The sequence below is a fragment of the Novosphingobium sp. SG707 genome (genome assembly GCF_012275515.1).
In the GTDB taxonomy this organism is placed as follows: domain Bacteria; phylum Pseudomonadota; class Alphaproteobacteria; order Sphingomonadales; family Sphingomonadaceae; genus Novosphingobium.
In genome coordinates this window covers 1-57,553 of record NZ_JAAZQL010000010.1, presented here as the reverse complement: position 1 = coordinate 57,553, position 57,553 = coordinate 1, and the positions used below count along the sequence as shown (strand labels likewise).

General features: G+C 64.3%; 50 protein-coding genes and 1 pseudogene (1 of these 51 cut by a window edge). 23 read left to right on the top strand and 28 right to left on the bottom strand.

Going from position 1 to position 57,553, the window contains the following annotated elements:
• Positions 1–365 carry the 3' portion of a dihydrolipoamide acetyltransferase family protein gene (locus FHW92_RS21590; protein WP_168605358.1) on the top strand. 808 nt of this gene lie to the left of the window's left edge, so only the last 365 of its 1,173 coding nucleotides appear in the window; the start codon falls outside the window, past its left edge; its stop codon occupies positions 363–365.
• Positions 366–371: 6 nt separating this feature from the next.
• On the opposite strand, the gene FHW92_RS21585 is transcribed toward FHW92_RS21590, so the two are convergent.
• From FHW92_RS21585 to FHW92_RS21525, 13 genes are all read right to left on the bottom strand, one after another.
• Complete coding sequence (locus FHW92_RS21585) at positions 372–3,299, bottom strand: triple tyrosine motif-containing protein (protein ID WP_168605357.1); 2,928 nt, start codon at positions 3,297–3,299, stop codon at positions 372–374.
• 6 nt (positions 3,300–3,305) lie between these two features.
• A complete protein-coding gene (locus FHW92_RS21580; RefSeq protein WP_168605356.1) occupies positions 3,306–3,614 on the bottom strand; it encodes a GNAT family N-acetyltransferase in 309 nt (102 codons plus the stop codon).
• Between the two features lie 28 nt (positions 3,615–3,642).
• Positions 3,643–4,314 carry a YoaK family protein gene (locus tag FHW92_RS21575; RefSeq protein ID WP_168605438.1) on the bottom strand — a complete coding sequence of 224 codons (672 nt, stop codon included), beginning with the start codon at positions 4,312–4,314 and terminating at the stop codon, positions 3,643–3,645.
• Positions 4,315–4,329: 15 nt separating this feature from the next.
• On the bottom strand, positions 4,330–5,694 hold the full coding sequence (locus FHW92_RS21570) for an alginate export family protein (RefSeq protein WP_168605355.1): 1,365 nt from the start codon (positions 5,692–5,694) through the stop codon (positions 4,330–4,332).
• Positions 5,687–6,106: a DoxX family protein gene (locus tag FHW92_RS21565; RefSeq protein ID WP_246870346.1), complete on the bottom strand. Its 420-nt coding sequence runs from the start codon at positions 6,104–6,106 to the stop codon at positions 5,687–5,689. The genes FHW92_RS21570 and FHW92_RS21565 overlap by 8 nt, the downstream gene beginning before the upstream one ends.
• Before the next feature lie 42 nt (positions 6,107–6,148).
• Positions 6,149–7,024, bottom strand: coding sequence for a glyoxalase (locus FHW92_RS21560; RefSeq protein WP_168605353.1), 876 nt, complete (start codon positions 7,022–7,024; stop codon positions 6,149–6,151).
• Positions 7,025–7,060: 36 nt separating this feature from the next.
• Positions 7,061–8,908, bottom strand: coding sequence for an amidohydrolase (locus tag FHW92_RS21555; protein ID WP_168605352.1), 1,848 nt, complete (start codon positions 8,906–8,908; stop codon positions 7,061–7,063).
• 45 nt (positions 8,909–8,953) lie between these two features.
• Positions 8,954–9,199 (bottom strand): XapX domain-containing protein, encoded by a 246-nt coding sequence (locus FHW92_RS21550; RefSeq protein ID WP_168605351.1) that lies wholly within the window; start codon positions 9,197–9,199, stop codon positions 8,954–8,956.
• 93 nt (positions 9,200–9,292) lie between these two features.
• On the bottom strand, positions 9,293–9,952 hold the full coding sequence (locus tag FHW92_RS21545; protein WP_168605350.1) for a hydrolase: 660 nt from the start codon (positions 9,950–9,952) through the stop codon (positions 9,293–9,295).
• 228 nt (positions 9,953–10,180) lie between these two features.
• The gene (locus FHW92_RS21540) at positions 10,181–10,846 is read right to left on the bottom strand and encodes a response regulator transcription factor (protein ID WP_168605349.1); all 666 of its coding nucleotides are present in this window, start codon (positions 10,844–10,846) and stop codon (positions 10,181–10,183) included.
• 52 nt (positions 10,847–10,898) lie between these two features.
• On the bottom strand, positions 10,899–11,477 hold the full coding sequence (locus tag FHW92_RS21535) for a M17 family peptidase N-terminal domain-containing protein (RefSeq protein WP_168605348.1): 579 nt from the start codon (positions 11,475–11,477) through the stop codon (positions 10,899–10,901).
• 20 nt (positions 11,478–11,497) lie between these two features.
• Positions 11,498–12,040, bottom strand: a complete 543-nt coding sequence (locus FHW92_RS21530) for an AraC family transcriptional regulator (RefSeq protein ID WP_168605347.1) — start codon at positions 12,038–12,040, stop codon at positions 11,498–11,500.
• 103 nt (positions 12,041–12,143) lie between these two features.
• Positions 12,144–13,067 (bottom strand): LysR family transcriptional regulator, encoded by a 924-nt coding sequence (locus FHW92_RS21525; protein WP_168605346.1) that lies wholly within the window; start codon positions 13,065–13,067, stop codon positions 12,144–12,146.
• 130 nt (positions 13,068–13,197) lie between these two features.
• On the opposite strand from FHW92_RS21525, the gene FHW92_RS21520 reads away from it, so the two are divergent.
• Together FHW92_RS21520 and FHW92_RS21515 are read left to right on the top strand one after the other, a co-directional pair.
• Positions 13,198–13,896: a pirin family protein gene (locus tag FHW92_RS21520; protein ID WP_168605345.1), complete on the top strand. Its 699-nt coding sequence runs from the start codon at positions 13,198–13,200 to the stop codon at positions 13,894–13,896.
• Between the two features lie 163 nt (positions 13,897–14,059).
• Positions 14,060–15,022: an alpha/beta hydrolase gene (locus FHW92_RS21515; protein ID WP_168605344.1), complete on the top strand. Its 963-nt coding sequence runs from the start codon at positions 14,060–14,062 to the stop codon at positions 15,020–15,022.
• A gap of 51 nt (positions 15,023–15,073) precedes the next feature.
• Here FHW92_RS21515 and FHW92_RS21510 read toward each other — a convergent pair whose 3' ends face one another.
• Entirely contained in the window at positions 15,074–15,688 is a 615-nt protein-coding gene (locus tag FHW92_RS21510; RefSeq protein WP_168605343.1) for a flavin reductase family protein, read from the bottom strand.
• Positions 15,688–16,629, bottom strand: coding sequence for a carbon-nitrogen hydrolase family protein (locus FHW92_RS21505; RefSeq protein ID WP_168605342.1), 942 nt, complete (start codon positions 16,627–16,629; stop codon positions 15,688–15,690). The genes FHW92_RS21510 and FHW92_RS21505 overlap by 1 nt, the downstream gene beginning before the upstream one ends.
• 139 nt (positions 16,630–16,768) lie before the next feature.
• Here FHW92_RS21505 and FHW92_RS21500 point away from each other — a divergent pair, with 139 nt between their 5' ends.
• On the top strand, positions 16,769–17,893 hold the full coding sequence (locus tag FHW92_RS21500) for a cupin domain-containing protein (RefSeq protein WP_168605341.1): 1,125 nt from the start codon (positions 16,769–16,771) through the stop codon (positions 17,891–17,893).
• 30 nt (positions 17,894–17,923) lie between these two features.
• Positions 17,924–18,835, top strand: coding sequence for a fumarylacetoacetate hydrolase family protein (locus tag FHW92_RS21495; protein WP_168605340.1), 912 nt, complete (start codon positions 17,924–17,926; stop codon positions 18,833–18,835).
• Between the two features lie 51 nt (positions 18,836–18,886).
• On the opposite strand, the gene FHW92_RS21490 is transcribed toward FHW92_RS21495, so the two are convergent.
• The 4 genes from FHW92_RS21490 to FHW92_RS21475 all read right to left on the bottom strand — a co-directional run bounded on the left by FHW92_RS21490 (position 18,887) and on the right by FHW92_RS21475 (position 22,685).
• A complete protein-coding gene (locus FHW92_RS21490; protein ID WP_168605339.1) occupies positions 18,887–19,336 on the bottom strand; it encodes a MarR family transcriptional regulator in 450 nt (149 codons plus the stop codon).
• Between the two features lie 88 nt (positions 19,337–19,424).
• A complete protein-coding gene (locus tag FHW92_RS21485) occupies positions 19,425–19,829 on the bottom strand; it encodes a thioesterase family protein (RefSeq protein WP_168605338.1) in 405 nt (134 codons plus the stop codon).
• 12 nt (positions 19,830–19,841) lie between these two features.
• Positions 19,842–22,148, bottom strand: coding sequence for a bifunctional salicylyl-CoA 5-hydroxylase/oxidoreductase (locus tag FHW92_RS21480; protein ID WP_246870345.1), 2,307 nt, complete (start codon positions 22,146–22,148; stop codon positions 19,842–19,844).
• 72 nt (positions 22,149–22,220) lie between these two features.
• A complete protein-coding gene (locus tag FHW92_RS21475) occupies positions 22,221–22,685 on the bottom strand; it encodes a MarR family transcriptional regulator (protein WP_168605337.1) in 465 nt (154 codons plus the stop codon).
• 88 nt (positions 22,686–22,773) lie between these two features.
• Between FHW92_RS21475 and FHW92_RS21470 the strand changes: the two genes are divergently transcribed.
• From FHW92_RS21470 to FHW92_RS21415, 12 genes are all read left to right on the top strand, one after another.
• Positions 22,774–23,544 (top strand): cyclase family protein, encoded by a 771-nt coding sequence (locus FHW92_RS21470; RefSeq protein WP_168605336.1) that lies wholly within the window; start codon positions 22,774–22,776, stop codon positions 23,542–23,544.
• Positions 23,545–23,546: 2 nt separating this feature from the next.
• The gene (locus tag FHW92_RS21465; protein ID WP_168605335.1) at positions 23,547–25,679 is read left to right on the top strand and encodes an indolepyruvate ferredoxin oxidoreductase subunit alpha; all 2,133 of its coding nucleotides are present in this window, start codon (positions 23,547–23,549) and stop codon (positions 25,677–25,679) included.
• A gap of 12 nt (positions 25,680–25,691) precedes the next feature.
• On the top strand, positions 25,692–27,107 hold the full coding sequence (locus FHW92_RS21460; RefSeq protein ID WP_168605334.1) for an indolepyruvate oxidoreductase subunit beta family protein: 1,416 nt from the start codon (positions 25,692–25,694) through the stop codon (positions 27,105–27,107).
• Positions 27,108–27,570: 463 nt separating this feature from the next.
• Positions 27,571–28,557 (top strand): HlyD family efflux transporter periplasmic adaptor subunit, encoded by a 987-nt coding sequence (locus tag FHW92_RS21455; RefSeq protein WP_168605333.1) that lies wholly within the window; start codon positions 27,571–27,573, stop codon positions 28,555–28,557.
• Positions 28,558–28,580: 23 nt separating this feature from the next.
• The gene (gene rbbA, locus FHW92_RS21450) at positions 28,581–31,295 is read left to right on the top strand and encodes a ribosome-associated ATPase/putative transporter RbbA (protein WP_168605436.1); all 2,715 of its coding nucleotides are present in this window, start codon (positions 28,581–28,583) and stop codon (positions 31,293–31,295) included.
• The gene (locus tag FHW92_RS21445; RefSeq protein ID WP_168605332.1) at positions 31,292–32,419 is read left to right on the top strand and encodes an ABC transporter permease; all 1,128 of its coding nucleotides are present in this window, start codon (positions 31,292–31,294) and stop codon (positions 32,417–32,419) included. The genes rbbA and FHW92_RS21445 overlap by 4 nt, the downstream gene beginning before the upstream one ends.
• 29 nt (positions 32,420–32,448) lie before the next feature.
• A complete protein-coding gene (locus tag FHW92_RS21440; protein ID WP_246870344.1) occupies positions 32,449–33,912 on the top strand; it encodes a TolC family protein in 1,464 nt (487 codons plus the stop codon).
• Entirely contained in the window at positions 33,909–35,663 is a 1,755-nt protein-coding gene (locus FHW92_RS21435; RefSeq protein ID WP_168605331.1) for an alpha/beta fold hydrolase, read from the top strand. Before FHW92_RS21440 ends, FHW92_RS21435 begins: the two co-directional genes overlap by 4 nt.
• Positions 35,664–35,665: 2 nt before the next feature.
• Positions 35,666–37,090, top strand: coding sequence for a bifunctional enoyl-CoA hydratase/phosphate acetyltransferase (locus FHW92_RS21430; protein WP_210428648.1), 1,425 nt, complete (start codon positions 35,666–35,668; stop codon positions 37,088–37,090).
• On the top strand, positions 37,087–38,286 hold the full coding sequence (locus FHW92_RS21425) for an acetate/propionate family kinase (protein ID WP_168605330.1): 1,200 nt from the start codon (positions 37,087–37,089) through the stop codon (positions 38,284–38,286). The genes FHW92_RS21430 and FHW92_RS21425 overlap by 4 nt, the downstream gene beginning before the upstream one ends.
• Positions 38,283–39,056 (top strand): enoyl-ACP reductase FabI, encoded by a 774-nt coding sequence (gene fabI / locus FHW92_RS21420; protein ID WP_168605329.1) that lies wholly within the window; start codon positions 38,283–38,285, stop codon positions 39,054–39,056. Before FHW92_RS21425 ends, fabI begins: the two co-directional genes overlap by 4 nt.
• 39 nt (positions 39,057–39,095) lie before the next feature.
• Positions 39,096–39,722, top strand: a complete 627-nt coding sequence (locus tag FHW92_RS21415) for a TetR/AcrR family transcriptional regulator (RefSeq protein WP_168605328.1) — start codon at positions 39,096–39,098, stop codon at positions 39,720–39,722.
• 29 nt (positions 39,723–39,751) lie between these two features.
• Here the strand turns inward: FHW92_RS21415 and FHW92_RS21410 are convergent, their stop codons facing one another.
• The 4 genes from FHW92_RS21410 to FHW92_RS21395 form a co-directional block, all read right to left on the bottom strand.
• Entirely contained in the window at positions 39,752–40,633 is an 882-nt protein-coding gene (locus tag FHW92_RS21410; protein ID WP_168605327.1) for an alpha/beta hydrolase, read from the bottom strand.
• Positions 40,617–42,044 carry an aldehyde dehydrogenase family protein gene (locus FHW92_RS21405; protein ID WP_246870343.1) on the bottom strand — a complete coding sequence of 476 codons (1,428 nt, stop codon included), beginning with the start codon at positions 42,042–42,044 and terminating at the stop codon, positions 40,617–40,619. The genes FHW92_RS21410 and FHW92_RS21405 overlap by 17 nt, the downstream gene beginning before the upstream one ends.
• Before the next feature lie 22 nt (positions 42,045–42,066).
• A complete protein-coding gene (locus tag FHW92_RS21400) occupies positions 42,067–42,834 on the bottom strand; it encodes an HpcH/HpaI aldolase/citrate lyase family protein (RefSeq protein WP_168605325.1) in 768 nt (255 codons plus the stop codon).
• Between the two features lie 69 nt (positions 42,835–42,903).
• On the bottom strand, positions 42,904–44,208 hold the full coding sequence (locus FHW92_RS21395) for an MFS transporter (protein ID WP_168605324.1): 1,305 nt from the start codon (positions 44,206–44,208) through the stop codon (positions 42,904–42,906).
• 314 nt (positions 44,209–44,522) lie between these two features.
• Here FHW92_RS21395 and FHW92_RS21390 point away from each other — a divergent pair, with 314 nt between their 5' ends.
• The 4 genes from FHW92_RS21390 (at position 44,523) to FHW92_RS21375 (ending at position 50,860) form a co-directional block, all read left to right on the top strand.
• Complete coding sequence (locus tag FHW92_RS21390; RefSeq protein WP_168605323.1) at positions 44,523–45,515, top strand: MBL fold metallo-hydrolase; 993 nt, start codon at positions 44,523–44,525, stop codon at positions 45,513–45,515.
• A gap of 64 nt (positions 45,516–45,579) precedes the next feature.
• Positions 45,580–48,453 carry a TonB-dependent receptor gene (locus FHW92_RS21385; protein WP_168605322.1) on the top strand — a complete coding sequence of 958 codons (2,874 nt, stop codon included), beginning with the start codon at positions 45,580–45,582 and terminating at the stop codon, positions 48,451–48,453.
• Between the two features lie 55 nt (positions 48,454–48,508).
• Positions 48,509–49,909 (top strand): FAD-binding oxidoreductase, encoded by a 1,401-nt coding sequence (locus FHW92_RS21380; RefSeq protein ID WP_168605321.1) that lies wholly within the window; start codon positions 48,509–48,511, stop codon positions 49,907–49,909.
• A gap of 30 nt (positions 49,910–49,939) precedes the next feature.
• Positions 49,940–50,860 (top strand): LysR family transcriptional regulator, encoded by a 921-nt coding sequence (locus FHW92_RS21375; RefSeq protein WP_168605320.1) that lies wholly within the window; start codon positions 49,940–49,942, stop codon positions 50,858–50,860.
• Here the strand turns inward: FHW92_RS21375 and FHW92_RS21370 are convergent.
• The 5 genes from FHW92_RS21370 to hpaH are packed head-to-tail and all read right to left on the bottom strand — an operon-like array spanning position 50,829 to position 56,306.
• On the bottom strand, positions 50,829–52,229 hold the full coding sequence (locus FHW92_RS21370) for an FAD-binding oxidoreductase (RefSeq protein WP_210428638.1): 1,401 nt from the start codon (positions 52,227–52,229) through the stop codon (positions 50,829–50,831). The two genes, FHW92_RS21375 and FHW92_RS21370, sit on opposite strands and share 32 nt — an antisense overlap.
• 5 nt (positions 52,230–52,234) lie before the next feature.
• Positions 52,235–53,134, bottom strand: a complete 900-nt coding sequence (locus tag FHW92_RS21365; RefSeq protein WP_168605318.1) for a fumarylacetoacetate hydrolase family protein — start codon at positions 53,132–53,134, stop codon at positions 52,235–52,237.
• Between the two features lie 4 nt (positions 53,135–53,138).
• A complete protein-coding gene (locus FHW92_RS21360; protein WP_168605317.1) occupies positions 53,139–54,005 on the bottom strand; it encodes an extradiol ring-cleavage dioxygenase in 867 nt (288 codons plus the stop codon).
• Complete coding sequence (locus tag FHW92_RS21355) at positions 54,002–55,474, bottom strand: aldehyde dehydrogenase family protein (protein ID WP_168605316.1); 1,473 nt, start codon at positions 55,472–55,474, stop codon at positions 54,002–54,004. The genes FHW92_RS21360 and FHW92_RS21355 overlap by 4 nt, the downstream gene beginning before the upstream one ends.
• 25 nt (positions 55,475–55,499) lie before the next feature.
• On the bottom strand, positions 55,500–56,306 hold the full coding sequence (gene hpaH, locus FHW92_RS21350; protein WP_168605315.1) for a 2-oxo-hept-4-ene-1,7-dioate hydratase: 807 nt from the start codon (positions 56,304–56,306) through the stop codon (positions 55,500–55,502).
• Positions 56,307–56,474: 168 nt separating this feature from the next.
• Here hpaH and FHW92_RS21345 point away from each other — a divergent pair, with 168 nt between their 5' ends.
• Positions 56,475–57,434, top strand: coding sequence for a 2-dehydropantoate 2-reductase (locus FHW92_RS21345; RefSeq protein WP_168605314.1), 960 nt, complete (start codon positions 56,475–56,477; stop codon positions 57,432–57,434).
• An 18-nt stretch (positions 57,435–57,452) separates the two neighbouring features.
• Positions 57,453–57,553, top strand: a pseudogene (locus FHW92_RS21340) (electron transfer flavoprotein subunit beta/FixA family protein); the annotation flags it as partial.

Sequence of the window (57,553 nt, the reverse complement as noted above, 5' to 3'; positions counted from 1 at the left end):
TCCGCCATGCCGAAACGCTCGATATCCACGCCTGCGCCAGGGAACTGGCGCGGCTGAGCGAGGCGGCGCGCGAGGGCACGATTCGGCGCGAGGAACTGAGCGGCTCGACGATCACGATCACCTCTCTCGGGCCGCTGGGCGGCATCGCCACCACGCCGATCATCAACCATCCCGAAGTGGCGATCATCGGCCCGAACAGGATCATCGAACGCCCTGTGGTGCAGGGGCCTTTCGTGGCGCTGCGCAAGGTGATGAACCTGTCGAGCTCGTTCGACCACCGCATCGTCGATGGCCATGACGCGGCGCGGTTCATCCAGCATATCCGGCGCCTGCTCGAACATCCCGCGCTGCTGTTTATGGACTAGCCTGCGCTAGAAGCCCCATCGGACCTCGCGAAAGGCGATGCGCGCCGGGATGGTCAGCGACATGACCGTGCCATGCGGATGCGCATCGCCCATGTCGAATTTCGCCCCCAGCGCGGCGGCGCGTTCGCGCATGTGGATCAGGCCGAAATGGCCCGGCCTTTGCCCTTGCGCCATCACCGCGCGGTCCAGCCCCACGCCATCGTCGCTCACGCTCAGATGCAGGCTGTCGCGGGCAAAACTGACGGCGATGACGATCCGGCCCGCCTGCGCATGGCGGCGCGCGTTGAACAGGGCCTCGCCCGCAATGGCCTCGATCTCGTCGGCTACCGGCGCGCAGACCCTTCGCGGCTTACCCGTGATCCGCAAGTCCCAGACCGGCCCATCCTCCAGCCGCGCCGTCGCCAGCGCGCGCAGCAGCGCCGCCAGATCAACCGGCTCGCCCGCTGCGCGCAATTCGCGCACCTTGTCGCGCCCTTCGATCAGCACATCATCGGCCCGCTCCAGCGTATCCTCCAGTTCAAGCCGCGCCGGATGATCGTGGGGCAGGCGTTCGAGCGTCGATTGGAAACGCAGCATCAGGCCCTGAAAACCCTGCAGCAAAGTGTCATGCAATTCGCGGGCGATCTGTTCGTGCACGGCCAGACGGTCCTCGATTCTTTGCCGGACCGCCTGTGTGGCGGCGCGGATGCGCCAGCGCAGCCCCGCCCAGACCGCCACCCCCAGGGCCAGCCCGGCCAGCGCGGCAAACCACCATGTCTGCCAGAAATAGGGGGCGATGGTAAAAGTCACCCGCGCCGCCTGCCTGCTCCACAGCCCATCGGCATTGGCGGCCATCACGTCGAGCGCATAACGGCCCGGCGCCAGTCCGGTGTAGGTAATGGACCGCGCGTCGGTCTGCACCCAGTCGCGGTCCACCCCGCTCAGCCGATAGCGATAGAGATTGCGCGCCGGATCGATCAGGCTGAGCGCCACCGCATCGACCTGAATGCGCCTGGTGCCTGCGGGCAGAGCCGGATCAGCGCCGCGATAGACCCGGCCATCGGCCTCCAGCGAGCGGATCACCACCGGCGGGGCGGGGGCGGGGGCCGCGCCGCCCTCGGGCTCGATCCGCACCAGCCCGCGATTGGTCACGAACCATGGCCGCCCCTCTGCATCGATTTCGGCATCATTGGCGGCCCAATAGACATCGCGTCTTGCATGGATGCCTTCGTGATCGCCATGCAGGCGGTGGGGGATGGGCTGTTCGGGATGGGCAAAGGCTGCGTCCCAGCGCCCGCGCTCGACATCGGCAATGCCCGCGCCGCTAATGATCCAGACCCGCCCACGCCCCATCGCGAGCCCGGTAATCCCCGCCAGCCAGGGATGATGATGCGCATCGAGCGTAACGATCCGCCCGCCCCGCATCCGCGCCAGCCCTTGTTCGCCCCCGATATAGAGTTCAGGGCCGAAGGGGCGCAGCATCCGCATGAATCCGGTGGCGATCTGGTCGCGATTCCAGATCTCGCTCTGCCCTTTGGGGGTCAGGTGGGTCAGGCTGGTGGTCGGGCGCAGGGTGAACAGGCCCTTTTGCCCGTCCGAAACGCCGAATTGCCAGTTCTGCGCCGGTTGCCATCCTTTCCAGCGCTGCCCGTCCAGTTGGGCGATGTTGACATTGCCCATGATGTTGAGGATCCGCCCGTCGCTGGTGATGGCGCAACTGCCCGTCGGCGCGGCGTCGGGCGGCGGGGGCAGATAGCGCCAGCGCCCGCCCTGCCGGACAAAACCCTTGGTCTGCGCCATAGCGAGCAACTGGCCCTGCTGTCCGGCGCAGATGGCCGTCATGTCGCCGCCCCGATGGATCAGGCGCGGCGCGCCCGCTTCGATCCCCACCACGCCCGTGTCCGTGCCCAGATAGAGCGGCGCGCCCTGCGGGCCGCCCTGGGCAAAGCCGGTGGTGGGCGCGCCCGCCAGCGCCACGCGGATCACATCCGACCGGCGCAGGCGCAGCAGCCCATCCGCCCCGCCGCCCCACAGCGAACCCTCGGCATCGCGGAAAAGCACCGTCACGGCCATGGACATCCGCCGCGCCGGGCCTGACCGGGGTGCAAGCATCAGCCCGTCGCGATAGGCCGAGAGCCAAGCCGCGCCATCGGCAAAGATCAGGCCGCCATGCTGAAACAATCCGGGCGCCGGAACGGTCGAGGGCAGGGGGCGGGTCATCGGCCCTCCGGTCAGCCGCTCCATCCCCTTGGCGCTGGTCATCCAGACCGCGCCTTCGTCATCCTGCGCCAGCGTGGCGGGATAGGCCGGGTGGCGCAGCACCAAGGCGGGCCGCGATCCGCCCGGCGCGATGCGCGAGACCGATGCGCCCTGCGCGATCCATAGCGTGCCGTCGCGCGCCACCATCAGATGGTCGATGCTCTCGTCCTGCAGCCCGGTTTCGGGCGAGATCAGCGACCAGCGGCCATGACGGAAGAGATGCAGTTGCGGCCCCAGCCCACCGATCGTGGCGATCCAGACATCGCCCTGCGACCCGGCGGTGATGGCCTGCACCGCGCCTTTGACCTGCTGGTCGCGCGGCAGATCCTCCAGCCGCCCGTTGCGCCAGACCGACACGCCGCCATAATCGCGCCCCATCCACAGCGCGCCATCGGACGCCACCGCCATGGTCAGGATCGTGGCGGACCGGCGGCGCTCATAGGCGACCGGCTCAATCCTTTCAAAGCTCAGCCCGTCAAAGCGATAGAGACCGTTGCCCGTGCCCAGCCACAGGAAGCCGTCGGGCGTTTGCGCGATGGTGCGTATATCGGTGGGGGCGCCGCTTTCCGGCCCCCATGCGCGCAGGGCATAGCCGGGCGGGGCCGGGTCAATCCGGGCCTCAGCCTGCGCCGGGATAGAGCGCGCCGGAACCGACGGGGCCGCCAGCGCGGCCAGAAACAGCACCCATGCCTTCACCCGCGTTTAGCCCGCGACGACATCGGCATAGTCAGGGTGGCGCGCATACCATGCCGCCATATAGGGGCAGCGCAGGACCAGCGAGAAACCCTGCGCGCGAGCCATGGCGAACAGGCCCTTGGCCAGCGTCGAGGCCAGACCCTGTCCGGCATATTCATCGGGAACCTCGGTGTGGAGCAGGACATAGCGCCCTTCTTCGTCGCGGCGATAGACACAGATGGCCAGCACATCGCCATCGATAGGCAATTCAAAGCGGTTCTGCGCGGGATTGTGGCGGACGTCAGCGGGAGTGGGGGCAGAAGTGGAGGCGGGCATGATTTCGCCTTTCGGGGATGGGGGATTGTCAGGGATTGTGAACAAGGGCGGCGGCGGGATGGGCCACGCACAGCATCGTGCCCAGCACCACCATGCCCGCAGCCAGCGCGAGAGGCAAGGCAAGCCCCAAGTGCGTGACCATCAGCGCGCCGGCCGCAGCGCCCGCAAAGATGCTGGCCACAGCGGCGATGCGGCGGGGCAGATTGGGGCCGGTGCCGCCCGCCAGCGGGGAATCGGCGGCAATTCCGGTCAGCGTCAGGGTGAGCACGGTGGTGGTCAGATCGGGCACTTTGAGCATCCGGATCGTGGCATTGCGAAAGCCCATGGCCAGCGCCGTGAGCGCAATGATCGCGTCGATCCAGGGGGCCGATGCCAGCGCGCAGATCGCCGCCAGCGCCAGCAGCGCGCCCTCGATCCCGGCGGCGGCCAGCAGCCATTGGCGCAGCGGGCGCCTGCCCAGAGACTGGCCGATCCGACCGGCCACCAGCGCGCCGATCAGAAAGGTCAGCAGCGCCACCAGATAGGGCTTGATGGCAAAACCGGGCGTGCCCACGGCGGCAAAGCCCAGAAAGACGATATTGCCGGTCATATTGGCCGTAAACACCTTGCCCAGCCCCAGCACCGAGACGGCATCGACAAGGCCCGTCGTGGCCGAAAGCATCAGGAGCAGGCCGGGCAGCGGAGAGGAAGAGGATCGCATCATGGCGGGGGTTCCTTAGAAGCGGAAATTGGCCTGAAGGCCCAGCATGGTGGTGGTGCGCGTCGATCCCGTTTCGCGCAGGAAGGCGCCGGGTGCAAACACCGAGAAAGAGGAGGACAATTCCAGTTCGGCGGTCGCCTGCCAAGCCACGACAGCCTCGCCGCCGCCGCCGATGAAGCGGGAGTGGCCCGCACCGGCGCTGCGGATCAGATTGCCCGGAATGTCATAGACGCCATCGCCGCGCGAATAGCGCCAGAAGGCCATGGCGGCCAGACTGGCCGATACCTTGGGGGCGATTTGCGCGCTGAAACGCGGGTTGAGGTTGACGATGTTGGCCGGGCCGACGGGGGACAGTTCGCCGAAATATTTGCCCTTGGGAAACAGGGCGTTGAACGTGCCCAGATGACCGTCTCCGGCCTTGCCGTCGCCGCTGATGATGTTGACGCGCATGGTGGCATCCATCGCATGGGGCAGGGCAAGGCCGACTTCGGTGCCCAGCGTCCATGCGCCGATGGTCTGGGCTCCGCCGCTCTGACCCTCGAAGCGGCCGAATTGCGCGACGCCCTCGACATTCCAGTGCAGTTGGCCGCGCGTGCCATGGCTGCGCAAACCGATGGAATGGCGCAGTTCATGGCCCGTGATCCCGCCGAAACGGGCGGTGCGGTTGCGATAGGCCAGATAATAGATATCCCAGCCCGGCAGCACCGCATAGGCGCCCCACAGGCCCTTGGTGGCCGAGGTATGGTCGTCGAAATCACGCAGGCCCGCCTGCACCGGATGCAGCGCCAGCAGGCTGACCGAGGCCGCGCCGATGCGCACCACCGCCCGCGCCCCGTCAAAGGCCAGCGGCGTGTTGGGGCCATAGCGCGTGCCGATCAACCGCTCCGTGCCCAGCGAGACCATCTGTCGCCCGCCCCGCAGGGTGACGGGGCCAAGATCGGCCTCGGCAAAGGCCTGAAGCAGATCGAGGCGGCTTTGGTCGGTAGGGCTGGCCGCGGGTTCGACGCCGGTGGCGAATGTGGCCATGGGTTGCACGAAGGCGCGAAACTTGCCCGCATGCAGGTCGGCATAGGGCAGGGCGCGCGCCCACAGATAGGTCTGGTCGGGCGCGCTGCCCCATTGGTTGCCGCTCAGGCTTTCGCTGCGCAGGCGCAGTTCGGCGCCGGTCGAGAGCCAGACGTCTTCGGTGATCGGAACGTATTTGAAAGGTCCGGTCCAATGATGGGCGCGCTTTTCGGCATCGGCCAGATCGGACCAGTCCTCGTCATAGCGGGTGATGGACAGGGTGGGGGCCTGCCATGCCTCACGCGCCTGTTGGGCCGAGGCGGGGCAGGCGCCCAGCAAGGCGCAAGGCAGCGCGAGGCAGGCAAGTTTACGCACGGCCCGTTCCGTCACGACGCTGTGCCCGTTCCGAAACCAGCGCGACCAGCACGAAGCCGCCGATCAGGCCGATATGTTCGAAAAAGGCATTGGTGGCCATAAAGCGGTCCTGCCCGGCGGGCATCGCCCAGAAGGCATTGGCCACGCAGGCCGCCAGCAGCGTGAAAACGCCCAGCATCCCCGCCCCCAGCCACACCAGCCGCCCCGAAAGCACCAGCAGCGGCCCGATCAGTTCAACCGCAATCGTGATCGCGGCCCAGAGCGCGGGTGGGTTCAGCCCGAAATGCGCCTGTTCGGCGGCGGTGGCGGGAAGGTCGCTCAATTTGACGATCCCACCCAGCAGATAAGGCCCCACCAGCGCGAGGCGGGCGATGGTCCATGTCATCGGCCATTCCAGGATGGCGTCGATCATGGCTGGGTCGCGGTGGGTGAAGTCTGGGCGCGTATCCATGGCTCAGGCGCCCTGATGCACTTCGGCGATATAGCCGCCGGGGAAGCGGACAATCGCGCTCTGGCGGGTGCCGACGGTGTAGGGGGCGACGAGAAGCTCCGCGCCATTGGCCTTGGCCTTGTCCAGCGTGGCGGCGAGATCCGGCACCTGATAGCCGGTCATGTCGCGGCCATAGGGCCAGGGCAACTGACCATCAGAGACAAACACCACCATCTTGCCGTAATGGCTGGTTAGGGAAACGCGGCGGATGGTCTTGCCGGTCTGGCCCACTTCGGCGCCCGGGGCCTTGCGGTCATCGGCGGTGATGCTGGCATGGGCATAGCCGCCCCAGCTTTTGAGGAAAGCGTCCGCCGCATCGGCGGTCAGATAGATGCGGTTTTCCGGGACCGTGGCGAGCGGCGCGTAATGCGGCGTGGCGGTGTGCCAATAGAGCTGCATGTTCACCCCGCCCGGCCATTGGACGACGACATCGCGGCCGATGGGATCGGGAAAATCATTGAGGCGGCGGATCGCGCCATGACGCCGCGCGGCCACCACGGCCTTGTCCATATCGGTCACCAGATAGCCGGTGCGCTCATCGCCGAAGGGATAGGGGACCGGCGTCTTGAACCCGAACACCGACACCGTGCCCGCAGGGGTCAGCACCAGTTGCGATTTGGTGAGGCTGGGTGTGGGGGTGACCTGAAAGGTGCCCTGCTTGCTGGTGGTGCCGCCGAAAGTGGCCGAGAAACTGGCGACGAAGCGATCGAAATCGCCTTCGGGCACATAGACATGGGTGGTGTCATATTGCGGGGCGACGCCGACGTCCGGGGTGGTGCCAGGTTTTGCGGCGGCGGGGGCGGCCAGAACGAGAGCGATGGTAAAAGCGAGAGATTTCATGGCGGGGGACTCCATTGAAAAAAGGGGGGAAGAGGATCAGACAGCCCAGCAGCCGCAGCCCAGCGCACCCCAGAAGCTTTGGGGATCACCGGCCGGAACGCTGGCGTCAAGGGCGGCGGCATGGTCATGGCCATGGACCGCGCAGGAGGAATGACAGGCGCAGGCCGATGCCAGTTTCGCGCGGGCCTCGCGGGTCTTGTGGTATCCGCCAAAGGTGGCGACCGGCGACCAGTCGGGCATCGCGCGGGGCAGGGCGGGGGCCAGCGGCTCATATTTACCCTCGCCATGCACCACCTTGCCGCCCAGCAGGGTCAGGACAGAGCGGATATGGACGATTTCATGTTCGGGCACGGTGAAATAATCGTCGGACAGGATGGCAAGATCGGCGAGTTGGCCCGCCTTGATCTGGCCCTTCTTGCCCACTTCATTGGAAAACCACGTGTTTTCATGGGTCCACATGGCCAGAGCCTTGTCGCGCGAAACGCGGTTGGCCGAAGGATAGAGCCGCAATCCGCCCAACGTGCGCCCCGTGACCAGCCATGACAGCGAGACCCACGGATTATAGCTGGCGACGCGGGTGGCGTCGGTGCCGGCGCCCACCGGGATGCCGGCCGCGATCATCTTGTTGATCGGGGGCGTGCGTTCGGCGGCTTTTGCGCCATATTGCTCGACGAAATATTCGCCCTGAAACGCCATGCGGTGCTGGACCGCGATGCCCCCGCCCAGCGCCGCGATGCGGTCGATGTTGCGGTCGCTGATGGTTTCGGCATGGTCAAAGAACCAGTTGATGCCGGCCAGCGGAATATCGCGGTTCACCTTTTCATAGACATCGAGCGCGCGGCTGATCGTCTGGTCATAGGTGGCGTGCAGGCGCCAGGGCCAGCGGTGTTCGGCCAGCAGGCGGATGACGGGTTCAAGGTCGCCTTCCATGCTGGGGGGCATGTCGGGGCGGGGCGCGCGGAAATCTTCAAAATCGGCGGCGGAATAGACCAGCATTTCGCCCGCCCCATTGTGGCGATAGGTGTCATCGCCCTGACCCGGCGTCACCTGTTTCACCCAGCCGGAGAAATCGGCCAGTTCTTCCTTGGGCTTTTGCGTGAAGAGGTTATAGCTGATGCGGACGGTCAGTTGGTCGTCCTGATGCAGCTTTTCGATGATTTCGTAATCGTCGGGATAATTCTGCGACCCGCCGCCCGCGTCGATCACGCCCGTTACGCCCAAGGCATTGACATCACGCATGAAATGGCGGGTGGAGTTGAGCTGGTACTCCTGCGGCAGCTTCGGCCCCTTGGCCAGCGTCGAATAGAGGATCGTCGCATTGGGCTGGGCCAGCAAGAGCCCGGTGGGGTTGCCCATGCTGTCGCGGACAATCTCGCCGCCCGGAGGGTTGGGCGTGTCCTTGGTATAGCCCACCACCCGCAGCGCGGCGGCATTGAGCAGCGCGCGGTCATAAAGGTGCAGGATGAACACCGGCGTATCGGGCGCCACGGCATTGAGCTCGGCCAGCGTGGGCAGGCGCTTTTCGGCAAACTGGTGCTCGGTGAAACCGCCCACCACGCGCACCCATTGCGGGGCGGGGGTGCGGTCAACCTGAGCTTTGAGCATCGCCATCGCTTCCGAGAGCGAGGGCACGCCGTCCCAGCGCAGCTCCATGTTGAAATTCAGCCCGCCCCGGATGATGTGCATATGGCTGTCGATCAGGCCGGGGATCACGCGGCGGCGGCCCGCATCGATCACCTGCGCATCGGGCAGGACGGCGGCGCGCACATCCTTTCCGCTGCCCACGGCCAGGAATTTGCCGTCGCGGATGGCGATGGCTTCGGCCTCGGGGTTTTCGCGGTCAAGGGTGGAAACCTTGGCGTTGGTGATGATCAGGTCGGCCATGGGGGAAGGCTCCGGTTGGGGGAAAGGGATCAGTTTTTGTCAGGATTAGTTTTTGTCAGGGTTTCCGGGCAATTGGCCCAGCACATGATCGGCGCAATTGCCGCGGATATAGCAGGCGACATCCTGTCCCTGAATCGCGCGGCGGGCAATCGGCACCAGTTGTTCACCGGCCAGAATGCCCAGCAGGCCCACCAGCGCGATGATCGGCGGCGCGGGCGAACGCACACCCAGCAGGCTGTAGATCACGCCTACCAGCAATCCGGCGCCCAGCGAGAGGAGATAGAGTTTCATCGGGGGAGCTCCTGAACCAAGGGGGAAAAGTCGGGACCGACCTGCGTCTCGGGGGGATTGGGCGGAGTGCGCCGCAGGCCGGTCCCGGTCGGCTTAGTGTCCGCCTTCGGACGCGCCGAACATCGTCTTGGCATAGGTGATGCCCAGGCCATAGGCGCCGCCCCACTGGCGGGCGATGCCGGTGGTGCTGTCATAGGTTTCGGCCCGCGCCCAGTCGCGCTGAAGCTCAAGCATATATTGCAGCGAGGTCATCGGCTTGGCGCCAAGCTGGATCATGCGCTGGACGGCGCGTTCATGGGCCTCGGTCGAAATGTCGCCGCAGGCGTCGGCGATGAAATAGACGTCAAAACCCTGATCGATGGCCGATGCCACCGGGCCGACGATGCAGACGCTGGTCCACAAGCCTGCAAAGATGATGCGCTCTTTGCCGATGCGGTTCACTTCCTCAATCACGGCGGCGTCTTCCCAGGTGTTCATGCTGGTGCGGTCGAGCAGCGGCTGACCCGGAAAGGCATCGGTGATTTCGTTGAACATCGGGCCGGAAAAGCTCTTTTCGGCCACCGTGGTCAGGATGGTGGAGACGCCAAACGAGGCGGCGGCATTGGCGACCAGCGCGGCATTGCTGCGCAGCACTTCGGTGGCGATGGACTTGGTGGCAAAGGCCATCTGCGATTGGAAATCGATCAGGACCAGCGTGTGATCCTTGGGCGAAATCAGGCTCTTGCCGGGGGTCGGGGTGGCGGTGATGGTCATCGGGGGATCCTTTGTTGGGCCAGCATCGTTGCTGTGAGGGCAAGTTATGCCGGTCGATGAATTCAGGTAAGTGAGATAAGATCTTACGGTTTGTTCGATTTTTTCGAATGAACGGCCCTGCCGCCACAAAGGCATGCAAGGTCGAACGCGGCGCAAACTAGGGGCAGCAGCTGGTTTGCGTCTTGCACAGGCTTGACGTGATTGGGCGCTGGATGACGCCGCGCGGCCTCAGATTTCGATCAGGCCTCGCTTGGCCGCAATGGTCACCGCATGGGTGCGGTCGGCCGCGCCCAGCTTGGCAAAGGCCTGTTTCATATGGCCTTTGACGGTCTCCTCCGACAGGCCGATGCGCGCGGCGATCTGCTTGTTCGAATTGCCCGCCGCCGCCAGTGTCAGCACCGCCAGTTCGCGCTCGGTCAGATCATCGTCAAGCACATGCAGCGCAATGGCGGTGGCCACCTGCGCGTCCAGATGCTTGCCGCCGTTGAACACCGAACGAATCGCATCGAGCAGTTCCTTGCGCAGGCTGGCCTTGAGCAGATAGCCCATGGCGCCCGCGCGCAGGGCCTTGATCGCGCGCCCATCGCCGGAAAAGGTGGTCAGCACGATGATGCGCGCGCCCGGATCGCCGCGGCGAATCGCCTCGATGGCCTCCACCCCAGACATGTCGGGCATCTGCAGGTCCATCAGCACCACATCGGGCCGCAGCCGCTCATAGAGCGCGATGGCCTGCGCGCCATCCTCGGCCTCGCCCGCGATGGTGAGGTCGGGCTGGGTGCCGATCACCGCGCGCACGCCTTCGCGCAGCAGCAGGTGATCATCCACCAGCATCACCGAGATCGGCGGGCGCGCGGCGCGCGGGGCGTAAAGCCCGTCTGGAGCATGGAATGGCATGGTCTGGCCGTTAACCCTGGTGATCCTGCTTACAACAATGGCGCGCTGCGCCTCATTCCGGGGAATGCCATGTTGCCAGGGCATTTTCCAGCGCGGCGGCGGTGCGCTGGGCCTGACCGTTGCGAATGTCGAAAATCCATTCGATGGGGCGGGGCGGGGTTTCCAGCCCGTCCAGCGCCAGAAGCGCGCCGCGCATCATCGCCGCCGCAATCTCCTCGATCCCCTCCTCGGCAATATCCAGCCCGTTCCAGCCGAGCAGACAGGCCACCTTGCGCGCATGGGTGCAAAGCGTGCTGCGCATCGCCTGGCGGGTCAGCCGGCCGATCCGCAACGGATCGCCCGCCAGACCAGCGCCCAGCCCGATCAGCATCAGCGAGCGCGCCCCGATCGGCGCGGGCGGCGCCCAGAGCGTCAGTTCCTCGCCCGCCATGCCGGTAAAGATCCCGCCCGCGCGCAGCCGCCCCAGCGTGCCGTGCAGCGCGCGGTCGACCTGTTCGGCCCCGCTGCGCCCGCCATCCTTTTCCTGCATCCCCACGATCAGCAGATCGACCGGGGCCTCAATCGCGATCTGGGCGGCGACAAAGCGCACATGCCGGTATTGGCCCAGCGGGCGCGGCGGTATCGGGGGCATCGAGGATCTCCGGCCTTGTTTCAGATCTCGCCCTGCCAGTGGCGGCGCCATTGCATCGGCGTGGTGCCGGTGGTGCGGCGGAACAGGCGGGTCAGATGGGCCTGATCGGTCAGACCGCAGGCAATGGCGATCTGCGAAAGCGTTTCGCGGCTTTGCACCATCAGGATCTGGGCGCGGCGGATGCGCTGGCGCATGATGAAGCCATGGGGCGTTTCGCCCATGCTGGCCTTGAACGCGCGGCAGAAATGGCCGGTGGACAGCCGCGTCACTCCGGCCAGTTCCTCGGTCGAAAGCGTCTTGTCCAGATGGCTTTCGACATAGGCCAGCACCTTTTGCATCTGCCATGCCGCCAGCCCGCCCTTGACCGGGGCAGGGGGCGGGGCGGGCCTTTCGGCCAGATAGATCGGGCCGGAAGGGGAAGGCGCGAAAAGCGCCGAAATCCGCTCCAGATAATGGCGGGCCATATGCACGTCTTCGTCCAGAAACCGCCGCGCGCCCTCGATCAGTTCGGGGATGCGGGCGATTTCGGCAAGAGGCGGTGTGCGGGCCAATGTCGGGGTCATTTTCGCCGGATCCTGTGCTTGCTGTCGATGCCCAACATGGCACAGGACGCCCGCGCGCCAAGCCCGATCCGGGGGAGGAAATTCCCCCCAAAAGGGGCTTGCGTCAGATATCGGGCAAATCGTCCGCTCCGTTTTCCGCCGTATTTACAAATTGTTCGATCAGCCAGGCCGCCGCCGGACCGGGGGGCGTGTCGCGCCGCCAGATCCCGGCAAAGCGATAGGTGCCGCCCGGATGATCGGGCATCACAAGGCGGCTGAGCGTGCCGGTGGTCAGATCGTCCTCGATCATCGGCAGGGGCATGTTGCCCCACCCGATCCCTTCGCGCAGCAGCGCATGTTTGGCGCCAAGATCGGCCAGACGCCATGTGCGCGGCGACAGCACCGAGAAATCCTGCCCCTCGGTAAAGCGCGAACGGTCGGTCAGCACGAGCTGGATATAATCACGCCCAGCGCCGGGGAGGATCGGGTCCATCTGCGCCAGCGGATGATCGGGCGCGGCCACCGGCACCATGGGCACCGATCCGGCATTGACGCTTTCCAGCCCCTCGACCCCGGCGAAGAGCGGGCCCGACAGGCCGATCACCGCCTTGCCGTCCAGCACCAGCGCCGTGATTGCGCCCAGCGCCTCGACATGCAGGCGCAATTGCACGGTGGGAAATTGCGCGCGAAAGGCCCGCAGGATGCGCCCCAGCCGGTCCGCGGGCAGCATCACGTCCACCGCCAGATCGACCTCGGCCTCCAGCCCGTCGAGCAGCCCTTTGACCTTGGCGCGCAGGGCGTCGATGCCCTGCGCCACCCCGCGTGCCTCGGAGAGCAGCGCGCGGCCTGCCACGGTCAGTGTCGGTTTGCGCGTGCCCTCGCGGTCGAACAGGGTCAGGCCAAGCTGCGCCTCCAGATTGGCGATGCCATAGGATATGACCGAGACCGCGCGGTTGAGCTTGCGCGCGGCGGCGGCAAAGCTGCCGGTGTCCACGATGGTGAGGAAAATGCGCAACTGGTCAAAGGTCGGCGTGCCCGGATTGTTCATGCGCGAATCTCGCTTTTCCATTTTCTCGAACGTTATCGATCATTTTATCCCTCTGATCAGAACAGGCCGCAAGGGCTAAATCGGTTTTCAGCAAGGGCGCTCCCCCGATACGCCCCACAGGAGATAACCCATGATCGAACATCGTCCCTTTGAAACCCTTGGCGCGGCCAACCATGGCTGGCTGGACGCGCATCACCACTTTTCCTTTGCCGAATATCACGATCCGGCCCGCGTCCACTGGGGCAACCTGCGCGTGTGGAACGATGACACGATTGCGCCGGGCACCGGTTTTCCTCCCCATCCGCACCGCGATATGGAAATCATCACCTATGTCCGCGAAGGCGCGATCACCCATCAGGACAATCTGGGCAACAAGGGCCGCACCGAGGCGGGCGACGTCCAGGTGATGAGCGCGGGCACCGGCATCCGCCATTCGGAATATAACCTTGAGGATATCACGACCAGGATCTTCCAGATCTGGATCATCCCGACCCATCAGGGCGAAGCGCCGCAATGGGGCGCCAAGCCTTTCCCCAAGGGCGAACGTTCGGGCCATTTCGTGACGCTGGCCAGCGGCTATGCCGATGATGCCGACGCGCTGCCCATCCGCACCAATGCCCGCGTGGTGGGCGCCACTTTGAAGGCCGGTGAAACTGCGGAATATCCGCTGGGGGCTGACCGCAAGGCCTATCTGGTGCCCGCCATTGGCGCGGTGCGGATTGAGGACCAGACGATCAAGGCCCGCGACGGCGTGGCGATCAGCGATGTCGAAGTGCTGCGCGTCACGGCCATTGAGGACAGCGAGATCGTTCTGGTCGACGCGGCCTGATGCCGGATCAGGGCGGGGTTTCGGCCCCGCCCCACTGGCCGGAAACACGGCCTGAATATCTCCGAATTATCCAAAATCGCATGCGGATCGCCAAGCGAGGGCGAGGCATGCCTGTCACTTTCCCCGTCATTCCCTTTCCATCTTCCTTCCCCCGAGGTGTATCATGACCCAAGCTGCTCAGGATCTTTCCCGCCGTCATCTGCTCACCACCGTCGGCGCCGTGGCCGGCACCGCCGCGCTGGTCAGCCAGACCCCCACGCTGGCCGCTGTCCCGACCAAGGCGGCCAACAGCGCGCGCGTTGGCGATGGCTATGTGACCACGCCCGATGGCGCGCGGCTCTATTACAAGGATTGGGGCACCGGACAGCCCATCGTCTTCCACCACGGCTGGCCGCTGACGGCGGACGATTGGGATGCGCAGATGATGTTCTTCCTCGAACAGGGCTTTCGCGTGATCGCTTTTGACCGGCGCGGCCATGGCCGCTCCAGCCAGACGATGGACGGCAATGACATGGACACCTATGCCCGCGACACCGCCGTTCTGGTGCGCCATCTGGACCTGCATGATGCGGTGCATATCGGCCATTCGACCGGCGGCGGCGTGGTGGCGGCCTATGTGGCGCGCTATGGCGAAGGGCGCGTGGCCAAGGCGGTGCTGGTGGGCGCGGTGCCGCCGATCATGCTCAAGACCGCGGCCTATCCGGGTGGCTTGCCGATGTCGGTGTTCGACGGCTTCCGCAAGGCGCTGGTGGACAACCGGGCGGATTTCTTCTGGAATGTGCCGGTGCCCTTTTACGGCTTCAACCGCCCGGGCCAGAGCGTGAATGAGGCGATCCGCCAGAACTGGTGGCGCCAGGGCATGATGGGCGGCGCCAAGGCCCAGTATGACAGCATCAAGGCCTTTTCCGAAACCGACCAGACCGAGGATCTGAAGGCGATCAGCGTGCCGGTGCTGATCCAGCATGGCGATGATGACCAGATCGTGCCGGTGGCCGCCTCGGCCCATTTGCAGGCCAAGCTGATCCGCAACAACACGCTCAAGATCTATCCCGGCTATCCCCACGGTATGTTGACCACCCATGCCGATGTGCTGAACCGCGATATTCTGGCCTTTATCAAGGGTTGATGGCGGGTTGATCGGGCGGCGGCATGGGTTCATGCCGCCGCCTTTCGCGTTTCAGCGATCCGCCCAACTGGGGCGGGTCATTTGCAGCAGGTCGGTGCTGCGCGTGTACCAGCCTGCGCCATGCATACGCGCGATGAGATTCATCGCCAGCGTATCGACATGCAATTTCTGCGCATCGACAAACCGGTCCTGAATGTGAAAGCGCAACACTTCGCCCAGCACGATGGTCGATTGGCCTGCGTCCATACTGTTATACAGGCGGCATTCCATGCTGACGGGCGCGGTGGCGATGCGGGGCGGGGCGATGGCGGTGGAGGGCGCGGTTTCGATGCCCGCCAGCGCGATTTCATCCACACCCGGCGGCGCGTCGATGCAGGTCAGGTTCATGGCCTCCGCATCATGCTCGGCCACAAGGTTGACGACAAATTCGCCCGTTTCCAATATATTGGCCGCGCTGTCCTTATAGGTGCCGTCCGGGCGGCGCATCAGCCCGATGGCGAGGAGCGGCGGCTCGGCGCTCATCATCGCGAAGAAGCTGTAGGGCGCGGCATTGCGCGCGCCCTGTGCCGATTGCGATGTGATCCACGCGATGGGGCGCGGGGTGATCGAGGCGGCCATCAGCTTGTAGCGGTCAGGCCCGGCCACTTGCGAGAAGTCGAACTCCATCAGCCTTCGTCTCCGATGCGCGCGACGGGGCGCTTGGGGGCTACATCGACCTTCAACTGAAACACATCCGGGCGGGCGTAATGACCGGCCACGTCGAAATCATATTTGCCTCGGATCACTTCGGCCGGATCGATCTGCGCATAAAGGACCGTCTCGCCCGCATAATCCGGCCCGGCCAGCACATTGCCCAGGGGATCGACGATCATCGACCCGCCGCGCATCAGCACCATTTCCGGGTCATCGCCCAGCGCGCAGTCGTAATCGGCGGGATAGGCCCCGCGCGTGATATGCTGACACGCCGAAAGCACGAAGCAGCGGCCCTCAAGCGCGATATGGCGCATCGTGCTGGCCCAGCCGTCGCGGTCATCGGCGGTGGGGGCGCAATAGAGCGTGACGCCTTGGTCATACATCGCCATGCGCAGCATCGGCATATAGTTTTCCCAGCAGATCACAGCCCCGATCCGCCCCAGCGGCGTGTCGATCACCGGCATGGTCGAACCATCGCCAAAGCCCCAGATCAGGCGTTCCGCCCCCGTCGGCATCAGCTTGCGATGCTTGGCAATCAGGCCCTTTTCGCCATCGAAGAACAGCGCGGTGCAATAGACCGTGGCCCCATCGCGCTCGATCACGCCCATCACGACAAAGGCGCCGGTGGCGGCCGTGGCTTCGGCAATCGTGGCGACTTCGGGGCCGTTCAGGTCGATGGCGGCCTCATGATAGGCGCGGAAATCCTCGCGTCCCTGAGGTTTGCGCATGCCCACCGGCGTGCCGAAGGAAGCGCCCTTGGGATAGCCGCCCAGAAATGCCTCGGGAAACACGATGATCTTCGCGCCTTTCGCGCTGGCCTGCGCAATCAGCCCTGCGGCCTTGGCGGCGGCGCCCATCGAGTCGGTGGGCAGGGATGCGGCCTGAACGACAGCGGCGGTGAAGGCTTGCGTCATGATTTTCCTCAGCTTTTGCACGAGTGAGAGGGGAAAGCCGGAGAGAGGCTGAAAGGTAATTTACTTGCATTTGACAGTTTCGCCAAGATATTTTAAACCTATACTATCACGCAGCCCAACGCCCTTCAGGAGCCTGCCCATGGCCAGCACATATGACCAGTACCGCGAAGAGATCATCGGTCGCGCCAATGTTGCCGATACGCCCGAGCTTGTCGCCTATTATCAGCGATTGCAATCGCTTGGTACAGGAGCGCTGTGGACGGTGGCCAACAAGATCGAGCCGTGGGAACCGGCCTCGACTTCGGTGCCCTATCTGTGGCGGTACAAGGACCTGCGCGAGGACGTGCTGCGCTCGCTCGAACTGGTGACGCCCGAGCAGGCGGGACGGCGCGTGGTCTATCTGGAAAATCCGGGGCGGGCCGATGTGGTGGCGGCCGTGGGCTGGCTCTATTCCGGGCTTCAGGTGATGGGGCCGGGCGAATGCGCGTCCAGCCACCGTCATTCGGCCTCGGCGCTGCGCTTCATCATGGAGGGCAGCGGCGCCTTCACCAATGTCGACGGGCACAAGATGACGCTGGGCGCCAATGACTTTGTGCTGACCCCCAATGGCACATGGCATGAGCATGGCGTGTCGGATGATGGCACGGTCTGCATTTGGCAGGACGGGCTGGATATTCCGCTGATGAACGCGCTGGACGCCAATTTTTACGAGGTCCACCCCGAGCTTCAGCAGGCGATTTCCTTCCCTGTCAATGACTCGCTGGGCATGTGGGCGGGCTCGGCGCTGCGCCCCGCCGGGGTGCAATGGGCCAGGCCCTATTCGCCGCTGCTCAAATATGAATGGGGGCCGACCTATGAGGCGCTGCTGCGCTATGCCGCCGTGTCGGAAGGCTCGCCCTATGACGGGCTGCTGATGGAATATGTGAACCCGCATACGGGCGGGCCGGTGATGCCGACCATCGGTGCCTCGATGCAGATGCTGCGCGCGGGCCAGCACACCAAGGCCCACCGCCACACTGGCAGCTTCGTCTATCAATGCGCCAAGGGGCGCGGCTATTCGATCATCAATGGCCAGCGCTTCGATTGGCAGGAGCGCGACATTTTCGTCGTGCCAAGCTGGTGCTGGCATGAACATGTCAATCTGTCCGACACGGATGACGCCTGCCTGTTCACCTTCAACGATCTGCCGGTGATGCGCTCTTTGGGCATCTATCGCGAAGAAGCCTTTGGCGAAAACCACGGCCACCAGCCCGTTCTCGCCTGAATTCCTGACACTTAGCCTGAGGAATCCCCCATGCGTCTTGTTACCTATCGTTCTCACGTCGAGGCCGAAGCGCGCCTTGGCGCTCTGGTCGGGGATCTGGTCCTCGATCTGGAACTGTTCGGCGAGGAATGCGGCGTGCCGCTGCCCTCCACCATGCTGGAATTCATCGACCTTGGCCCGCAGGCCGTGGCGATCACCAGCAAGCTGATTAACGAGGCCGAGGGTGTTTTTCCCATCGGCACCGCCCAGCCCGCCGCCAATGTCAAATTGCTGGCCCCCATCCCGCGCCCGCGCAAGAACATCTTCGGTATTGGCCTGAATTACACCGAACACGTGGCCGAAAGCGCCAAGTCGCTCGACACCTCGCCCGAATTGCCGCGTCAGCCGGTGATCTTCTCCAAGCCGCCGACGTCCGTGATCGGCCCGGATGACGCCATCGTCCATAATGCCGCCATCACCCAGCAGCTTGACTGGGAGGTCGAACTGGCCGCGATCATCGGCACGCGGGCCAAGGGCGTCTCGCGCGAAACGGCGCTGAACTATGTGTTCGGCTATACCGTCTGCATCGACATGAGCGCGCGCGATTGCCGCCGTGCGGGCCAGTGGATCTACTCGAAAGGTCAGGACACGTTTGCGCCCATGGGCCCCTGCGTTGTCACCGCCGATGAAATCCCCGATCCCCAGACGCTTGACCTGTGGCTGACCGTCAATGGCGTGGAAAAGCAGCGCAGCAATACCGCCTATATGCTTTTCAAGGTCGATGAACTGGTGGCTGACATTTCGCAGGGCATCACGCTGGAGCCGGGCGACATCATCGCCACCGGCACGCCCGCCGGCGTTGGTGCGGGCATGGACCCGCAGGAATGGGTCTGGCCGGGCGACATCATCGTGGCCACGGTCGAAGGCATCGGCACGCTGCGCCATCCGGTCGTCGCGGGCTGAGGCAAAGATTTCCTCTCCCGACTGGGGGGTCGTGCAGACGGCCCCCTTTTTTTATTGCGCGCGGATCGAGGTCTTGAGCTGATCGAGCAGGGCGAGCAGATGCGCCTGATGGTCGGCGGGAAAACAGGACAGCGCCTCATGCACCCAGCGGCTGTGCGCATCGGCCAGCGTCTTGAAATAGGCACGGCCCGGCCCGGTCATGCTGACAATCGCGGCGCGGCGGTCATTGGGGTCGGGGCGGGAATCGATCAGGCCCTGTTCGCTCAATTGCCGCACGATCGAGGTCACATTGCCGTTGGACACCAGCAGCGCGCGCGAAATCTCGCCCATGGTCAGCCCGTCGGGCGCACGGTCCAGCGCCGCCAGCACATCAAACCGGGGCAGGGTGGTATCGAACTGGTCCTGAAAATTGCGGCGCAGCTGTTTTTCCACCAGCTTGGCGCAATCGAGCAGGCGGATCCACACCCGCAGCTCCAGCCGCCTTTCCGCTCCGTCGTCCATCAAACCCTCATCATGGCAAACGGCCCGCCCGGTGGGGGCGAGCCGTCATTTCGCGTTTAGGTGGCATGGAGCCGGGGGGCAAGCCCGTTCAGGCGAGATAGGCGTTCATGCCCTCGCGCAGGCTTTCGGGCCATGCCATGGCCCGCCGCGCGTCCAGATCCATGCACACTAGCACCACCAGCGCCTTCAACCGCACCTGTCCCTCGCAGGCAAAAGTGATCGCCAACTGGCAACTGCTCTTGCCCAGCTTCGTCACTTCCAGCGACAGGTCGAGGCTCTCGCCCAACTCGCTGGGCGCCATGAAATCCACCTCCAGCCGGACCGTGGGCACGCCCATCTTGCCTTCCATATGGATCAGCTTGAAGGGGAAACCCAAAGTGGCGAACCAATCCTCGACCAGCGCGTTGAGCATTTCGAAATAGCGCGGGTAAAAGACGATCCCGGCCGGATCGACATCGGCAAAACGCACCGGCAGGGTCAGGTTGAAAGGCATTCGTCGTCTCCTTTACGCGCGGGCTGCGGTATCGCGGGCCTGCCCGGCCAGTTGCCGCGCCTGCGTCTGGCCAAGGGCATAGGGGGCGGGGACGAATTGCCCTTCCTCGCCCGCCTGCGCCGCCGCGCGCAGCGTCCATGACGGATCGACCAGATGGGGCCGCCCCACCGCCACCAGATCGGCGCGGCCCGCCATCAGGATCGAATTGACCTGATCGGGCTGGGTGATGTTGCCCACGGCCATGGTAGGCATATGGGCCTCGTTGCGGATTTGGTCGGCAAAGGGGGTCTGGAACATGCGGCCGTAGGTGGGGCGAGCGCGCGGCGCGGTTTCCCCCGCCGATACGTCGATGATGTCCACGCCCACGGCCTTGAAGGCTTCGGCAATGGCCACAGCCTCGGCAGGGGTCACGCCCGCTGCGCCCACCCAGTCGTTGGCCGAGATGCGCACCGCCATCGGCTTGCCTGCGGGCCAAGCCGCGCGCATGGCGGCGGCCACGCGCAGCGGGAAGCGCAGGCGGTTTTCCAGCGAACCGCCATAGGCGTCCGTGCGATGGTTCATCACCGGGGTGATGAAGCTGGAGAGCAGGAAGCCATGGCCCGCCTGAAGCTCGATCATGTCGAAACCGGCGGCATCGGCGCGGCGCGCGGCGGCGGTGAAGTCGGCAAGGATGCGGTCCATGTCGGCCTCGCTCAGGGCGTCGGGCGTCAGGCCGCCCTCGCGCCATGGCTGCGCGCTGGCCGAGAGGATCGGCCAGGGATCGGCGAGCGGCACGTCATAGCCTTCATGGCCCGGACGGCACGAGGCCCGCGCGCCCGCATGGCCCAGTTGGGCGCAGGTCTTGGTGGCGGTGTGCTGATGGGCAAAGGCGTTGATCGCGCGCCAGCGGTCGATCTGGCCGTCCTCCCACAGGCCGGGGCAGGCCGAGGTGGCGCGGCCCTCGGGCGAGACGGCCAGCATTTCGGTGATGACAAGGCCAGCCCCGCCCAAGGCACGCGCGCCGTAATGCACCTCGTGGAACATGGTTGCATGGCCGTCCGGCTCGGCGCAATAGGTCAGCATCGGGGGCACCACCACGCGATTGGCCAGCGTCAGATCGCGCAGAGCAAAGGGCGTGAACATCGGCTGGACCGGGGTGTTGCGTCCTTCGTTCCCCGCCCAGAACCAGCGTTCGAGGCTTTCCAGCCATGCCTTGTCGCGCAGGCGCAGGTTTTCATGGGCTACGCGCTGCGAACGGGTCATCAGCGAATAGGCGAATTGCGGCAGGTCGAAATCGAGATAGCGGTCGAGCGTCTCGAACCAGTCGGTCGAATTGCGCGCGCTGTTCTGGATTTTGAGCACCTCGACATGGCGTTCGGCCTCATATTCGGCTAGCGCCTCGCGCAGATTGGCCGGATCGGCCATGCCGGGGCGGCTGAGCACCTGCGCCAGCTTGATCGCATCCTCCAGCGCCAGTTTGGTGCCGGACCCGATCGAGAAATGCGCGGTATGCGCCGCATCGCCCAGCAGCACGACATTGTCGAAGGACCATTTTTCGCACAGGATGCGGCGGAAATTGATCCATGCCGCCGAGCCGCGCAAATGGCCCGCATTGGTGATGAGCGCATGGCCGTCGAGATGGCGGGCAAACAGCTTTTCACAAAAGGCGATGCTCTCGGCCTGCTCCATCTTGTTGAGGCCCAGCCCTTCCCATGTTTCGGGCGAGCATTCGACGATGAAGGTCGAATGGGTGGCGTCGAACTTATAAGCATGGGCCCAGACCCAGCCATGCTCGGTCTTTTCGAACAGGAAGGCAAAGGCGTCGAACAGGCGCGTCGTGCCCAGCCAGCAGAACTTGTTGCGGCGGGTTTGAATATCGACGCCGAATTTGTCCTCGTTCTGCGTGCGGATCGCGCTGTTGATGCCATCGGCCGCCACGATCAGGTCATAATCGCCATAGGCCGAGAGATCAGCGGAAAATTCGCTTTCGAAATGCACCCGGACGCCCAGTTCCAGCGCCCGCGCCGTCAGGATTTGCAGCAGGCGTTTGCGCCCGATGCCGATAAAGCCATGGCCCGATGAGGTGATCTCGGCATCGCCCATCGCCACGGTGATATCGTCCCAATGGGCGAAATTATCCGCGATGATGGCCGCGCTGACGGGATCATTGGCGGTCAGGTTCTCGACCGTCTGATCGGAAAAGACCACGCCCCAGCCGAATGTGTCGCCCGCGCGATTGCGTTCGAAAACGTCAATCTGGTGCGAGGGATCGCGCAATTTCATCGAAATGGCAAAATAAAGACCGGCGGGACCGCCGCCCAGACAGGCAACACGCATCATGCACCTCCAAATATGCTTTAGGTTTAAAACATATTGGTTGCATGTGCAAGTTGATTCGGCCACCCCCTGCGCTTACTCCAGATTGTCGTGCAGACGCCCCAGCAAATCGAGCAATTGGGCAAATTCGCTCGCGCTGATTCCCCGAATGACCTTGTGATAGACCGGCGAGGTGGCCTCGCGCGCGGCCGCCAGTTTCTCGCGCCCCAGATCGCTCAACAGAAGTTCGGTGACGCGGCCGTCGGTTTCGCTGGGCTGGGTGGTGATCAATCCGGCCTTGGTCATGCGTTCGACAATGCGCATCATCGTCGAAATGTTGATGACCGCCGATTTGGCAACCTGCGCGATGGGCAAAGGCTCATGTTCGCCCAGGATCATCAGCACGCGCCATGTGGGAATGTCGATGCCGATCGGCCGCAATTGCGATTCGATGACCACATTGTACCGGCTCGCCGCGCGGTTCAGCAGATAGAAGGGATAGGCCTCGACCCGGAATTCCTCGGATCCGGGATCGCCAAGCCTGCGTAAATCCTCGCTCATCTGCGTTTTCCTTCATGCCCTGCAATTAATACTTGCATCTGCAAGTTTATCCGATAGCCTTCGCGCTACATCCTCTGTGGGAGCCTTTATGTCCACACTCAACATGCTTGCTCAATCCCTTGCCTCGGGCGCGGTGCGGGTTGTCGATCTCACCCAGACGCTTTCGGAAGATACGCCGCTGCTGGTTCTGCCCGAACCCTTCGGGCAAACGGCGGCTTTCTCGCGTCAGGAGATTTCGCGCTATGATGATCGCGGCGTGGCATGGCACTGGAACAATTTCACCGTGGGCGAGCATACGGGCACCCATTTCGACGCGCCGGTGCATTGGGTGACGGGCAAGGATCTGGCCGACAACACGGTCGACCGTCTGCCGGTTCAGCCGCTGATCGCGCCCGCCGTGGTGCTGGATTTTTCGGCGGAATGCGCCGCCGATGCCGATTTCCTGCTGACGGTGGAGCACATTGAGCGCTGGGAATCGCAGCATGGTCCGATTCCCGCCGGGTCCTGGGTGCTGCTGCGCACCGATTGGTCGAAACGCGACGTCGATGCCTATACCAACCGCGCAGCGGACGGGCCGCATACGCCGGGGCCGTCGACGGCGGCGGTTGAGGCGCTGATCGCGCGCGATGTGATCGGTTTTGGCGTGGAAACCATCGGCACCGATGCCGGGCAGGCCTTCGCGCTGACTCCGGCCTATCCGGCGCACACTTTGTTCCATGGCGCAGGCAAATATGGGCTGCAATGTCTGGAAAACCTCGATCAACTGCCCGCGACGGGCGCCATTGTGATCGCCGCCCCGCTCAAAATCCGTGACGGTTCGGGCAGCCCCCTGCGCGTGCTGGCGCTGGTCGAGGGCTGAACATGGCCGAGCGTTCGTTCAAATCCGAAGTCAAGAAGCTGACCGCCGGGGAAGGGGAAGTCTTCACCGGCGAGGGCATTCTGGCCGTCACCAAGGGCCTGCTGCAATCGGGCGTCGCCTATGTCGGCGGCTATCAGGGCTCGCCCATCAGCCATCTGATGGATGTGTTTGCCGATGCCAATGATCTGCTCGCCAGCCTTGGCGTGCATTTCGAGGCCAGCGCTTCGGAAGCGACAGCGGCGGCCATGCTGGCGGCCAGCGTCAATTATCCCCTGCGCGGGGCCGTCACCTGGAAATCGGTGGTGGGCACCAATGTCGCCTCCGATGCTTTGTCCAATGTGGCCTCGGGCGGGGTGAAGGGCGGCGCGCTCATCATCGTGGGCGAGGATTATGGCGAAGGCTCCTCGATCATGCAGGAGCGCACCCATGCCTTTGCCATGAAGAGCCAGATGTGGCTGATCGACCCGCGCCCGAACCTGACCAGCATGGTGGATGCGGTGGAGCAGGGTTTCCGCCTGTCCGAAGCCTCGAACACGCCGGTCATGCTGCAATTGCGGGTGCGTTCGTGCCATATGACCGGCAGCTTTATCGCCAAGGATAATGTCCGCCCGGCCATGACCGTGGGCGAGGCCGCATCAGCCCCGATTCGCGATCTCCAGCGCATCGTGCTGCCCCCGGCCAATTTCCAGCATGAGGTTGAAAAGATCGAGCAGCGCTGGCCCGCCGGCATTGCCTATGTCCGCGACAACAAGCTGAACGAATGGTTTGGGCAGGACAGCGACACGCCGGAAATCGGCATCATCGTTCAGGGCGGCCTGTATAATAACCTTAACCGCGCGATGGAATTGCTGGATCTGGCCGATGCCTATGGCAGCAGCAGGATCGCGGTCTATTGCCTCAATGTCGCCTATCCGCTGATCCCCGAGGAGGTTTCGGCCTTCTGCGCTGGGAAACAGGCTGTGCTGGTGGTCGAGGAAGGCCAGCCTGAATTTATCGAGCATGAGCTGAACACGCTGATCCGCCGCGCCGATCTGCAGACGCGGATTGTCGGCAAGGACATGCTGCCGCGCTCGGGCGAATATTCGGCCGCTGTGATCCGCGATGGTCTGGGCAAATTCCTGCGCGCCCATGCCCCGCATCTCGCCCCGGCGGAGGCCAAACCCGATCCCCTGCCGCGCGACGTGGCGATGGAAATCCCCCAGCGCCCCGCCGGTTTCTGCACCGGATGCCCGGAGCGTCCGGTGTTTGCCGCGATGAAGCTGGTGGAGAAGGAACTGGGTCCGACCCATGTGTCGGCGGATATCGGCTGCCACCTGTTCTCGATCCTGCCGCCGTTTGACATTGGCAATACGACGATGGGGTATGGATTGGGCGCGGCGGGCGCCTCGGCCTTCAAGCCCAAGGACAAGCGCGCGATTGCCGTGATGGGCGATGGCGGCTTCTGGCACAATGGGCTCACCAGCGGCATCGGCAATGCGGTGTTCAACAAGGATGACACCGTCACCCTGATCATCGACAATGGCTATTCGGCGGCGACAGGGGGGCAGGATATCCTTTCCAGCCGCGCCGACAACCCGGTCCGCGTGACCAAGAACCCCATCGCCAAGGCGGTGCAGGGCGTGGGTGCGAAATGGGTGCGGCTGGTCGAGCGGACCTATGACGTGGCAAAGATGCGCGATCTGTTGCGCGAGGCGATGACCAGTTCGGAAAAAGGGCCGAAGGTCATCGTCGCCCAATCGGAATGCATGCTCAACAAACAGCGCCGGGTGAAGCGTGAACAGGGCAAGGTGCTGGCCAATGGCGGGCGCGTGGTGCGTGAACGTTTCGGCGTCGACAGCGACACCTGTACTGGCGATCACGCCTGCATCCGCCTGTCGGGCTGCCCCTCGCTGACAATCAAGTCGAACCCGGACCCCCTGCGCCAGGATCCGGTGACGCATGTCGAAAACAGTTGCGTTGGCTGCGGTCTGTGCGGCGAAAATGCCCATGCCGCGATCCTGTGCCCCAGTTTTTACCGCGCGCGGATCGTCAGCAATCCCACGGGCTGGGAAAAGTTCCGGCAGGGCTGGCGTGCGCGGATCGTCGGCTGGATGCAGGCGCGCGATGATCGCGCCCGCATGGCCCGTGCGTTTTAAGGATTACCGCTGATGACCGAGAAGAACCGTATCGCCATTGCCATTCTGGCGCTGGGCGGACAGGGCGGCGGGGTGCTGGCCGAATGGATCCAGCATGTCGCGCGTGAGGCGGGCTGGCTGGCGCAGGGCACATCGGTGCCGGGCGTGGCGCAGCGGACGGGTTCGACCGTTTATTATGTCGAATTGGCGCGGGCAGGCGTTGATGGGCGCATGCCGATCATGGCGCAAATGCCGATGCCGGGCGATGTCGATGTGGTGGTAGCCTCCGAACTGATGGAAATGGGCCGTGCGGTGCTGCGCGGGTTCTCCACGGCGGGCAAGACCACGCTGATCGGGTCGACCCACCGCATCTATGCCATTTCCGAAAAGCAGGTGGCAGGCGACGGGCGCGGCAATGGCGAGAAGATCCTTGCGGCCGCCCGCGAACGTTCGGCCCGCTTCATCGGTTTCGACATGGAGGCCGCCACCGAGCGCACCCACAGCGTGATCAGCGCGATCATGTTCGGCGCGCTGGCGGGCAGCGGAGCGCTGCCTTTCCCGCGTGAAGCCTTTGAAGCCGCGATCCATCACAGCGGCAAGGCGGTCAAAAGCAACCTTGCCGGGTTTGCTGAAGGTTTCGCCCGCGCGCAGGGCGAGATCGCCATGCCGCAGGAGGAGGCCCCCGAGATCCCCATGCCGACCACCACGATGGGCAAGGTGCTGGCCGCGCGGGCGCGGGCGGGGTTGCCCGATGCGGCGCTGGCCAATGCCCTGCACGGGCTGGCCAAGCTGATGGATTATCAGGATGGCGATTATGCCGCGCTCTATCTCGACCGCCTCGAACGGATCGCCGCCATGGACCGCGCGCCTTTCGACTTGACGCAGGAGGCCGCGCGCCATCTGGCGCTGTGGATGGCCTATGAAGACACGATTCGCGTGGCCGATCTGAAAGTGCGCGCCGCCCGGTTTGAACGCGTGCGCGACGAGGTCAAGGTGAAGGATGGACAAGTCCTGACCGTCACCGAATTCATGCATCCGCGCCTTCAGGAAGTGGCCGAAAGTCTGCCGGGATGGCTGGGGCGCCGGGTGATGGGTTCGGCATGGCTGGACCGGGCGCTGTCAAAGGGACGGCATGTCGAGACGACTTCGTTGCGCTGGTTTCTCGCGCTGCGTCTGGTGGCGATGGGGCGGGGCTGGCGGCGCAGCACCTTGCGCTATGCCCAGGAACAGGGCCGGATCGAGGCATGGCTGAACCGCGCGCAAAAGGCCGCCGAAACGGATCTTGCGCTCGCCACAGAGATCATCCGCGCCCAGCGCCTGATCAAGGGCTATGGCGATACGTTCGATCGCGGCCTGGAACGCTTTGCCGCGATCATGGCGCAGGCCGATGCCGGCGCCGGAGCCGATGCTCTGCGGGTGGCGCGCGAAGGGTTGCTCAAGGCCGCGTAAGGCTTGAGCCAAGGCATTGGGGGAAATGCATGGGGTTCGCATCGGTGCGTCCGGTGCGAACCCCTTTTTGCATCTGCATGGATCCGCTGGGTCGCCATGGCGTGATTGGCTCTGATCCTGCGATCCAAACCTTTGCGGGCGCGTATTGATGCTTCTCAATGTCCGGCGATGCGGATGACCATAAAAGGCCGTTAATGCCGTTAAGCGCGGCAAACAAACCTTTGGGATCCGATACATGGAAAACTTGACATATCGTTCAATTTTTTGTTGATCAGGTCTTGCGAGAGGCGGTTGCTCCGGAGTCGGCTTTGTGTGCGTCGGCAATGGTGCGTCGTAATTCAAAAAATCAGAACATTCCGGCAGGCCGCAGGGGCCTTTCACTTTCCTTCCGGCTCAGGAGCCCGATGGTGATGCAGTGTGCTGACGCTTTCCCGTTGACAATCCGCAGCCGCAGGGGCGGCAGATGAGGCTTCGCCGTATTCTTGCCGGGGCGGTCCTGCTGGCGCTGGCGGCGGGCGGCTATTGGGCATGGCATCATTTCATGCGCCGCGCCGAGCTTCCGGAATGGGTCTTGCGCAGCAATGGCCGGATCGAGATGACCCGGACCGATATCGCGGTGAAATATCCGGGACGGCTGGCCTCCTTGACGGTTCGCGAAGGCGATGTGGTTCAGGCGGGCCAGATTCTGGCCGAACAGGACGAAAGTGATGTGCTGGCCCAGCTTGATGCGGCCAGAGCCTCGCGCGAAAGGGCCTTGGGCGGCCTTGCCCGGGCGCAGGGCGAACAGGCGGCGCATCGCAGTCAGGCCGAACTCGCCCGGCTCAACTGGTCGGAAACCGCCGGTCTTCATGCGCGCGATATGGTGTCGGATGTGGAGCTGAGGCAACGCAATCTGGCGCTGGCGGGCGAGACAGGCGGCCTTGAGGCGGCAAGCGGCGCCATAGGCGAGGCGCGCGGCGCGATTGCCCAGGCCGATGCCCAGATCCGGCTGGTTTCGGCCATCCGCGCCGATCTGCATATCCGCTCGCCGGGGCCGGGCCGGGTGGAATATCGCATTGCCGAGCCGGGCACGATGATGGCGCCCGGCGGCAAGATTTTGTCGATCATCAACCCGGAGGATGTCTATCTGACTATCTTCGTGCCTTCTGCCGTTGTTTCGCGCATTCGGATCGGGGATGAGGCGCGCATCCTGCCGCAGGGTTTTACCCGCACCTTGCCCGCCCGCGTCGGCTTTGTCTCGCCCGAGGCGCAGTTCACACCCAAATATGTCGAAACCGCCAATGAGCGGGACAATCTCTCCTATCGGGTGAAGCTGCAGATACCTGTGGAGGTGGCGCGGCGGTTTGCGGGCGTGCTGAAGGCCGGGATGACCGCCGATGGCTTTGTCCGCACCGATCCGGGCAAAGCATGGCCAGATTTGGGGCCTGAACAGGGAGCGGCCAGACCGTGACCGGGGCGCAGGAACCGGGCGCCATGGCCATCGTCCTTGAGGATGTTTCCCATCGCTACGGCCCGGTTCCATCGCTCCACAATGTCAGCCTGCAATTGCCGCGCGGCGGGGCGGTGGCCTTTGTCGGGCCTGACGGGGTGGGCAAATCCACCCTGCTGGGCCTGATTTCCGGGGTGAAGCGCGTTCAGCAGGGCAAGGTCGGCGTGCTCGGCTTCGATCTTGCGCGGCGGGGCGATCGCTCCGCTTTCCTGTCCCGCGTGGCCTATATGCCGCAAGGGCTGGGACGCAACCTCTATCCCACACTGTCCGTGGCCGAGAATATCGACTTTTTCGGCCGCCTGTTCGGTCTGGGCGGGGCCGAACGGCGCGCGCATATGCAGCGCCTGCTGGAGGCGACGGGGCTTGCGCCTTTTCCCGACCGGCCCGCAGGCAAGCTTTCGGGCGGGATGAAGCAGAAGCTGGGCCTGTGCTGCGCGCTGGTTCACGATCCGGACCTGCTGATTCTGGACGAGCCGACAACGGGCGTCGATCCCCTGTCGCGGCGGCAGTTCTGGGAACTGGTCGATGCCATGCGGGCCGAGCGACCCGAACTGACCGTGCTGGTCTCGACCGCCTATATGGAAGAGGCCGAGCGCTTCGATCATCTGGTGGCGATGGACGAAGGGCGCATCATCGCGCAGGGGCCGACGCGTGACATTCTTGCCCGGACCGGGGCCGCAACGCTGGAGCAGGCCTATATCAGCCTGCTGCCCGAAGCGAAGCGGCCTGCGGGCGAATTGCTCAATGTCGCGCCATGGCAGGACAAGGGAGAGGCGCCCGCGATAGAAGCGCAGCATCTGGTGCGCCGTTTCGGCGATTTCGTGGCGGTCGATGATGTCAGCTTTCGGATCGGCCGGGGCGAGATCTTCGGCTTTCTCGGCTCGAACGGCTGCGGCAAGACGACGACCATGAAGATGCTGACCGGACTGCTTGATGCGAGCAGCGGGACCGCCACCCTGTTCGGGCGCCCGATCACTGCCGGAGACATGCAGACGCGGATGCGGGTCGGCTATATGTCGCAGGCCTTTTCGCTCTATGAAGAATTGACCGTCGAGCAGAATCTGGCCCTACACGCCCGCCTCTATCGCGTGCCGCAGGGCGAGGCGGGGGCGTTGGTGAATGAGGTGATGGCGCAATATGCGCTGCTCGATCATGCCCGCGCCCTGCCTGCCGCATTGCCGCTGGGGATACGCCAGCGGCTGCAACTGGCGGCGGCCTGTCTGCACAAGCCCGAAATCCTGATCCTTGATGAGCCGACTTCCGGCGTCGATCCTGCGGCCCGCGACATGTTCTGGGGCCATTTGCTGCGCCTTTCGCGCGATGATGGCGTGACCATCTTTGTCTCGACCCATTTCATGAACGAGGCCGAGCGGTGCGACCGGATTTCGCTGATGGATCGCGGGCGGGTGCTGGCGGTGGGAACACCGGAGGAACTGACGCGCCAATACCATGCGCAGCGTCTGGAGGACGCGTTCATTGCGGTGCTGGAGGATAATGCGGCGCCAACCGCGCCGGTCGCGGCCCCGGACCCCGGCGCGCAGAATCAGGACGAGGCAGACAACCGGCAAAGCGGATTGGCCGGTTGGCTGGGCTTTGCCTGGGCCTTTGCCCGGCGCGAGGCGATCGAACTGGCGCGCGACCGCATCCGCATGGGCTTTGCGCTGGCGGGGCCGATCATCCTGCTGTGCATTTGCGCCTTCAGCATCTCCTTTGATGTGCAGAACATCCGCATGGCGGTGCTCGACCACGATCAGAGTGCGACCAGCCGCGATCTGACCCGCCGCTTCGAGGGTTCGCGCTATTTCGTGGAAACCCGCCCCATCGCCAGCGAGGAAGACGCGCATGGACGACTGCGCGAGGGCAGCGTCCAGATGGTGCTGGATATTCCGCCTGCCTTTGGGCGCGATCTGGCCGCGGGGCGAAAGCCGGATGTGGGGGTTTTCATTGATGGCGCCAGCCCCTTTCTGGCCGCGAACATCCAGGGCTATGCCGATGCGATCATTCTGGCCTATTCGCTCGACAGGCTGGGGGCGGCCTCCGCCGCTGTCGCGCTGCCCGCCTCGATCGAACCCCGTTTCATCTACAATCAGGATTTTCGCAGCATCTATGCGATCACGCCGGGCGTGCTGATGCTGACAATGATCCTGATCCCCGCGATGCTGACCGCGCTTGGCATCGTTCGTGAAAAAGAGATCGGCTCGATCATCAACCTCTATGCCTCGCCCGCCGGGGCCGGGGCGTTCCTGATCGGCAAGCAGGTGCCCTATGTCGCTCTGGCCATGGTCAGCTATGGTACGCTTGTGGCCCTTATCGTGACCGTTCTGGGGGTGCCGCTCAAGGGGTCTCTGTCGGCGCTGACGATGGGCGCGCTGCTGTTCGTGCTGGCATCCACCGGCCTTGGCATGATGATCTCGACCTTCGTTCGCACCCAGGTGGCCGCGATTTTCGCCACGGCGCTGATCTGCCTCATCCCTTCCGTGAATTTTTCGGGCCTGCTCTATCCGGTCTCGACGCTCCTCGACGGCAGCTATTGGATCGGCGTCATCTTTCCTTCCTCGTGGTTTCAGATCATCAGTCTGGGCACCTTCACCAAGGGCCTTGGTCCGGCCAGCTTCGGCACAGCCTATCTGGCGTTGGGGCTGTTTGCCCTCATCGTCATCATGGCCTCGCGGCTCATGCTCGGAAAGCAGGAGGTATGAGCCGCTGGCTGATCAATGTCTGGTTGCTCGGCGTCAAGGAACTGCGCAGCGTTCTCAAGGATGTGACGCTGATGGCGCTGATTGTCTTTGCCTTTACCATCGCCATCCAGCTCGTCGCCACCGGGCTCAAGGCCGAGGTGTCCAATGCCTCGGTGGCGATCGTGGACGATGATCACAGCGAACTGTCGCGGCGCCTGCGCGATGCTGTGCGGCCGCCCTATTTCAAGCCGCCGGTGGACATCGCGCGCGGGGATGTCTCCGCCGCGATGGACGGGGGCCGCTATATTTTCGTGATCGAGATCCCGCCGCGCTTTCAGGCCGATGTGCTGGCCCGGCGCAGCCCGGCGGTTCAGATTCTGGTCGATGCCACCGCCATGACGCAGGCCGGGCTGGGGGCTGTCGATTTCCAGCGGATCTTTGCCGCAGAGACGCTCGATTTCCTCCACGCGCGCGGCCTGCTGGCGGCTCTGCCCGTCACGGTGACCAGCCAGATCTACTTCAACCCCAATTCGCAATCGGCCTGGTACAGTTCGGTGATGCAGATCGTGACGAATGTGACGGTCCTCTCGATCATCCTTGTCGGCGCGGCGGTCATCCGCGAGCGCGAGCATGGTACGATCGAACATCTGCTGGTCATGCCCGTCCGGGCCAGTGAAATCGCTTTTTCCAAGATTCTGGCCAATGGCCTGGTCATCTTTCTGGCCTCGATCGCGTCCCTGTGGTTTGTGGTGCATGGGGCTCTGGCCGTGCCCCTGGCGGGTTCTCTGGCGCTCTTTGCGGGCGCGATGGTGCTCTATCTTTTTTCGGTGACGTCGCTGGGCATGTGGATGGCGACGCTGGCGCCCAGCATGCCGCAATTCGGCCTGTTTGCTGTCCCGGTCTATGCCATCGCCTATCTGCTGTCCGGGGCCGCCACGCCGCTTGAGAGCATGCCGCCCGCCATCCAGATCGTGGCAAGGCTGCTGCCCACCACCCAGTTTGTCAGCCTTTCGCAGGCGGTGCTTTATCGCGGCGCGCAAACCGCCACCGTATGGCCCGAACTGGCCATGATCTGCGGCTGGGGCGTGCTGTTCGTTGCCCTTGCGGTGCAGCGCTTCCGCTCGATGCTGGAGCGTCAGGGATGAAGGCGAAAATCATGCATAAAGGCCCAAAGATGACCCTGCGCGCGTTGCTGGCGGCGGGGATGGCGCTTGGTCTGGCGGCTTGCGCCTCGTCGCCTCCTCTGGCCTCGCCTCAGGCGACGGTTTCCCCGCCCGCGCACCTCGTCGCGCCCGAGGCCGGTCTGCCATCGGCGGGCGCCCCCGACCGGTGGTGGACCCTTTGGGGCGATCCTGCCTTGAACGCGCTGGTCGAAAAGGCGCTCGTCGCCAATGCCGATATCCGCGTGGCGCAGGCCCATGTCAGGGCGGCAAGGGCGCTCGTGTCCGTTTCGGAGGCGGCGCTCTATCCCACCGTCGCGGCCAATGGCGCGGCGTGGGGAACGCTGGCCGATACCGCGGCCGATGGCGCTCTTGGCTCGCTCCTTGCGCCTTTTTCCGAAGGGAACACGGGCGCGGGCTATCTTGTCGGGCTTGGCGCGCAATGGGAGCCGGACGTGTTCGGCGGTCGCCACGCCGATGCCGAAGCCGCCAGGGCCCTTGCCGACAGCGCGCAATGGCTGGCCCATGGCGTTGCGCTGACCGTGATCGGCGATGTGGTTGAAAACTATCAGCAGTGGCAGGGGCTGCGTCGCCGTTTGGCCATCCTCGATCAGAGCATCGCATCGGCGCGGCATTTGGTCGATTATCTCTCCGCCCGGCAAAGGATGGGACAGGCCAAGGCGCTGGATGTGACCAAGGCGCAGGCGGCGCTGGCCTCGCTGGAGGCGGGGCGACCACCCCTCCTGTCGCTGATCGACGCGCGGCGCAGGCGGCTTGCCGTGCTGGCCGGAGACTTGCCCGAAACACCGCCTGCAGAGGCGACAAATGCGAATATGCGCGTGCCGCCGCCGCCCTCCGGTCAATTCCCCTCGGCCATTCTGGAGCGCCGCCCCGATGTGCGCGCCCGAATGCTGATTGTTGCCGCGCGGGCCGCCCGGCTGAAAAGTCTGAAGGCGGATCTGATGCCGCGTTTCGGGATCAGTTTCATGGGACAGGATGGCCATATCGCCTTGTCGGGCCTGCCCGGTTTTGGCGGCCCGCTTGGTCTGGTTGGCGTCAAGGCCAGCGTCCCCATCTTCACCGGCGGATTGCTGCGCGGGCGGATCGCGGCAGGCCATGGCGAACTGGAGGCGGCGCTGGCGGGACAGGATCGCGCCATCCTGCTGGCGCTTGAAGAGGTCGAGACCGCCTATGCCTTGCGCACCGGGCTGGATGCCCGTTTGCGCGGGTTTGAGCAGGCCCGCGACCTGTCCGCCCGCCGTGTCGATCAGGCGCAGGCCTTCTATCGCGCGGGGCGCATGACCTTGGGCGATGTGCTGCAGGCACAGCTCGACGCCTTTGCGGATGCCGACAAGGTGGAGCAGACCAAGCTGGCGCAAGGCAGCGCCACCGTTCAGCTTTACCGGGCGATTGCCGGTGGCTGGGGGATGAATCGATCACAGACCGGCCCGCAGGCGCCGGAAGGAGCTCACCCATGAACGACAGCCTATCCGCCCATGAGGCCGCCGATCCGCTCGAAGGGATGGCGCGGAATCTCGATCGGGCCTCCTTCGCCGCCATTGCCGGTGTCACGGGCGGGCTCTCGCCCTTTACCGTGGCGCAGGCGCTGTCGGACTGGGCCCTGCATCTTGCGGTATCGCCGGGGCGGCGGTTGGAACTGGTGGCCAAGGCCTGGCGCAAAACCCTGCGTTTGGCCGATTATGTCGCTCATGGCGCCGATGGCGATCATCCCGCGATTGAGCCCCTGCCGCAGGATCGCCGCTTTGACGATCCGGCATGGAAAGCGGCGCCCTATAACCTGATCGCCCAATCCTTTTTGATGACGCAGCAATGGTGGCATGCGGCCACCACCGGCATTTCAGGCGTCAGCGCCCGCCATGAAGCGGTAACATCCTTCACCCTGCGCCAGATCCTCGACATGCTGGCGCCCAGCAATTTCGTCCTGACGAATCCTGTGCTGCAAAAGCGGATTGCCGATACGGGCGGCATGTGTCTGGTCGAGGGCGCAAGGCTGCTGATGGCCGATGTCGAAGCGCTTGCCCGCGGCACGGCGCAGACGGGCGAGCAGCCACTGCAGATCGGGCGCGACATGGCCGCGACCAAAGGCAAGGTAATCTACCGCAACCGCCTGATGGAGCTGATCCAGTATGAGCCGACCACCGCGACGGTCCGGCCCGAGCCGGTGCTGATCGTGCCGGCCTGGATCATGAAATATTATATTCTCGACCTCTCGCCCCGCAATTCCCTGATCGCCTGGCTGGTGGGGCAGGGCTATACGGTCTTCGCGATTTCCTGGCACAATCCCGGCAGCGCGGATCGCGATCTGACCATGGAGGATTATCGCCTGCTGGGGCCGATGGCCGCGCTGGATGCGATCGGCGCGATTACCGACGCGCCGAAAATCCATGCGCTGGGCTATTGCCTTGGCGGCACGCTGATGACCATTGCGGCGGCGGCCATGGCGCGCGATGGCGACGAGCGACTGGCCGGCTTGACCTTGCTGGCCGCGCAAACCGAATTCAGCGAGCCGGGCGAGCTTGGCCTCTTCATCGATGAGGCGCAGTTGAACCTGCTCGACAGCATGATGTGGGAGCGCGGCTATCTCGATAGCGGCCAGATGGGCGGCGCGTTCCAGATGCTGCGTTCCAACGATCTGGTCTGGTCGCGCATCCTGAACGAATATCTGATGGGTGAGCGGCCCGCGGCCAGCGACCTGATGGTCTGGAATGCCGATGGCACGCGGATGCCCTTTGCCATGCACAGCGAATATCTGCGCAAATTGTTTCTCCGGAATGATCTGGCCGAGGGGCGTTTTGTGGCGGGCGATCAGCCGGTCAGCCTGTCGGCGCTGAAAGCCCCGATGTTCGTGGTGGGCACACAGACCGACCATGTCGCCCCATGGCGTTCGGTCCATAAGATCCACATGCTGACCGATGCGGAAATATGTTTCGCGCTGACCAATGGCGGCCATAATGCGGGCATCGTTTCGGAGCCGGGGCACAAACACCGCCATTACCAGCTCCTGATGCGTCCGGCCTGCGGCCCGGCCCTTGCGCCCGATGTGTGGCAGGCGCAGGCCTCCGATCACCCCGGCTCGTGGTGGGAGGCATGGGGGCAATGGCTTGATGCAAGATCCGGCGCCGCTGTCGCTCCACCGCCGATGGGCGCGCCGGACAAGGGCTATGCCCCACTGGCCGATGCGCCGGGCCTCTATATTCTGGAGAAGTGATGATGACGACGACTCCCGCCATGATCGAGAACCGCACCTTTGACGAGATCGCGATCGGCGATACCGCCAGCCTGTCGCGCACGCTCAGCCAGCGCGACATTCAGCTTTTCGCGCTGGTGTCCGGAGACGTCAATCCCGCCCATCTCGACCCGGAATTTGCGGAGGGCGACATGTTTCACCACGTCATCGCGCATGGCATGTGGGGGGGCGGGCTGATTTCCGCCGTGCTGGGCACCGAATTGCCGGGGCCGGGCACGATCTATCTGGAACAGAGCCTGCGCTTTTTGCGGCCTGTGGCGGTGGGGGACACGATCACGGCGCGCCTCACCGTTTCCGCCAAGGCCGAGCAGCACCATATCGTCACGCTCGATTGTCTGTGCACCAATCAGGCGGGCGAGGAGGTCATCAGCGGTGTGGCAAGCGTCAAGGCGCCCACCCGTAAAGTGCGCCGCCCGCGTGCCAGCCTGCCCGATGTCAGCCTGTCGAGCCATGATGCCTATCGCCGGTTGATGGCGGCGGCCAAGGCCGCTCATCCGGTGACCACGGCAATTGCCCATCCCTGCAGCGCGGCGGCCATCACCGCTGTGGCCGAGGCGGTGGAGGCCGGACTGATCGTGCCCATCCTGGTCGGCCCCGAGGCCCGCATTCGGACCACAGCGCAGGAGGCCGGGGTCGATATCGCCTCTTTCCGCATCGTTGATGCGCCCCACAGCCATGCGGCCGCAACAGCGGCGGTGGAACTGGTCCGGACCGGAGAGGCCGGACTGCTGATGAAGGGGTCGCTCCATACCGATGAACTGATGGCGGCGGTGGTCGCGCGCGAAACCGGATTGCGCACGGAAAGGCGGATCAGCCATGTCTATCTGATGGATGTGCCGGGCCATCCCACGCCCCTGCTGATCACCGATGCGGCGGTCAATATCGCACCGAGCCTGATCGAGAAGGCCGATATCATCCGCAACGCGATCGACCTTGCCCATGTGATCGGCATAGAACAGCCCAAGGTTGCCATTCTTTCGGCCGTGGAAATGGTAAACCCGGCCATTGCCTCGACGATCGATGCGGCCGCGCTGTGCAAGATGGCGGATCGGGGCGAGTTTGCCGGGGCGCTGCTCGATGGACCGCTGGCCTTTGACAATGCCATCAACGAAGGCGCCGCAAAGGAAAAAGGCATCGTCTCGCCCGTCGCGGGCAAGGCGGAAATCCTCGTGGTCCCCAATCTGGAGGCGGGCAATATGCTGGCCAAGCAACTGACCTTTCTGGGCGGGGCGGATGCGGCGGGTATCGTGCTAGGCGCGCGGGTGCCGATCATCCTGACCAGCCGGGCCGACAGTCTGACCACCCGCCTTGCCTCTTGCGCCGTGGCCGTGCTGCTGGCCCATGCCGGGACGAAGGCGGCGCCCGGCCTGTTCAGGCCTGCCTTGTGAGCAGCGCTCTTATCAGCCTCAACTCGGGCTCATCGAGCATCAAATTCGGCCTTTACACGCTGGAGCAGGATGGGCCGCGCCACGCGGCGGGCGGCAAGCTGGAAGGGATCGGCAGCGATCCGCGCATCCTTGTCCGCAAGGATGACGGCGAAGTCCTGCTCGAAAAATCCTGGCCCGGCGGGGCGGGGCTGACTCACGAGGATCTGCTGGGCGAACTCTATGGCTGGGCTCAGGATCATCTGCGCGAGCATGAGATTGTCGCGGTGGGCCACCGGGTGGTGCATGGCGGCGGGGTTTTTTGCGCGCCGCAAAGAATTGATCCGGCCCTTGTCGCCAGGCTGGAGGCCTTCTCTCCGCTCGCGCCGCTGCATCAGCCCCACAATCTGGCCGCCATCCGCGAGATCGCCCGCATGGCGCCCCATCTCCTTCAGGTCGCCTGTTTCGATACCGCGTTTCATCATGCCATGCCTGCGGTGGCCACGCGATTGCCCCTGCCGCGTCGGTTCGCGGAAAAAGGGGTTCGGCGCTACGGCTTTCATGGCCTGTCCTATGAATATATCGCCCGGCGTCTGGGAGAAATCGATCCCGGATTGGCCAAGGGGAGGGTGATCGTCGCCCATCTGGGTAATGGGGCGAGCCTTTGCGCGATGCGCGACGGGGCCGGCATCGACACGACCATGGGGTTTACCGCGCTCGACGGGCTGATGATGGGCACGCGCAGCGGCGCGCTGGACCCCGGCGTCGTCCTGCATCTGATGCTTCAGGAGGGGATGAGCGCGCGGCAGGTCGAAGCCCTGCTCTATGGCCAGTCGGGCCTGCTGGGCGTGTCCGGCGTATCGGGCGATATGCGCGTGCTCCATGCCAGTGCGGACCCTCATGCGAAAGAGGCGATAGAGCTGTTCGTCTGGACCGTCGCGCGCCAGATGGGCGGTCTGATCGGCTCGCTCGAAGGGCTGGACGGCATCGTCTTTACCGCCGGAATTGGCGAGAACGATCCTGTCATCCGAGCGGCGATCTGCGCGCGCATGGCATGGGCGGGCGTCCTTCTGGACGAGGCGGCCAATGCCGCGAATGCCCCCGTGATCACCCGGCCCGACAGCCGCATCGCGGTGCGGGTCATCCCCACCGATGAAGAACGCATGATTGCATTCCACACTTTCAACATTCTGGATGATCAGCAGGGAGCAAGGTCATGAAACCGTTGGTGGATCTTTCGGGCAAGCGCGGCCTTGTGGTAGGGATCGCCAACGAACACAGCATTGCCGCAGGATGCGCGGCGGCCTTTGCGCAATGCGGCGCCACGCTGGCCGCGACCTATCTGAACGATAAGGCCAAACCTTTTGTCGAGCCGGTGGCCGAGCGGTTGGGCATGGATTGGCTGGCGCCCTGCGATGTGCGCGAACCGGGCCAGCTTGAAGCGCTGTTCGATGAGGTGAGGGCGCGCTGGGGTAAGCTGGACTTTCTGCTTCACTCCATTGCCTTTGCGCCGAGGGCGGATTTGCAGGGCCGGGTTGTCGATTGCTCGGCGGAAGGTTTTGCCATGGCCATGGACGTGTCATGCCACAGCTTTTTGCGCATGGCGCGGCTGGCCGAACCGCTGATGCCGGATGGAGGTTGTCTGATGTGCGTGACCTTCTACGGGTCGGAACGGGTGGTGGCCCATTATAATCTGATGGGCCCGGTCAAGGCGGCTCTGGAAAGCGCGACCCGCTATGTCGCGGCCGAACTGGGCCCGAAGGGCATCCGCGCCCATGCCCTGTCGCCCGGCCCGATTGCCACGCGCGCGGCCAGCGGGATCGACCGCTTTGACGAATTGCTGGAGCGCGCCGCCGCCGCTGCTCCGGCCGGAACGCTGGTGTCGATCGAGGATGTCGGCGCGCTTGCCGCTTTTCTGGCCAGCGATGCCGCGCGCCATATCACGGGCACCATCGTTCCTGTTGACGCCGGGCAGCAATTGATGGCCTAAGCGCGCCTCAAAATCGCCGTCGAACCCAAGAGTGCCCAGATGCCGAACCAGAAAAAGGGCCCCTACAGCCTGTCCGAGAAGCGCGAGATGACCCGCGCGCAGAATATGGAAAAGATCGAGGTGGCGGCGTGGAAAGTCTTTTCAACCCTTGGCCTTGATGGCGCCACGGTGCGCGACATTGTGAACGACAGCGAGGTTTCGGCGGGGAGTTTCTACAATTATTACCGCACCAAGGAGGCGGTGTTTGACAAGCTGGTCGCCCGCCTGATCGAGCGCATCCGCCTTGAGATCGCGGCGGCCAGAACGGGGGCGCAGGATATCGAGACGATGCTGTGCCAGGGCTATGGCGCTTTCATGAACATGCTGCTGTCTTTGCCGGGAGGCGCGGAATTCTTTGAACGAAACCAGCACCATATAAGGTCGAGATTGTTCGGGTCGGCGCAGATCAGGGCTTTGCTGGCGGATATTGAAATTGACATTGCGGGTCTGGGCGCTCTGGAGAGCCTGTCGGAAAGCGAGCGCAAGCTCCTTGTCTCGATCATGTTTGCCACCGGCACAGAGGCGCTATTCGGCGCCTTGAAAACCCGCGACGCCGACATTCAGGGGCTGGCCCGGTTTCTCGCCAGACTGCTGGCCCATGGCATAAACGGAAGCTGCAAGGGCTGAAAGCAGCCGTCCGTTGGCAGGACGCCGGGCTAAGCGAACAATCTGTCGCAAAATTCCGCGATACTGTCCTCCAGCCTTCGATCCGAAGTGCCCAGATGCATGGCTATCGTATAGTGATTGTGGCCGGGAAGACTCATGCTGCATGGCAGCGCGCCATGGCGGGTTAGCCGCTTTTGCAGCAGCCCCAGATACTCGGCCTGAAAGCGTGCGGGATCATATTGCGCACAGGCCATCATCATGGGCAAAGGCGTGGAGGCCAGCGCTTCGAGAGGTGATTTGTCGCAGGCGCTGTCGGCCGCCCCGTAATATTCCTCGTCCTTGGGTTCGAGCGGGGTGATGCCATACAGGCCCGACAACAGGATGGCGCCGCGCACCAGATCGGCATGATCCGGGCGCAGCCGCAAAAAGCCCCCTACATGCGCCGCCCCGGCGGAAGTGCCCATGATGACGATCCGATCCGGATCGCCGCCATGATCGGCCGCATGGGCGCGCAGAAAATCCACCGCCGCGCCCACATCCTGCGCGCCCGCAGGCCATGGATGGTCGGGCGCCAGACGATAGTTCATTACAGCGCCGATCCACCCGCGCCGCGCCGCCATCCGCCCCACGGCGCCATTGTGCCAGCGGGCGGGATCGGACGGATCGCCCTTGTCGCCCCCGACAAAGGCCCCGCCGTGAACAAACAGGAGTACCGGCTTTGGCGCTTCCCCGGCCGCCCCATACAGGTCCAGCCGGTGGCGCTCATGCGGACCGTAGGCCAGATCGCGGGCGGCGGCCGGGACGGCGCAGGACAGCGCTTCCTGCTGCGCGCCGAACAGGGCGCGGCAGGAAGCGAGCACATCAGGCCCCAGCGTCCGGCCGAATTGCGCGATGGCGTCCCGGATGCGAGCGGGGTCAACCGGCCCGGACATAGGCGGTCTTGACTGTTGTAAAGAATTCAGCGGCATAGCGGCCCTGTTCGCGCGGGCCGAAACTCGATTTCTTGCGGCCGCCAAAGGGCACGTGGTAATCCACCCCGGCAGTGGGAAGATTGACCATCACCATGCCCACATCGGCATGGCGCCTGAAATGCGCGGCATGTTTGAGCGACTGTGTGCAGATCCCGGCGCAGAGGCCGACATCGACATCATTGCAGATCTCCAGCGCCTCGTCATAATCCCTGACGCGGATCACCGAGGCCACGGGGCCGAACACTTCCTCCTGATTGATCCGCATGGGCGAAACGGTGTCGGCAAACAGCGTGGGGGCAAGGTAAAAGCCGTTGTGCTCCCGCGTCAGGCGCGCGCCTCCGACAATCAGGCGGGCGCCTTCGGCCTGGGCGATGGCGATATAGTTCAGGTCAACATCAAGCTGTCGTTGGTCCACCACCGGGCCGATGGTGGTGGCCGGATCGCGCGCATCGCCCACGGTCAGCGCCCGCATCGCCTCGCTCAATCGGGCGATGAAGCGATCATGGATCCCTTCCTGCACGATGAGGCGCGAGGAGGCGGTGCATCTCTGCCCCGTCGAGAAGAACGAGCCGTCGAGCGCGACCTGAACCGCCAGATCGAGATCGGCATCGTCCAGCACGACCAGACCGTTCTTGCCGCCCATTTCGAGCTGCACCTTGATGCCGCGCTCGCCGGCCTTGCGCAGGATCGTTTGGCCCACCCCCGCCGAGCCGGTAAAGCTGACCGCGTGAACGCCCGGCCCCATCAGCGCGTCGCTCAATTGCGCGCCCTTCCCCAGCACCAGATTGAATACCCCCGCCGGAACGCCCGCACGGCGGATAATGTCGGCCAGTTCCCATGCGCAGCCCGGCACCAGTTCGGCGGGTTTGAACACCACGCAATTGCCAAAGGCGAGCGCGGGGGCGATTTTCCAAGCCGGGATCGCCATCGGGAAATTCCACGGCGTAATCAGCGTTACCACGCCCAGCGGTTCGCGGGTGATCTCGACCTGAACGCCGGGGCGCACCGAGGGCAGCAGTTCACCGCTTTGCCTCAGGCATTCTCCGGCGAAAAAGCGGAAGATGTTGCCCGCTCGGGTCACCTCGCCCATCGCTTCGCGCAGGACCTTGCCTTCCTCGCGCGCGAGCAGTCCGGCCAGTTCCTCGCGCCTGGCCAAAATTTCGCCCGCGATCCGCTCAAGCATGTCTGCGCGCGATTGCGGGTCGAGCATGGCCCATGCCGGAAAGGCGGCCTGCGCGGCCTCGATCGCCATCGTGACATCCTCGGGCGAGGCGCAGGCATAATCGCCGATAATGTCGCCCGTGTCCGAAGGGTTGATGTTGGGCAGGGCGGCGCCGGGGCGCCATGCGCCGCCGATCAGATTGTGTTTCAATTCCTGTCCTTTTTGTCTGGAATCAGGCGAAGCGCCCGCGCAGGGCATCGACCGCGCGCGAGAGCAGGATGGCGTCGGCGCCCACCGCGACAAAGGCAAAGCCGCGCTCGATACATTCACGCGCGCGCGCTTCATCCAGCACAAAGATCCCGGCGGGTTTCCCGGCGGCGTTTGCGCGGTCGAGACAGTGCCAGATCTTCTCCCATACGGCGGGATGATCGGCCTGCCCGGGCAGGCCCATTGTGGCGGCAAGGTCGGCCGGCCCCATCAGCAGGGCGTCGATACCGGGCGTTGCGGCGATGGCATCGATGTTTTCCACCCCGGCTGCGGATTCGATTTGCGCGATGAGGCAGATTTCATCACGCGCCCGGGCGATGTAATCGGGCATGCGCGACCATCGCGCCGCGCGCGTCATGGTGGCGATCCCGCGTATGCCCTGCGGCGGATAGGCCACCGCCTGGGTCAGCGCCAGCGCCTGCGCCGCGCTTTCCACCATCGGGATCATCAGCGATTGCGCGCCAATGTCGAGATAGCGCTTGATCAGCGCGGCATCGCCATGGGGAAGGCGCACCACGGCCTGCGTGCGATAGGCCGCAACCGCCTGAAGCTGGGGCAGGACCGAGGGTACATCATTGACGCCATGTTCGGCATCGATCAGCAGCCAGTCGAAATCCCCGGCGGCGCAGAGTTCCGCGCAGATGTGGCTGCCAAGGGCCGACCACAGGCCGATCTGGCAGGACCCTTGCGAAAGCCTTTGCTTGAACATGTTCGAGGGCAGGGGAAGCGGCATGGTTATCTCCGGTCTGCGCGATGGCCCGCGATGTCTTTGGTCGGGCGGCAGAAAGATGGTGGAAAGCGATCAGGGGCGGGGCGATGCCATGGCTTCGGCATGGCGGGCGGAGCGGTTCGCGGCCCTTGCCGAAGGGATATGCTGGGCAATGATGGCCAGCGCCACCGCGCTGCCCGCCATGGCCAGCGCCAGCAGGGTGAAAAAGCCCACCGTGCTGCCGCTGGAGAGCAAATAGAAACCGGCGAGCGAACTGGCCATGGCGCCCACGCGGCCAAAGCCCAGCGCCGCGCCCACCCCGGTGGCGCGCATCGCGGAGGGGTAAACATGCGAGGCCAGCGCAAACATCGTCGTCTGGACGCCATTGACGGTAAAACCGAGCGCCGTCAGCACCATCAGCAAACCGGTGCGCGACAGGCCACCGGTTCCGGCCAGCAGGGCGAGCGTGGCGATGGCCGCGCCGATGGCGGCAAGGCCGGTCATCGTGACGCGCGAACCCAGACGCCCGATCACCAACGCGGCGAGCAAGGCCCCCGCCACGCCGCCAAAGTTGAAGCTGGCCAGGCCAAGACTGGCGGTTTTCTGATCGAAGCCCGCGCTGGCCAGTGTTGCGGGGAGCCAGCTGAAGGTGGTGTAAACCGCGATCAGGCACAGGAAGAAGGCGGCCCAAAGGCCCACCGTGTCGCGCAGGAAAGCGGGGGCGAACAATTGCCCGATACTGGCGCGTTTCCGGGGCGCGATCGCTGCGCCATGCATCTGTTTCGCGGCCCTGCTGGCCAGAAAACTGGGCGACTCAGGCAGCCACAGTGCAAGGGCCAGCGCAAGCAGGCAGGGGATGGAGCCGGCCACCAGAAACATCGCGCGCCAGCCATGCGTTGGCAGAATGTCGGCCGCCACCATGCCGCCCAGCACGCCGCCGAGCGGCACGCACACAATCGTGGCGGTAACGGCAAAGGGCCGCGCGCGCACCGGGCTGAATTCGGCGGCCAGCGCTGTGGCATTGGGCATCGCCCCGCCCAGACCAAGCCCCGTCAGGAAGCGGATCAGGGTGAGGGATTCGATATTGGTGGCCAGCGCGGTGGCCAGCGTGAAAAGGCCGAAAAGCGCGACGCTGGCGATCATCATCTTGCGCCGCCCCAGACGGTCGCCCAGCACACCGGCAATCGCGGTCCCTACCGTCATCCCGGCCAGGCTCATGAAAGAGGCGGGCGCCAGCGCGGACGCGGCCATATGCCATTCACGCGCAATGCCGGCCACCGCCAGACCCAGCGCCTGATTGTCAAAGCCGTCAAAAATGATCGCCAGCGCCGAAAGGGTAACGCCCAGCACGCGGGTGCCGTTCCAGTCTTCCGCTTTCTGGTCCGATGGATGGGCCATGTGTGTTTCGCGCTCGACCGGCACTGCTCTTCCCTTGCTCTTTATGTTTCATGGGACGGTGTGCCTTGCCACCGTCGATGCGTGATGGATGACGTGATGCCCGCATATCGTCAACGAAAATTGTACAGTTTTTGCCAGAAGATTTGCGGAAATGTGAGTGCAAGCCAGCGATGAAAATCATTCAATATACTATAAAATAACGATAAAAATAGAAAAAACCGACCTTCTTTTATCCGTTGCATAACGGGCATAAAATACATATAAACTTTGCAATAGCGGATTATATAAAACAAAACATCATAATGGAGAGGTCTATGAGAATCGGAATGGCTGCGCGGGTTTCGGCTCTGGCGCTGCTTGCGCTGGGCGGTGCGGCAATCGCGCAGGGTAATGGCGCGGCCCGCGCCACGCCCAAGGAGGCGCAGGTCCATATCGACCGCGCGATGGCGCTGGCGGGCAAAACCTATATGCGCACCACGGCCAGCCTGCAGTGTGGCCTGTCCGGTCCGGCGATGTCGCGCTTTGCCAATGCCGCCGTGCCGGAGCCGACGGAACTGTTCGACAATTTCTATTATGTCGGTGTGAGCAGTGTCGGCGCCTATGCAATCAGGACGCGCGAAGGCATCATCCTGATTGATGCGCTCAACACCAGCGAGGACGGCGTGAATGTCATCGAGGCGGGACTGAAGAAATTCGGCCTCAACCCCGCCGATGTGAAATATATCGTCGTCACCCACGGCCACGGCGACCATTTCGGGGCCGCAGGCTATTTCGCCCAAAAATACGGCACGCATGTGATGATGAGCGCGGCGGACTGGGGGCTGGTGGCCAAACCGCCGATGCGCCCGGCAGGCGCGCCGCCCGCCCGTTTCAGCCCGCCGCCCGCCCGCGATCTGGACGCGCGCGACGGCATGGTCCTGTCGCTGGGCGGTCAGGATATCCGCATCGTTGAAACCCCCGGCCATACGCCGGGCACGATTTCGCTGCTGGTGCCGGTCACGGTCCATGGGCAGAAGCATCTGTTGGCCATGTGGGGCGGCACGGGCGTGCCGCGCGATGCCGAGATGCGGGCGAAATACATCGCCTCCTCGGAACGTTTCGCGGCCATTTCCACAAAGGCAGGCGCGGATATCGAGCTGAGCAATCATCCGTTTGTCGATGACAGTTTGACGCGCATGGACGATCTGCGGGCCCATCCGCGCGGCGCCAATCCGTTTGTGATCGGGCGCGGCGCCTATGCCAAATATGCCGGGATCATCACTGAATGCGCCAAGGCGGTGGCTGAGGGCGGGCCGACGGCGAACTGACCCGGAAGTTTCAGAATATCATTATCGAACAAATGAATATCCCGAGGAAAAGGGAGGGGGGACTATGCGCGTTTTTTTGAGGAAATCACTGTTGCTGGCCGGTGCGGCCATGGTGGGGGGCGCTCCGGCGCTGGCGGCGGAAGCGGCCGGGCCTGCTGAAAGCGGGGCGGTGGAGGCCGCCATCGTCGTGACCGGTTCACGCATTGCCAAGGCCGGTTTCGAGGCGCCCACGCCGACCACGGTGGTGGACGCGACGGCGCTGAACGCTGCGCCCCAGCCGACCGTGGCGCAATATCTCAACCAGTTGCCCGCCCTTTCGGGTTCGACCTCGCCGCGCACGGCGGGCAATGGCGTGGGCGGGGGCACGCAGGGCATGAATTCGCTCAATCTGCGCGGGCTGGGGCTCAGCCGGACGCTGGTGCTGCTCGACAACCGCCGCGTGGTGGGCAGCGCGACCACCGGCGCGGTCGACCTCAACCTCCTGCCCACCACGCTGCTTCAGCGTGTCGATGTGGTGACGGGCGGCGCTTCGGCGGCATGGGGTTCGGATGCGGTCGCGGGCGTGGTCAACCTTGTTCTCGACAAGCATTTCTCCGGGCTGAAAGGCAATATCCAGAAGGGCATATCGACCTATGGCGATGGCGGCGAATTGCGCGCCGAACTGGCCGGTGGCCATGCCTTCGCCGAAGGGCGGGGCCATATTCTGGCCAGCGTGTCCTACAGCAGTTCGGACAGCATCGACCGCGTGGATTCGCGCCCCTGGTATGTCGGCACCAAGCTGATCAGCAACCCGGCCTATGCGGCGGGCAATGGCCAGCCCAAGCTGCTGGTTGCCGACCATGTCAATTCGCCCACCGGCACCTATGGCGGCCTGATCACCACCGGCCCGCTGGCCGGAACCCAGTTCCTTCCCGGCAGCGTGCCCGCCCCCTTCAACTTCGGCACGGTCGGTGTGCCAGTAAGCGGCCTTGGGACGCCGGGTCTTTCGACCACGGCCTATTCCGGCACCCAGCACAGTATCAACGGCACGCCCAACGATCTGGGCGCGGCCAACCAGATCTCGGCCTCGACCAAGGTGTTCAGCACTTTCCTGCGCGGCTCGTTTGATGTCACCGACAATATCAACCTGTTCGGCGAATTCATTTACGGCAAGTCGATCGCGGATTCGCTCTCGGTGCCCTATTTCACCATGGTGCCCAACGGCAGCCCGCTGACCATTGCGCGCAGCAATGCCTATCTGCCTGCGGCTACGGCAACGGCGATGGATAATGCCGGGGTCAGTTCCTTTACACTGGGCCGTCTCAACATGGACCTTGGCGAGGCCGCGCCGCATAATGAGCGCGAGCTCTACCGCTATCTGGTCGGGGCCGACATCAAGCTGGGCGGCAGCTGGAACGCGCATCTCTATTACGAGCATCAATTGAGCCGCATCCTCAACGAAGTGCGCAATGACCAGTTGCGTTCGGCCTTTGCGCTGGCGGTGGATGCGGTGCAGGTGACGCCCGCCAATGTGGGTTCATCGGGCCTTGCGCTGGGCAGCATCGTCTGCCGTTCCAGCCTGGGCGCGCCGACCAACGGATGCGTTCCCTTCAACGTGTTCGGGCCACAGAATGTGACGGCGGCCCAGCGTGCCTATCTGGTCGGCACCGCGCGCCAGCGTATCAGCATGACCGAGGACGTCGCCTCGGCCTCGGTGGGCGGCGATCTGTTTAACCTGCCTGCGGGCGCGGTCACGCTGGCCGCGGGCGCGGAATATCGCCGCGAAAGCCATTCGGCCGACGCCGACGCCCAATCGCAGCGCAATATCACCGATACCGGCCCCGGCACGGGCAATTGGTGGGTAGGCAATTACAAGCCTTCCTCGGGCGGGTTCACCGTCAAGGAAGGTTTTGCCGAAGTGCTGGTGCCCTTGCTCAAGGATTCGGCAATCGGCCGCAAGCTGGACTTCAACGGCGCGGCGCGTGTCACCCATTACAGCACCAGCGGCACCGTGACCACGTGGAAGGCGGGCCTGACCTGGGATATTGCGGGCGGCCTCAAGCTGCGCGGGGTGCAATCGCGCGATATCCGCGCGCCCAACCTTGGCGACTATTACCTGGGCGGTTCGGCCACCAGCCAGACCGTGATCGATGGCCCCAACGGCAATGTCTCGGTGCTGCGCATCCAGTCGGGCAACACCAATCTGGTGCCCGAAGTCGCCTCCACCACCACGCTGGGCGCGGTCTATCAGCCGACCTTCCTGCGCGGGTTCAGTATTGCGGTCGATTATTTCCGCATCAAGATTGACGGGGCCATTGCCACGCCCGCGCCGCAATATGTGGTCGATCGTTGTCGCGATGGTTCGATCCCGGCCATGTGCAGCCTGTTGGTGCGCAACAGTTCGGGCACGCTGACCACGGTTCTGGTGCAGCCGCTGAACTACAAGACCGAGTTGATGTCGGGCGTCGATGTCGAGGCCAGCTATCGCTTCCGTCTGGGCAAGGGTATGGTCTCGCTGCGCAGCCTCTGGACCTATACCGGCGAGCACAAGCTGATCGACAATGGCGTGGTCGACAGCCTGCTGGGCGAAGTGGGGCAGGGCAATGGCCCGGTCAAACTGCGCGGGTTCAATTCGGTCAGCTATGATTCGGAAAGTCTCGCGCTTTCGCTGCGTCATCGCTTTATCGGACAGGGGGTGATCGATGCCGCCTGGACTTCTGCCGATATCAACAACAACACCGTGTCCGCGATCAGCTATTTTGACATGTCGGCCACGGCCAAGGTCCGCAGCGGCGGCGTCAATTTCGAAGTCTTCGCCTCGGTGGACAATATGTTCAACGCCGCCCCGCCCCGCGCGCCGGGCATTTTGGGCACTACCAACACGACGATCGGCACGGCGGCGGCCACCTATGATCTGATCGGCCGGTATTTCCGCGCCGGTGTCCGGTTCAAGATGTAATGTCGGCCGGTGGGCTGTCCCTTGGGCGGCCCACCCAAGCCTGTGGGGAGAGCCTGTGAATCCGTTAGTCCAATTTCTCGAACACCTGCCTCCCCATATCCCGCATTCGGTCGACGAGTTTGACCGCAGGCGGCATTTGCGCGATTTCACCCTGCCCCGCGCGGTAGAGCATCTTCCGCTGCTGGTCGCCTATCCGCGCGATGCCGATCAGGTGGCGGCGGTGATGAAGGCGGCCTCGGCATGCGGGATGCATGTTGTGCCGCAGGGCGGCCTGACCGGCATGGCGGGCGGCGCTTTGCCCAGCGCGGGCAGTATCGCGCTCTCGCTGGAAAAGATGCGTGGGGTCGAGGAAGTCGACACTTTCGCCAATACGGTGACGGTGCTGGCGGGCACGCCTTTGCAGGCGGTGCAGCAGGCCGCGCAGGATGCGGATCGTTTCTTTGCGGTCGATTTCGGTTCGCGCGGTTCCTGCACCATCGGCGGCATGCTGGCCAACAATGCGGGGGGCAACCGTGTCTTGCGCTATGGCATGACCCGCGATCAGGTGCTGGGGCTGGAGGTGGTGCTGGCCGACGGCACGATCATCAGCAACATGAACAAGATGATCAAGAACAACGCGGGCTATGACCTGCGCAACCTGTTTATCGGCAGCGAGGGGACGCTGGGCATCATCACCCGCGCGGTCCTGCGCCTGTTCCCCGCGCCGCGCAGTTCCAATACGCTCCTGTGCGCTGTTGATGGGATCGATCAGGTCCACCGCCTGCTGGCGCTGGCGCGCGGCGCGCTGGGGGCCCAGCTTTCCGCCTTCGAGGTGATGTGGGAGGATTTCTACGCGATCACTCATGACGTGACCGGCCGCTCGCCGCTTTCACCCGAAGCGGGCACGCATTTCATTCTGCTCGAAGCGCTCGGTTCGGACGAGCAGGCCGACGGGATGATCTTTACCCGCTTTGCCGAGCAGGCGTTTGAGCAGGGAATTCTGCAGGATGCGGTGCAGGCCCAGTCGCTGAGCGATGCGGAGAGCTTCTGGCGGATCCGCGATTCCAGCGGTGAGCTTTCGCATCTCTGGGGCAAGGGCGCCGTGGTGAATTTCGATGTCAGCGTACCGGTGGCTCGCGCGGAGGAATTCGTCACCCTGTGCCGAGAGGCGCTGGCGCGCGATATTCCGGGCGGAGAGGCGGTGTTTTTCGGCCACCTGGCCGACAGCAACATGCACCTTGCCGTGCCGGACCCCAGCGGGCAACAGCGTGAAGCGATCTGCCGCACCGTCTATGCCACGGTGCGGGCGATGGGGGGGTCAGTTTCGGCCGAGCACGGGATCGGCCTCGATAAGCGACAATATCTGCATTATTCACGCAGCGAGGCGGAAATCGCGCTGATGCGGCGGCTCAAGCAGATGCTGGACCCGCAAGGGCTGCTCAATCCCGGCAAGATATTACCGGAAAGTCTCGCTTGATTATCCACTTTTTCTTTATAAAAGGGATTTGTGAGCAAACAACGCATCAGCAATCGACAGATCGAAGCCTTCATTCGCGTGGCCGAATGCAGCAGCTTCACGGGCGCGGCCCAGCGCATGCAATTGACCAATTCGGCGATCAGCAGCCTGATTTCCGAATTGGAAAGTGCAATCGGCCTGCGATTGTTCGAGCGCAGCACAAGACGCGTGGTGCTCAACGAACATGGGCGCCAGTTCATGCCCTCCGCGCTCAGCTTTATCCGCACGCTCAAGGCGGTCGAACGCATGGCCGAAACGCTGGGCGATCAGGCGAGCGACACGATCCGCATTGCAGCGCCAATGGTGGTGGCGGCCGCCATCCTGCCCCCGCTGATCGCTGAATTCGAGGCTGCGCATCCCGATTGCGAGGTGCATATTCTCGACACAGGGGTTGAGTGGCTCTCCGAACGGGTGGCCACAGGCGAGGCGGATCTGGCCGTGGGCCCCGACCGCGTGACCGAGGAAACGGTGCAGTCCGAGAGCCTGTTGCCCAGCAAATGGGTGGTGTGGCTTTCGCCCGAACATCCGCTGGCCGCGCAGTCGCATCTGCGCTGGCGCGATCTGAAGGGCGTGAAATTCCACACCGGCGGGCATGACCATGAACGGATCATCGAACAGGCCATGTCTGGTCTGGACGAGAGCGAGCGGGTGGTGCCTGGGCAGGTGTTTGACAATATCACCACCGCGCTCGGCCTTGCCGCCGCCGGGGTGGGGGTGGCGCTGTGCCCGGCCTATGTCGCGCCGCTGGCCAATGCTTTCCGGCTGGAGATGCGGCGGCTGATCGACCCGGAATTCACGCGCTATGTCATGCTTTACAGTTCGGCGATCCGTCCCCAGTCGGAACGGATCGCCGAATTTTCCGCCTTGCTGCGCAAGCGCTTCAAAGAGCTAGGAGTTTCCCAGGATTCATGATCCCTTGCGGGTCGAGCGCTTGTTTGATGCTGCGCATCAACTGGCGTTCGGGGGTGGGGCGATAGGCATCGGCCTCGTCGCGCCGCAGCACGCCCAGCCCGTGTTCGGCCGAAATCGTGCCGCCCGCTGCCATCACCAGATCATGAACGATACGGTTGACCTCGGCCTGACGGGCCATGAAGCTCGCCTTGTCCTCGCCGGGGGCGGGGGAATAGTTGAAATGCAGGCTGCCGTCGCCAAGGTGGCCGAAGAGCACCGGCCGGATGTCGGGATGGCGCGCGCGCACCGCTTCGACCGCCGCGGGCATGAAGGCGGCAATCGCCGAAATGGGCAGGGCAATGTCATGCTTGATGGTGGCGCCTTCCGCGCTCTGCGCCTCGGAAATGCCTTCGCGCAGGGCCCAGAGCGCCTGCGTTTGCGTGAGGCTTTCGGCAATCACCGCGTCCAGCACAAGGCCATCCTCAAAGGCCTGGCCCAGCGCTTCTTCGATGGCGGCGCGGGCGGCCTCCTCGCTGGTGAAATCGGTGAATTCGATGAGGATGTACCACGGATAGCGCTCACCAAACGGATCGCGCGCGTCATGGCCATGGCGCAGCACCAGTTCCAGACATTCGCGTGAGAGCAGTTCAAACGCCGTCAGCCGATCCGCATAACGCGCGCGCAGGACCTCGAGCAGACCCATCGCCGCCCCGCAATCCGCAACCGCCACCAGCGAGGCAAGCCGCGCCGCCGGCTGCGGATAGAGTTTGAGCACCGCGCCGGTGATGATCCCCAGCGTGCCCTCGGATGCAATATAGAGGTCGCGCAGGTCATAGCCTGAATTGTCCTTGCGCAGTCCTTTCAATCCGCTCCACACTTCGCCCGCAGGCGTGACAACCTCCAGCCCCAGACAGAGTTCGCGTGCATTGCCATAGCGCAGCACCGCCGTCCCGCCCGCATTGGTGGCCAGATTGCCGCCGATCGTGCAGGAACCCTCGGCTGCAAGGCTGAGCGGGAAATAGCGCCCGGCATCGCGCGCGGCCTCCTGCACGCTGGCCAAAATCACCCCGGCATCGACCGTCATCGTATTGTTGACCGGATCGATCGTCCGGATGCGGTTGAGCCGCGTTAGCGCAACCACAAGGTTCAGCCCCTCGGCGGGCGGGGTGGCCCCGCCCGACATGCCGGTGTTGCCCCCCTGCGGCACCAGCCGAACGCCGTTTTGCCCGCACCAGCGCACCAGCGCGCAGACCTGATCGACGCTTTCCGGCAGGGCGACCGCGATGGCCGCCCCCGTCCACATCTTGCGCCAGTCGGTCAGGTAGGGCGCCACATCGTCGGCATCCACCAGCAACTTGCCGTCATAGGCCGCACGCAGACTGTCCAGCATGGCCATCACCGCCCGCGCGACGCGGCTTGATAATTGGCGAGAAGGTCGGGGCGGACCCGCTCGTCAAAGCCCAGCGCCACGCGGCGCACCTCGGGCGTATCGAGCGGGGGATGCCCGATACCGGCCGCGCGCGGTTCGGGCGCGGACACCACATCGCAGCCAAGGCGCCCAAGGTTGGTGATTTCCACCTCGATCCTGTCGCCCGGATCAAGCGAGCGCGAATGGGCGGGCGTGCCGGTCATGATGATATCGCCCGGCATCAGCGTGATATAGCGGGCGATGTCGGCGATGATGAAATCGGCTTCCCAGATCAGTTCTTCGCCGATATTGGCTTCCTGCACCAGCAAGCCGTTGCGATAAGTGCGCAGCGTTTCCTTGCGCGGATCGACGCCGCGCACGATGCCGGGGCCAATCGGGCAATAGCCGTCCATGCCCTTGACGCGCAGCATCGAGCCCTGATCCGTATCGCGGAAATCCTGCGCGCCCATGTCGAGCAGCGGGGCGAAACCGGCGATGCAGTCCCATGCCTCCTCGGGCGTGACATTGCGCGTCACCTTGCCGATGATCGCGGCCACTTCGCCTTCGTAATTGAGATAGCGCATCCCGTCATATTTGACGATCTTGCCGTTGTGGCCGTTGGTGGCCGTGGGCGGCTTGGTGAAATAGGTGGGATTGTCGGTCGGCTTGGGCTTGTTGCGCGTTTCCATCGAGCGCGAGACATAGGTGATATGTGCGCCTATGATCTTGGTCGGCTCGCAAGGGGGCAGGTGGATCATCCGCGCCGGATCGACCACGCGCCCGTCATCCAGCGCCAGCATCGCATCATCGCGCATCGTGCCCCAGCAGGCCGAGCCTTCAACCATCACCCGGCGGCGTTCGATCCGCGGTCCTTCAAATACGCTCATTGTGTCAAACCTCGAACCAGATGTGGATATTGCCCGTGCCCCGGGCGTTTTCATATTCGCTGAGCGCGGTGCCGGGCGCGCGGCAATCGGCCCCGCCCATCGCGCCGACCATCTGCAGATAATGGCCGCCCAGCCCTTCCCACGGAATCTTGCGATAGACGGTGGGGAAGCGCTCGACGATCACGTCATGGCGGCCCTGACGGAACAGTTCGATGACCTCCAGATCGCTGGCGATATTTTCCGGGCTGGACACATTGGCCGCATCGAAAATGCGCGGGCTTTTGCGTTCCCAGTCGATCTCGTTGAACTTGTGGCTAAGCGCGCCCGAGGCGAGCAGCACCACGCGCTTGCCGCTGCGGCGGATGGCCTCGCCCACCACCGCGCCCATTTCAAGGAAATGGTGCGACTGGCAATTCTGGCAATTGCTGGCTGTCAGATAGGGCACATCAAGGCCCAGCTTGGTCACCAGATTGAGCGTGGCATATTCATGCGTCAGATGCGGATCATCAATCGCCATGGCCAGCACGCCGCGCTCCTCGGCCACGCTCTGACACATTTTCGCCAGGTCCGGACAGCCGCGATAGTCGAATTCCAGCCCGTTGAGATACCACGGCATTTCCACCGAAGTATAGGTGCCCTGGTGATGCGCGCGGGCATCGAGCAGGTGAAAGCCGGTGGTGAACCAATGCGAGTCAAAGATCAGAATCGCATCGGGCGACACCGCCTCAATCCGCGCGCGCAGACGCTTGAAGCCCTCGATCAGGTCGGAATCGCGGCCCGCGCCATCCTCCAGCCGGAACTCGTCGGTCTGCATGAGGCCGGGATGGTGCGAGACAATCGCGCTCCCGACGATTTTTCCTTCGTTGCTCATCGGTGTGCAAAGCTCGCCTTGAAGGGTTGTTTGGGCGTGATGACGTCCTTGACGTCGCAGAAGAAGTCGAAGCTCCATTCGCCGCCTTCGCGGCCTACGCCCGATTGCCCGCGCCCGCCAAAGGGCGCGGCCAGATCGCGGATGGTAAAGCTGTTGATCCAGATAAAGCCGGTGCGGACCTGATCGGCCACGGTCTGTGCATGGGCCTGTTCGCCATAGCAGATGCCGCCAAGACCATAGACCGTGCTGTTGGCCAGAGCGATGGCCTCCTCGTCACTGGCAAAGGTCTGCATTACCAGCACCGGCCCGAAGACTTCCTGCTGAACGATCTCGGCATCATTGGCGACATCGCAGAACATGGTCGGCTGGAAATATTGCGGGCCGAAATCGTGGCGCTCGCCGCCCCACAGGGTGGTGGCCCCGGCCGCCTTGGCGCGCTCGACAAAGCCCGCCACGCGTTCGACCTGGCGCGGATGTATGATCGGGCCGACCTCGGTGGCCGGATCGCGCGGATCGCCCACGACCAGATTGGCCACCACGGCGCGCATCTTTTCGACAAAGGCGTCGCGGATGGATTCGTGGACCAGAAAGCGTGTGCCCGCCAGACAGACCTGTCCGGCATTGCGATACATCAGTGCGCCGGTGGCCGCTGCCGCATCCAGATCGGCATCCTTCAGCACGATAAAGGGCGATTTTCCACCCAGTTCCAGACTGCACGGCACCAGATTGGCCGCCGCCGCCGTTGCCACCAGTTTGGCCGTGGGAACCGAGCCGGTGAAGGAAATACGCGCGAGGCGGGGATCGGCCACCAGCCTTGCGCCGGTCGTCGCGCCCATGCCCTGAACGATGTTGAACACGCCCGGCGGCAGCCCCGCCGCATCGGCCGCATCGGCCAGCAGCGAGGTGGTGAGCGGCGCCCATTCGGGCGGCTTGATGACCACCGTGTTGCCCGAAGCCAGCGCGGGGCCAGCCTTCCACGTGGCCAGCATCAGCGGCGAATTCCACGGCGTGATGATCGCGCAGACGCCCGCCGGATCGTGGCGCACCTGATGAATGGCCTGCGTGGTTTCGATCACGCGGTCCTGAAGGGTCAGTGCCTCCTTGGCAAACCATGTGATGTTCAGCATGGCGCGCGGCACAATGCCGTGACGCATGCGCGAGAGCAGCACGCCCGCATCATTGGCCTCGGCCAGGGCAAAGGCTTCCTCGCGCTTGCCGATCTCCTCGGCAAAGCGTTCAAGATAGGGCAGGCGCCCCGCCGCCCCCAGCGCCGCCCATCCGGGAAAGGCGGCCTGCGCGGCAGAAACAGCGGCATCGACATGTTCGTCCAGCCCCGCCGATATCCTGCCCAGAACTTTCTGGTCGACCGGGCAGAAGGTTTCGAAAGTTTCGCTGGAGGCGACCCGCCGTCCGTTGATGTAATGATCGGGCGAGATGGGATGCCCGTCGATATGGATCATGTCTGCCATAGGTTGCAGCCTTGTCTTGAGTGGCTCAGATAAAGCGGGTGGTGATGACGCCCAGCGGGCCGTAATCGACCGCGAATGTGTCGCCGCGCACCCCGCCGATGGGGGCAGTGAAGGATCCGCAAAGGATGATCTGTCCCGGTTCGAGGGCGATCTCATGCGGCGCCAGCTTGTTGGCCAGCCATGCGATGCCCGTGGCCGGATGGCCCAGCACGGCGGCGGCCACGCCCGATTCCTCGATGATGCCATTGCGCTCGATCCATGCCGCCACACGGCGCAGGTCGACGGCATCGGGGGCAAAGCGCGCCTCGCCCAGGATGACCCCGGCATTGGCGGCATTGTCGGCAATCGTGTCCAGCGCCTTGCGCGTGTTGCCGGTGGCGGCATCCACCCGGTCGATCCGCATGTCGATCAGTTCGAGCGCCGGGCGGACATGATCGGTGGCCGCCAGTACATCCTCCAGCGTGACGCCCGGCCCGCGCAACTCGTGCTTGAGGAAAAAGGCCAGTTCGACCTCGATGCGCGGCTCGACAAAGCGGTCGAGCGGGATATCCTCGCCGCTGTGAAACAGCATATCGTCCAGCAGGACCCCGTAATCGGGTTCGGTGATATTGGCGGCCTTCTGCATGGCCCGGCTGGTCAGGCCGATCTTGCGGCCGATGACCTTGCGGCCCTGCGCCAGCTTGATGTCGATCCACGCGCTCTGGATGGCATAGCCATCCTCCATTGTCATGTCGGGATGGGCCAGGCTGATCTGGCGGATGGGGGTGCGTTCGCGTTCGGCCTTGTCCAGGCTGGCGGCATAATCGCGCCTTTGTTCGGTTGAAATGGGCATCCTTCTCACCCTTGCATGGCGTTCCGGCGCTTCCGGCCGGGTTCGGATTCATGGGATAATGGCAACGGACGCCATTATCAACAAAAACTTTATAGTAGAGTTTATAATCCATTTCATCTATCGAGTTCAAAAAGAGCGCGACGGCGGGAAAAGCGGAAAGGACAATCCATGCAGGTTGGGATAATCGGCGCGGGAGCGATCGGCGGATGGATCGCCGCGCGTCTGGCGCATGGCGGACATGATGTGCGGATTCTGGCCCGCGCCGAGACGGGTAAAGCCTTGCGTGCCGATGGGCTGGCGCTGGTTCAGGATGGGGAGCGTATGGTCCTTTATCCCCGGATTTGCACAGATGCGCAGGAAGTGGGACCGTGTGATCTGGTCATCGTGGGCGTCAAATCCTTCGCTCTGGAATCGGTGGCGCCATCCATCGCGGCGATGATGAAGCCCGAAACACTTGTGGTGCCTATGCTGAACGGCGTGCCCTGGTGGTTCATGGGGCGGGATGTCTTGCTGCGCTCGGTCGATCCTCACGGGATTTTGCAGAAATTCTTGCCCTATGAGCAGATTGTCGCCTGCGTTGTGCATGCCGCCGCGGCGCGGACATCCCCCGCCGAAATCACCCTGTTTCGGGGTGACCGCCTGATCATGGGCGAGCCGGACGGCGGGGCGGGCGGGCGCGTGTCGGCTCTGGTCGATCAGTTCCAGGCGGCGGGCCTGCCTGCGGAGCAGAGCCATGATGTCCGCGCGGATATCTGGTTCAAGCTTTGGGGCAATATGACCATCAACCCGATCTCTGCGCTCACGCTGGCAACGGCAGACCGCATTCTGGATGATCCGCTGGTCCTCGGCCTGATCGCGGCGGTGATGGAGGAGGCACGCGAAATCGGCCGACGCATCGGTTGTCCGATCGAGCAATCCACGGTGGAGCGCAATGCCGTGACCCGCAAGCTGGGCGCATTTCGGACCTCCATGCTGCAGGATGTGGACGCATCGAGGCCTATCGAACTGGACGCGCTGCTGGCGGCCCCGAGGGAAATCGCCGCGATGGTTGGCGTGGCGACGCCCTCGCTCGACATCCTGTTCGGCCTGACCAGACTGATGGGTGTTTCGCGCGGCATCTATGGATAGGAATTTGGAGTTTTGACCATGAAATGTTTGGTGCCGATCAAGCGGGTGCTTGACTACAACGTGAAGCCACGTGTGAAGGCGGATGGGACGGGTGTTGATCTGAGCAATGTGAAGATGAG

What these genes read in the sequence shown, in the direction of transcription:
- FHW92_RS21410 (WP_168605327.1), bottom strand. Translation starts at nt 40,633, where the DNA reads ATGTCCGGGCCGGTTGACCCCGCTCGCATCCGGGACGCCATCGCGCAA.
- FHW92_RS21435 (WP_168605331.1), top strand. Translation starts at nt 33,909, where the DNA reads ATGAACGACAGCCTATCCGCCCATGAGGCCGCCGATCCGCTCGAAGGG.
- FHW92_RS21580 (WP_168605356.1), bottom strand. Translation starts at nt 3,614, where the DNA reads ATGCCCGCCTCCACTTCTGCCCCCACTCCCGCTGACGTCCGCCACAAT.
- FHW92_RS21550 (WP_168605351.1), bottom strand. Translation starts at nt 9,199, where the DNA reads ATGAAACTCTATCTCCTCTCGCTGGGCGCCGGATTGCTGGTAGGCGTG.
- FHW92_RS21540 (WP_168605349.1), bottom strand. Translation starts at nt 10,846, where the DNA reads ATGCCATTCCATGCTCCAGACGGGCTTTACGCCCCGCGCGCCGCGCGC.
- FHW92_RS21440 (WP_246870344.1), top strand. Translation starts at nt 32,449, where the DNA reads ATGACCCTGCGCGCGTTGCTGGCGGCGGGGATGGCGCTTGGTCTGGCG.
- FHW92_RS21475 (WP_168605337.1), bottom strand. Translation starts at nt 22,685, where the DNA reads ATGAGCGAGGATTTACGCAGGCTTGGCGATCCCGGATCCGAGGAATTC.
- FHW92_RS21520 (WP_168605345.1), top strand. Translation starts at nt 13,198, where the DNA reads ATGATCGAACATCGTCCCTTTGAAACCCTTGGCGCGGCCAACCATGGC.
- FHW92_RS21455 (WP_168605333.1), top strand. Translation starts at nt 27,571, where the DNA reads ATGAGGCTTCGCCGTATTCTTGCCGGGGCGGTCCTGCTGGCGCTGGCG.
- FHW92_RS21535 (WP_168605348.1), bottom strand. Translation starts at nt 11,477, where the DNA reads ATGCCCCCGATACCGCCGCGCCCGCTGGGCCAATACCGGCATGTGCGC.
- FHW92_RS21390 (WP_168605323.1), top strand. Translation starts at nt 44,523, where the DNA reads ATGAGAATCGGAATGGCTGCGCGGGTTTCGGCTCTGGCGCTGCTTGCG.
- FHW92_RS21465 (WP_168605335.1), top strand. Translation starts at nt 23,547, where the DNA reads ATGGCCGAGCGTTCGTTCAAATCCGAAGTCAAGAAGCTGACCGCCGGG.
- FHW92_RS21360 (WP_168605317.1), bottom strand. Translation starts at nt 54,005, where the DNA reads ATGAGCAACGAAGGAAAAATCGTCGGGAGCGCGATTGTCTCGCACCAT.
- FHW92_RS21530 (WP_168605347.1), bottom strand. Translation starts at nt 12,040, where the DNA reads ATGACCCCGACATTGGCCCGCACACCGCCTCTTGCCGAAATCGCCCGC.
- FHW92_RS21525 (WP_168605346.1), bottom strand. Translation starts at nt 13,067, where the DNA reads ATGAACAATCCGGGCACGCCGACCTTTGACCAGTTGCGCATTTTCCTC.
- FHW92_RS21505 (WP_168605342.1), bottom strand. Translation starts at nt 16,629, where the DNA reads ATGACGCAAGCCTTCACCGCCGCTGTCGTTCAGGCCGCATCCCTGCCC.
- hpaH (WP_168605315.1), bottom strand. Translation starts at nt 56,306, where the DNA reads ATGCCCATTTCAACCGAACAAAGGCGCGATTATGCCGCCAGCCTGGAC.
- FHW92_RS21560 (WP_168605353.1), bottom strand. Translation starts at nt 7,024, where the DNA reads ATGAAATCTCTCGCTTTTACCATCGCTCTCGTTCTGGCCGCCCCCGCC.
- FHW92_RS21490 (WP_168605339.1), bottom strand. Translation starts at nt 19,336, where the DNA reads ATGGACGACGGAGCGGAAAGGCGGCTGGAGCTGCGGGTGTGGATCCGC.
- FHW92_RS21480 (WP_246870345.1), bottom strand. Translation starts at nt 22,148, where the DNA reads ATGATGCGTGTTGCCTGTCTGGGCGGCGGTCCCGCCGGTCTTTATTTT.
- fabI (WP_168605329.1), top strand. Translation starts at nt 38,283, where the DNA reads ATGAAACCGTTGGTGGATCTTTCGGGCAAGCGCGGCCTTGTGGTAGGG.
- FHW92_RS21385 (WP_168605322.1), top strand. Translation starts at nt 45,580, where the DNA reads ATGCGCGTTTTTTTGAGGAAATCACTGTTGCTGGCCGGTGCGGCCATG.
- FHW92_RS21370 (WP_210428638.1), bottom strand. Translation starts at nt 52,229, where the DNA reads ATGCTGGACAGTCTGCGTGCGGCCTATGACGGCAAGTTGCTGGTGGAT.
- FHW92_RS21430 (WP_210428648.1), top strand. Translation starts at nt 35,666, where the DNA reads ATGACGACGACTCCCGCCATGATCGAGAACCGCACCTTTGACGAGATC.
- FHW92_RS21565 (WP_246870346.1), bottom strand. Translation starts at nt 6,106, where the DNA reads ATGATCGACGCCATCCTGGAATGGCCGATGACATGGACCATCGCCCGC.
- FHW92_RS21495 (WP_168605340.1), top strand. Translation starts at nt 17,924, where the DNA reads ATGCGTCTTGTTACCTATCGTTCTCACGTCGAGGCCGAAGCGCGCCTT.
- FHW92_RS21470 (WP_168605336.1), top strand. Translation starts at nt 22,774, where the DNA reads ATGTCCACACTCAACATGCTTGCTCAATCCCTTGCCTCGGGCGCGGTG.
- FHW92_RS21445 (WP_168605332.1), top strand. Translation starts at nt 31,292, where the DNA reads ATGAGCCGCTGGCTGATCAATGTCTGGTTGCTCGGCGTCAAGGAACTG.
- FHW92_RS21485 (WP_168605338.1), bottom strand. Translation starts at nt 19,829, where the DNA reads ATGCCTTTCAACCTGACCCTGCCGGTGCGTTTTGCCGATGTCGATCCG.
- FHW92_RS21415 (WP_168605328.1), top strand. Translation starts at nt 39,096, where the DNA reads ATGCCGAACCAGAAAAAGGGCCCCTACAGCCTGTCCGAGAAGCGCGAG.
- FHW92_RS21575 (WP_168605438.1), bottom strand. Translation starts at nt 4,314, where the DNA reads ATGCGATCCTCTTCCTCTCCGCTGCCCGGCCTGCTCCTGATGCTTTCG.
- FHW92_RS21515 (WP_168605344.1), top strand. Translation starts at nt 14,060, where the DNA reads ATGACCCAAGCTGCTCAGGATCTTTCCCGCCGTCATCTGCTCACCACC.
- FHW92_RS21555 (WP_168605352.1), bottom strand. Translation starts at nt 8,908, where the DNA reads ATGGCCGACCTGATCATCACCAACGCCAAGGTTTCCACCCTTGACCGC.
- FHW92_RS21545 (WP_168605350.1), bottom strand. Translation starts at nt 9,952, where the DNA reads ATGACCATCACCGCCACCCCGACCCCCGGCAAGAGCCTGATTTCGCCC.
- FHW92_RS21500 (WP_168605341.1), top strand. Translation starts at nt 16,769, where the DNA reads ATGGCCAGCACATATGACCAGTACCGCGAAGAGATCATCGGTCGCGCC.
- FHW92_RS21510 (WP_168605343.1), bottom strand. Translation starts at nt 15,688, where the DNA reads ATGGAGTTCGACTTCTCGCAAGTGGCCGGGCCTGACCGCTACAAGCTG.
- FHW92_RS21460 (WP_168605334.1), top strand. Translation starts at nt 25,692, where the DNA reads ATGACCGAGAAGAACCGTATCGCCATTGCCATTCTGGCGCTGGGCGGA.
- FHW92_RS21400 (WP_168605325.1), bottom strand. Translation starts at nt 42,834, where the DNA reads ATGCCGCTTCCCCTGCCCTCGAACATGTTCAAGCAAAGGCTTTCGCAA.
- FHW92_RS21355 (WP_168605316.1), bottom strand. Translation starts at nt 55,474, where the DNA reads ATGGCAGACATGATCCATATCGACGGGCATCCCATCTCGCCCGATCAT.
- FHW92_RS21365 (WP_168605318.1), bottom strand. Translation starts at nt 53,134, where the DNA reads ATGAGCGTATTTGAAGGACCGCGGATCGAACGCCGCCGGGTGATGGTT.
- rbbA (WP_168605436.1), top strand. Translation starts at nt 28,581, where the DNA reads ATGGCCATCGTCCTTGAGGATGTTTCCCATCGCTACGGCCCGGTTCCA.
- FHW92_RS21395 (WP_168605324.1), bottom strand. Translation starts at nt 44,208, where the DNA reads ATGGCCCATCCATCGGACCAGAAAGCGGAAGACTGGAACGGCACCCGC.
- FHW92_RS21345 (WP_168605314.1), top strand. Translation starts at nt 56,475, where the DNA reads ATGCAGGTTGGGATAATCGGCGCGGGAGCGATCGGCGGATGGATCGCC.